At 44.9% G+C, this 52,687-nt stretch carries 37 protein-coding genes and 1 tRNA gene (1 of these 38 only partly in view); 17 read left to right on the top strand and 21 right to left on the bottom strand.

The window, feature by feature from the left end; translation table 11 throughout:
* Positions 1–246: 246 nt before the first annotated feature.
* Positions 247–331, bottom strand: a tRNA-Leu gene (locus I2I33_RS13415).
* A 363-nt stretch (positions 332–694) separates the two neighbouring features.
* Here I2I33_RS13415 and I2I33_RS13410 point away from each other — a divergent pair.
* Positions 695–3,103, top strand: coding sequence for a TonB-dependent receptor (locus I2I33_RS13410; RefSeq protein WP_087421439.1), 2,409 nt, complete (start codon positions 695–697; stop codon positions 3,101–3,103).
* 26 nt (positions 3,104–3,129) lie between these two features.
* A complete protein-coding gene (locus tag I2I33_RS13405; RefSeq protein WP_087421438.1) occupies positions 3,130–3,747 on the top strand; it encodes an HAD family hydrolase in 618 nt (205 codons plus the stop codon).
* A gap of 61 nt (positions 3,748–3,808) precedes the next feature.
* Here the strand turns inward: I2I33_RS13405 and I2I33_RS13400 are convergent, their stop codons facing one another.
* Both I2I33_RS13400 and I2I33_RS13395 read right to left on the bottom strand, forming a co-directional pair.
* Complete coding sequence (locus I2I33_RS13400) at positions 3,809–5,149, bottom strand: MATE family efflux transporter (protein WP_087421437.1); 1,341 nt, start codon at positions 5,147–5,149, stop codon at positions 3,809–3,811.
* Positions 5,150–5,272: 123 nt separating this feature from the next.
* Positions 5,273–5,737, bottom strand: a complete 465-nt coding sequence (locus I2I33_RS13395) for a DUF2059 domain-containing protein (protein WP_087421436.1) — start codon at positions 5,735–5,737, stop codon at positions 5,273–5,275.
* Between the two features lie 117 nt (positions 5,738–5,854).
* Between I2I33_RS13395 and I2I33_RS13390 the strand changes: the two genes are divergently transcribed.
* Positions 5,855–7,222, top strand: coding sequence for a S28 family serine protease (locus I2I33_RS13390; protein WP_087421435.1), 1,368 nt, complete (start codon positions 5,855–5,857; stop codon positions 7,220–7,222).
* Here the strand turns inward: I2I33_RS13390 and I2I33_RS13385 are convergent.
* Positions 7,211–8,431 (bottom strand): 3-deoxy-D-manno-octulosonic acid transferase, encoded by a 1,221-nt coding sequence (locus tag I2I33_RS13385; RefSeq protein WP_087421434.1) that lies wholly within the window; start codon positions 8,429–8,431, stop codon positions 7,211–7,213. The genes I2I33_RS13390 and I2I33_RS13385 overlap by 12 nt on opposite strands.
* 245 nt (positions 8,432–8,676) lie before the next feature.
* On the opposite strand from I2I33_RS13385, the gene I2I33_RS13380 reads away from it, so the two are divergent.
* The 4 genes from I2I33_RS13380 to I2I33_RS13365 all read left to right on the top strand — a co-directional run bounded on the left by I2I33_RS13380 (position 8,677) and on the right by I2I33_RS13365 (position 15,861).
* Positions 8,677–9,870, top strand: a complete 1,194-nt coding sequence (locus tag I2I33_RS13380) for a DUF4252 domain-containing protein (RefSeq protein WP_087421433.1) — start codon at positions 8,677–8,679, stop codon at positions 9,868–9,870.
* Between the two features lie 98 nt (positions 9,871–9,968).
* Positions 9,969–11,396 (top strand): efflux transporter outer membrane subunit, encoded by a 1,428-nt coding sequence (locus tag I2I33_RS13375; protein WP_087421432.1) that lies wholly within the window; start codon positions 9,969–9,971, stop codon positions 11,394–11,396.
* Positions 11,397–11,488: 92 nt separating this feature from the next.
* Positions 11,489–12,580 (top strand): efflux RND transporter periplasmic adaptor subunit, encoded by a 1,092-nt coding sequence (locus I2I33_RS13370; protein WP_087421431.1) that lies wholly within the window; start codon positions 11,489–11,491, stop codon positions 12,578–12,580.
* A gap of 155 nt (positions 12,581–12,735) precedes the next feature.
* Positions 12,736–15,861, top strand: coding sequence for an efflux RND transporter permease subunit (locus tag I2I33_RS13365; protein WP_087421430.1), 3,126 nt, complete (start codon positions 12,736–12,738; stop codon positions 15,859–15,861).
* A gap of 245 nt (positions 15,862–16,106) precedes the next feature.
* Here I2I33_RS13365 and I2I33_RS13360 read toward each other — a convergent pair whose 3' ends face one another.
* From I2I33_RS13360 to I2I33_RS13325, 8 genes are all read right to left on the bottom strand, one after another.
* A complete protein-coding gene (locus I2I33_RS13360; protein ID WP_087421429.1) occupies positions 16,107–18,269 on the bottom strand; it encodes a S46 family peptidase in 2,163 nt (720 codons plus the stop codon).
* Positions 18,270–18,591: 322 nt separating this feature from the next.
* Entirely contained in the window at positions 18,592–19,683 is a 1,092-nt protein-coding gene (locus I2I33_RS13355; protein WP_087421428.1) for a TlpA disulfide reductase family protein, read from the bottom strand.
* Between the two features lie 91 nt (positions 19,684–19,774).
* The gene (locus I2I33_RS13350) at positions 19,775–23,065 is read right to left on the bottom strand and encodes a metallopeptidase TldD-related protein (RefSeq protein ID WP_087421427.1); all 3,291 of its coding nucleotides are present in this window, start codon (positions 23,063–23,065) and stop codon (positions 19,775–19,777) included.
* Between the two features lie 227 nt (positions 23,066–23,292).
* Positions 23,293–24,867, bottom strand: a complete 1,575-nt coding sequence (locus I2I33_RS13345) for a DUF4998 domain-containing protein (protein WP_087421426.1) — start codon at positions 24,865–24,867, stop codon at positions 23,293–23,295.
* A gap of 3 nt (positions 24,868–24,870) precedes the next feature.
* Complete coding sequence (locus I2I33_RS13340; RefSeq protein ID WP_162613805.1) at positions 24,871–26,217, bottom strand: DUF4959 domain-containing protein; 1,347 nt, start codon at positions 26,215–26,217, stop codon at positions 24,871–24,873.
* A gap of 50 nt (positions 26,218–26,267) precedes the next feature.
* On the bottom strand, positions 26,268–28,190 hold the full coding sequence (locus I2I33_RS13335) for a RagB/SusD family nutrient uptake outer membrane protein (protein ID WP_087421873.1): 1,923 nt from the start codon (positions 28,188–28,190) through the stop codon (positions 26,268–26,270).
* A gap of 17 nt (positions 28,191–28,207) precedes the next feature.
* A complete protein-coding gene (locus tag I2I33_RS13330; protein WP_087421424.1) occupies positions 28,208–31,645 on the bottom strand; it encodes a SusC/RagA family TonB-linked outer membrane protein in 3,438 nt (1,145 codons plus the stop codon).
* Positions 31,646–31,733: 88 nt separating this feature from the next.
* Positions 31,734–32,957 (bottom strand): FecR family protein, encoded by a 1,224-nt coding sequence (locus tag I2I33_RS13325; protein WP_162613804.1) that lies wholly within the window; start codon positions 32,955–32,957, stop codon positions 31,734–31,736.
* A gap of 208 nt (positions 32,958–33,165) precedes the next feature.
* Here I2I33_RS13325 and I2I33_RS13320 point away from each other — a divergent pair, with 208 nt between their 5' ends.
* From I2I33_RS13320 to I2I33_RS13290, 7 genes are all read left to right on the top strand, one after another.
* Positions 33,166–33,699 (top strand): sigma-70 family RNA polymerase sigma factor, encoded by a 534-nt coding sequence (locus tag I2I33_RS13320; protein WP_087421422.1) that lies wholly within the window; start codon positions 33,166–33,168, stop codon positions 33,697–33,699.
* Positions 33,700–33,787: 88 nt separating this feature from the next.
* The gene (locus tag I2I33_RS13315; protein WP_087421872.1) at positions 33,788–34,912 is read left to right on the top strand and encodes a YhcG family protein; all 1,125 of its coding nucleotides are present in this window, start codon (positions 33,788–33,790) and stop codon (positions 34,910–34,912) included.
* A gap of 139 nt (positions 34,913–35,051) precedes the next feature.
* Positions 35,052–36,086 (top strand): 23S rRNA (adenine(2503)-C(2))-methyltransferase RlmN, encoded by a 1,035-nt coding sequence (gene rlmN, locus I2I33_RS13310; protein WP_087421421.1) that lies wholly within the window; start codon positions 35,052–35,054, stop codon positions 36,084–36,086.
* 344 nt (positions 36,087–36,430) lie between these two features.
* Positions 36,431–36,994, top strand: a complete 564-nt coding sequence (locus tag I2I33_RS13305) for a lipocalin family protein (RefSeq protein WP_229128297.1) — start codon at positions 36,431–36,433, stop codon at positions 36,992–36,994.
* Between the two features lie 40 nt (positions 36,995–37,034).
* A complete protein-coding gene (locus tag I2I33_RS13300; RefSeq protein WP_087421420.1) occupies positions 37,035–38,348 on the top strand; it encodes a DNA recombination protein RmuC in 1,314 nt (437 codons plus the stop codon).
* Positions 38,349–38,467: 119 nt separating this feature from the next.
* Complete coding sequence (locus I2I33_RS13295) at positions 38,468–39,370, top strand: sugar phosphate nucleotidyltransferase (protein WP_087421419.1); 903 nt, start codon at positions 38,468–38,470, stop codon at positions 39,368–39,370.
* A gap of 39 nt (positions 39,371–39,409) precedes the next feature.
* A complete protein-coding gene (locus tag I2I33_RS13290; RefSeq protein WP_087421418.1) occupies positions 39,410–40,492 on the top strand; it encodes a phosphotransferase enzyme family protein in 1,083 nt (360 codons plus the stop codon).
* A gap of 54 nt (positions 40,493–40,546) precedes the next feature.
* On the opposite strand, the gene I2I33_RS13285 is transcribed toward I2I33_RS13290, so the two are convergent.
* From I2I33_RS13285 to I2I33_RS13275, 3 genes are all read right to left on the bottom strand, one after another.
* Positions 40,547–41,095 (bottom strand): heavy-metal-associated domain-containing protein, encoded by a 549-nt coding sequence (locus I2I33_RS13285; protein WP_162613803.1) that lies wholly within the window; start codon positions 41,093–41,095, stop codon positions 40,547–40,549.
* 55 nt (positions 41,096–41,150) lie between these two features.
* A complete protein-coding gene (locus tag I2I33_RS13280) occupies positions 41,151–43,439 on the bottom strand; it encodes a TonB-dependent receptor (RefSeq protein ID WP_087421416.1) in 2,289 nt (762 codons plus the stop codon).
* Between the two features lie 170 nt (positions 43,440–43,609).
* Positions 43,610–44,035, bottom strand: a complete 426-nt coding sequence (locus I2I33_RS13275; RefSeq protein ID WP_087421415.1) for a hypothetical protein — start codon at positions 44,033–44,035, stop codon at positions 43,610–43,612.
* Positions 44,036–44,210: 175 nt separating this feature from the next.
* Between I2I33_RS13275 and I2I33_RS13270 the strand changes: the two genes are divergently transcribed.
* From I2I33_RS13270 to I2I33_RS13260, 3 genes are all read left to right on the top strand, one after another.
* Positions 44,211–45,371: a DUF4369 domain-containing protein gene (locus I2I33_RS13270; protein WP_087421414.1), complete on the top strand. Its 1,161-nt coding sequence runs from the start codon at positions 44,211–44,213 to the stop codon at positions 45,369–45,371.
* Between the two features lie 23 nt (positions 45,372–45,394).
* A complete protein-coding gene (locus I2I33_RS13265) occupies positions 45,395–46,156 on the top strand; it encodes a UDP-2,3-diacylglucosamine diphosphatase (protein WP_087421413.1) in 762 nt (253 codons plus the stop codon).
* Between the two features lie 73 nt (positions 46,157–46,229).
* On the top strand, positions 46,230–47,765 hold the full coding sequence (locus I2I33_RS13260) for a YifB family Mg chelatase-like AAA ATPase (protein WP_087421412.1): 1,536 nt from the start codon (positions 46,230–46,232) through the stop codon (positions 47,763–47,765).
* An 82-nt stretch (positions 47,766–47,847) separates the two neighbouring features.
* On the opposite strand, the gene I2I33_RS13255 is transcribed toward I2I33_RS13260, so the two are convergent.
* The 6 genes from I2I33_RS13255 to radC all read right to left on the bottom strand — a co-directional run.
* Positions 47,848–48,519, bottom strand: a complete 672-nt coding sequence (locus tag I2I33_RS13255; RefSeq protein ID WP_087421411.1) for an inorganic pyrophosphatase — start codon at positions 48,517–48,519, stop codon at positions 47,848–47,850.
* 31 nt (positions 48,520–48,550) lie between these two features.
* Positions 48,551–49,129, bottom strand: a complete 579-nt coding sequence (gene lpcA, locus I2I33_RS13250) for a D-sedoheptulose 7-phosphate isomerase (RefSeq protein ID WP_087421870.1) — start codon at positions 49,127–49,129, stop codon at positions 48,551–48,553.
* Between the two features lie 17 nt (positions 49,130–49,146).
* On the bottom strand, positions 49,147–50,097 hold the full coding sequence (locus tag I2I33_RS13245; protein ID WP_087421410.1) for a hydrogen peroxide-inducible genes activator: 951 nt from the start codon (positions 50,095–50,097) through the stop codon (positions 49,147–49,149).
* A 12-nt stretch (positions 50,098–50,109) separates the two neighbouring features.
* On the bottom strand, positions 50,110–51,258 hold the full coding sequence (dnaJ, locus tag I2I33_RS13240; RefSeq protein ID WP_087421409.1) for a molecular chaperone DnaJ: 1,149 nt from the start codon (positions 51,256–51,258) through the stop codon (positions 50,110–50,112).
* 17 nt (positions 51,259–51,275) lie between these two features.
* Positions 51,276–51,869, bottom strand: a complete 594-nt coding sequence (locus tag I2I33_RS13235) for a nucleotide exchange factor GrpE (protein WP_087421408.1) — start codon at positions 51,867–51,869, stop codon at positions 51,276–51,278.
* 176 nt (positions 51,870–52,045) lie between these two features.
* Positions 52,046–52,687, bottom strand: the 3' portion of a protein-coding gene (gene radC / locus I2I33_RS13230; RefSeq protein WP_087421869.1) for a RadC family protein. Its footprint extends 54 nt past the window's final position; only the last 642 of its 696 coding nucleotides appear in the window; the start codon falls outside the window, past its right edge; the stop codon is at positions 52,046–52,048.

Raw genomic sequence — 52,687 nt, 5'->3', positions numbered from 1 at the left:
ATAAAATCACTATATTTGTGAATAAAATTTAATAATAATAATGGCATACCTGTAGAATTTTATGCACGTGTATAAAGGGATGATCTGGCTATTTCTGGGGAAAATTTAAAGGGGGGCAATTTAAGTTGGATTCTAGGGGTCAATTACATTGGAATTTCCACTTAATCCCCACGTTCTGATTAATTTACTCTAAAAAGATAACCCTCTCAATCATCTGACCAAGAGGGTTATCTTTCGATTTTTTAGTACCCAGGGCGGGAATCGAACCCGCACGTCTTTAAGGGACACTGGATTTTGAGTCCAGCGCGTCTACCAATTCCGCCACCTGGGCGTGAACTCGGGTGCAAAAGTAGATCTTTTTTCTCAAACTCCAAACAAAATGACATTTTTTTTACAAGAAAAAGCAGAAAATATTTACAACAACATTCTCTCATTCCCATAACACCAAGAAAATCAATTGCACACCCAAACAACTCTCCGGGTTATAATCTCATACAATCCTGCACACATCGTTGTCATCCTCATGTAACTCTATTGGCAAAGGGCTATGAAAGGGTAATGAAAGGGCCATAAAAGGGCGTGGCCGTATTATTACCCAACTATATCTCAGAATTAAACTTGGAATTAGTTTAGTTATCCCCCTGTTGACAAATCAGCTATTTTTAATTACTTTTGCAAGAGATACAAAAAAAACATGAAAACTATTATACGATTTGTTTTTACCCTATTATTATTTCTTCCACTTTGCCTTTCCGCACAACAAAAAGGTGTCGTGAAAGGACGGGTTTTTGATAGTAAAAACAATGAACCAATACCTTTTGCCAACGTGGTGATTTGGAAAACAAGCATAGGCACGGCAGCCGACGAAAACGGATACTTTCGTATAGAAAACGTGCCTTTGGGTTTCAACCGCCTGGAAGTAAGCAGCATCGGCTACACGACAAAATTATCGGAAGAATTCATGGTAAACACGGCCTCAGAACGCACGGTAAACGTCGGACTGGAAGAAAGCCAAGTTAACTTGGAACAAGTAACGGTCAAGGCCAATCCATTCCGCAAAGCAGTGGAAAGTCCTGTTTCTTTACAACGTATCGGGATCGCCGAGATAGAGAAAAACCCGGGTGGGAATCGAGATATATCGAAAGTATTACAATCCATGCCGGGAGTCCTTTCCTCTCCCGCTTTCAGAAATGACTTTATTGTTCGAGGTGGAGGCCCCAGCGAAAACCGCTTTTACTTGGATGACGTGGAATTGCCCAACTTGAACCACTTCGCCACACAAGGGGCATCGGGTGGTGTGGTTAGTATCGTGAACATCGATTTCGTGAAGGAGGTAAATTTCTACTCGGGTGCATTCCCTGCTTCCCGGGGAAACCTGATGAGTTCCCTGCTTGACTTCCGCCAAATAGCGGGGAACCCGGACAAAATAAAAGTACGTGGGACTTTAGGGGCAACGGATTTCGGGTTATCGCTGGACGGGCCTCTAGCACCTAAAACCACGTTCATCATGTCCGCCCGCAGGAGTTACCTGAAATTCCTGTTCGATATGATCGGTCTCCCTTTTCTGCCCGTGTATAATGATTTCCAGTTCAAGACGGAAACAAAGTTCAATCAGAAAAATGAATTAACCATACTGGGTATCGGGGCATACGATGTTAATCATCTCAATAAAGGGATGAAAGATCCCGATGATGACCAAAGATACATGCTCAACTACCTGCCTGAGAGCGTGCAATGGAGTTACACGATCGGAATTACTTACAAACATTACGGGGACCGTTGGAACCACCTTTTCGTACTCAGTCGCAGTACCCTGCAAAACGAGATCGAGAAATACACCAACAACGACAAAAGCCAAGCGAAACTGGTGGATTACAATTCCGGCGAAACGGAGAATAAATTCCGATTCGAACACAATCATTTGTTACGACACGACATCAAGTTGAATGTCGGGGCCGGGATCGAATACGCTACTTACAAAAACAAGACAACAAGAGAATTATACACCCTCGGAGAGTTGAATCATGTACACTACGACAAGAATTTTGATTTCTTCAAATGGTCTCTCTTCGGGCAAATCAGCAAAAATTTCTTTCTGGAACGTCTCGCAGTTTCGGTAGGAATCCGGGTTGACGGGAATAGTTACACGTCGGGAATGAACAATCCTTTCAAACAGGTATCACCCCGGTTGTCTCTCTCCTACTCGCTCTCCCCCGAATGGTTTATCAATGCAAATGCCGGACGCTATTATCAACTTCCCTCGTACACCACGATGGGATATGCCGACGAACAAGGAAACCTAGTAAATAAACAAAACGGGTTGAAATATATCGGGACAAACCACTACGTGGTCGGTCTGGAATATCGCCCCGGTAGCCGGACAAAAATCACACTGGAAGGGTTCTACAAAACGTACGACCATTACCCGGTCTCCCTACTGGATAGCATCGTACTTGCCAACAAAGGTACCGATTACGTGGCGGTAGGTGACGAACCCGTGAAATCTCTCGGCGAGGGGCAAGCGTACGGGGTAGAACTGATGGTTCGCACGCAGGAATTTTTCGGGATCGTGGCATCGCTCGCTTACACGTATTACTATTCCGAGTTCAAGAAAATGGATCATGACCTGCACCCGATCTCGGAATATATTCCCAGCAGTTGGGACAACCGCCATATCCTTTCCCTCACGGCAACCCGCAAGTTAGGTCTCTGGGATATAGGTATGAAATGGCGAATCACGAACGGGGCTCCTTTCACTCCTTATGATGCGGAAACCAGTTCACTAATAGCAGCCTGGAATGCCAAGCGGCAACCTTATCTTGACTACTCCCGTTTCAATAGCGAACGGGCCTCCTCATTCCACCAGCTGGACATTCGGGTTGACCGGAGTTTTTATTTCAAAAAATGGTCATTAATCCTGTATGCCGATATACAGAATATCTATAACCACAAGACGCAAAGCCCCGATCTGCTCGTACCGCAGGAGAACCCGGACGGAAGTTACAAAATCGACCCCGAACACCCGGATCACTACCTGATGAGATACATCAAAAATGACACGGGAACATTATTACCGTCCGTGGGTATTATTATTGATTTTTAAACAGATAACCGATTAACACTGAAAATATGAAGAATATTATTTTTGACCTGGGAGGAGTTGTTGTTGAATGGAATGCCAAACGAGTAATTGAAACCTTTAGAGGGAATCCTATTCTCGTGAATTTTGTCAGAGAGAACCGTCTTTTCCTGAACGATTGGCGGGACTACGACCGGGGAGACGTCACTCGCCAAGAACTGATCAACAAAGTCGCCATCTTATCCGGTTGCCCTCCAGAAGACTGTAACGAATTCGTGGAACACGTGAAACATTCATTGATCTCCATTCCCGAAACTGAAACTTTGATTAAAGAACTTTACGCACGGGGATTCAAACTTTATTGTCTTTCCAACATGTCTGTCGATTTCTACGATTACCTGAAAACACGGGAAGTTTTCAAGTACTTCGACGGGCAAATCATATCCGCCCTAGAACACATGGTGAAACCCGACCGGGAAATTTACGACTTGATTCTAAATCGCTATCATTTAAAACCCGAAGAGTGTCTGTTTATTGATGATTTGGAACCCAACGTGAAGGCCGCACAAGCAGTAGGAATTAACACGGTACATTTCACCGACAGGCATAAGGGCTACGAGGAGATCCGAGAAAGACTAAAAGAGAATGTTCTGAATCCGAAATTATAAATACACGAAATCCGAGAATTACCGAGAACGAGTAGGAGTGCCAACATGATTATTGACATTCCTATCCTTTTTTCCGCAAGAAATGATAGAATCGCCAACACATCATTCCCCCAGTAAGCGTTAAGCCCACGGGGTAACCGACCCATATTCCCTCGATTCCCCAATCCAACACGAAACCACAGATATAAGAAACCGGCAACGCAATCACGAAATACCCGATAAAGGAGATCACCGCCATAGAGGTCACGTCTGCCACGCCACGCAAGGCATTAGCAAAAATGATCTGTAAACTGTCACCAAACTGGTAGAATACCAGAATAACCATCAACACGGCTACCAAGTTTACCACATCTTCTGACGAAGTATATAACCACCCGATATGCTCCCGCACCAACAAAAAGAACACGGAAACCGAGATTGCCAATAATCCCAGCAAATGGGTTCCTGCCAAAGTTGCCCGTCGGACTCCAGCAATATCTCCCCGCCCGAAGAAATTACTCACCCGGATAGAAACAGCCGACCCAACTCCATAATAGACCATAAACCCTAACGTGGAGATAGAGGCCACCACCTGATGGGCTGCCAAGGGAACCGTCCCCAACCAACCGATCATAACCCCACTGATACTGAATAATGCTGTCTCCATTCCCATTTGTAAACCGACCATCATCCCCATTCTATTCAGCACTTTCAAATCTCCCGTGTTATAAGTCGTTCGGTGATAGCCGACAAGGTAACGCCGATAAGATTGTTTCCGGAAAAAGAGAATAGCAAAAGCCACGAACATGAAAATTCGCGAGGCCAGAGTAGAAATCCCCGCTCCCGTCAATCCCAATGCCGGAAGTCCCCACACACCATAAATCAAGAGAGAATTCCCGATAATATTCAGCAGGTTAGCCGACAACATAATCCACATGGAAGTCTTTGTATCCGTGATGCCATCAGCAAATTGCTTGAAACTATTAAACATCATGACAAACACGAGAGAGGTCAGCTGCAACAGAAAATAAGGCCGAATCAAGGGCAACAATTCTTCCGGTTGTCCCATCCTATGTACATTCAAATACATAATTCCCATCGCCACAGAAAGGAATAACCCAATCATAAAATTTGCCAACAAGCTGTTACGTAACAACCCGCCAACCCTGAACTTATCACCTCGACCAAAGAATTGCCCGACCAAAGGTGTCAAGCCATAAGAAAATCCCATCCCAAACAGGATCGGAATATTAAACACGCTATTCACGAAAGAAGCGGCTGCCAAGTCGGACGTACTGAAATGTCCCACCATAATATTATCCACCAATCCAACAACCACAATCCCTAATTGTCCCAACACGATCGGCACCCCGATTTTGATCGTCGCCGAATAATCCTCTCTATATTTCTGCAGCCAATTCATTTCAACAAAATAAACCAGTTTGAAAGTTCATAAGGTTTATAAAGCCATGTACTACCCCCTCCGACTCCCCCTTACACAGGGGGAGAGCTGATTACCAAACGGCCTTACAAACTTTATCAACTCCTATAAATACCCTTTCGCCTTCAACGACTCCTGTACTTTCGTCGCAATCTTCATTCCCCATTGCTGTCCGACAGCCATACTTTCAGTAGCGATTGCCGGTTGTGCGGCAGCCATTTTTTTACCGACAGGAGATTCGTAAAATTTCGTAATTTCCTGTAAATCGGACAAAGTTAGACGCTTATGATAAATCGGGGCTAACATTTCAACCAAGTCATCCACCAATGTCTTCATCATCTCTTTTTCTGCCTCACTCCAAAATTCAGCAGGAACATTCGGGAGTTGTTGTTTCATCATGGCAAACATTTGCGGGATAACAAGCTTGAATGTCGCATCGCTTCCGGAAACCACGATCATTTTTTTCAATGCGGCAACGTATTCTTTAGAAGGTTGAGTTTGTGCTGTCTGAGCGACACTTACACCTCCTATACCCAAAACAAGAACAAGGATAAATAAAATTTTTCTCATAACATCATATTTTAATTTGTGTTACAAAGATACCTTTTTTACACAAAAGTGCGGACGAGACAAGAAAAAACAGAAATAATTTATACCTTGCAGCACAATAACGCAAAGAACTGAACTATGAGATATGTATTTTCACTTTTTGTAACTCTATTATTAGCTTGCGGATCCGTACTTGCAAACGGCCCGTTATTACAGAAATTACAACAAATCAAAGAAATATCCGGTATTCGGGAACTAAAAGTTCAACCTTACACGGAATACTACGAATTCTGGTACGAACAACCGATAGACCACAATAATCCCTCGAAAGGAACTTTCAAACAAAGGGTATTACTGGGACATCGGGATTTCAACGCTCCCATGGTAGCCATCCTCGAAGGGTACGGGATTTACTCCCCGGCAGAAAGCGAGTTGTCAAAACTATTCAAGACAAACCAGCTTACCATCGAACACCGCTTTTTCAACAACAGCAAACCCGAAGGAGAAACACCGTGGACAGACTTAACCTTGAAACAGGCTGCCACTGACCAGCACGAGATTATTCAAGCCTTACGACAAAAAATATATCCGAACACGAAATGGATCTCCACGGGAATCAGCAAAGGGGGACAGACAACCGTCTATCACCGTTATTTCTACCCGGAAGACGTGGAGATAAGCGTGCCTTACGTGGCTCCCATTAACCTAGAAAAAATTGATCCCCGGTTAGAAAAATTCCTTTCCAAACTGGGCGGAACTCCGGAAAACAGAAAATTACTCGAAGGTGGTGGAAAAGATATTAAATGGCAAATCTTCGATTTTCAAAAGAGATGTCTTGAAAATATGGATAAGCTTATGCCGCTCATGCAGGAATTAACGCAAGCAAAAGGCTATTCATTCAACAAGGTTGGCGGGATAGAACGGGCTTTCAAACTCACGATCCTAGAATTCCCATTTGCATTCTGGCAATGGGGAAACAACATCAATGATATGCCCCAACCGGAAGAAGACGATTATAACGAGATATTCAACTACTTGGTGAAAGTGTCTTCCCCGGATTTCTTTGACGACAAAGCCATTGAAAATTTACAAGCGTTCTATTATGCCGCTCTAACAGAAACAGGCATGTACGCTTATAATACCAAGCCGTTCAAAAAATTCTTCAAAGATGAACCGGAGCCGATCATCACGTTCGACTTCGCCATGCCTAAAGGATATGAAAATGCCCCGTTCAACACACAACAATTGCAGGATATTAATCATTGGTTACAGACCAATGCAGAAAACATTCTTTTCATTTACGGGGGAAGTGATCCTTGGAGCGCCACGGCTGTCGATTTGAAGAAAAACGGCAAATGCCGCAAGTACATCAAAGCCAACATGGACCACAAATGTCGCATTGCAAGTTTCGAAAACCTTACCCGTTCTGCCATTGTCAAAGTATTGAAATCATGGCTCACGGGCACGGAAGTCGAAGAAGAAATTGAAGAAGTTTTAATCTACTAACTGACGAATAATTGCGTCTGTCGCACCAAGTTGTTGATTGACGAACTTTAAAGCACTTTGCCCGGCCGCCTCAGCGATTGCCGGGCTATTTATTAATGAATCCATCAAAGAAGTAAATTGCTCCTTATCCGAGATTGAAAACGCCCCACCGCAAGCGATCAAATCAACTGCCTCTTTAAACTTGTGATATTTCGGCCCGAACAGAACAGGAATCCCATAGATTGCAGCCTCAAGCGTATTGTGAATCCCTTTCCCGAAACCACCCCCGACATAGGAGATAGAACCGTAACGATAGATTGAAGACAGCACCCCGATCGTATCAACCACGAGGACCTGACATTTCGTCACATCGGCCGTCTCATCTGTATAGCGAGCAACCGACTTGCGACACTTACCCAAAATATCTTTGATATGCCCCTCCCCTATCTCGTGAGGCACGATAATCCACTTGTAATTTCCTTCCTGCGCGTTGATATAATCCAGAATAATATCTTCGTCTCCGGGCCAAGTACTTCCACAAACCACGGCCCTCCTGTCATTACAGAAAGCCTCCACCTTTTCGATTCTTTTTGCCGCATCCGCAATCTGTTTTACCCGGTCAAAACGAGTATCTCCCGTCTGTTGCACGTGAGTAATACCAATCGTCGACAACAACTTTACGGATTCCTCATCCTGCACGAAAAGACGCGTAAAAAACCCGAGCATACGACGATGCAGATTCCCCCATTTCTTGAAGAACGGTTGCTCCGGACGGAAAATTGCAGAGATTAAATACGTTGGCACCTGCTGTTTATGCAGTTCATTCAGATAATTATACCAGTACTCGTATTTCACGAACACGGCTGCATCCGGTTTCCATGTTTCCACGAAACGACGGGCATTTGAAGGAGTATCAATCGGTAAATAATAGATATAATCGGCTCCTTGATAATTCTTGCGAATCTCGTACCCGGAAGGAGAGAAAAAGGTCAATAATATTTTCGTATGAGGCTCTATCTCTTTCAATTTTTCAATCACCGGACGTCCTTGCTCGAATTCTCCCAGCGATGCGGCATGAACCCATACCAATCGTCCCTTTCCACGCTCAACAGCCTCCATCCGTTTCCATATTCCTTTTCGCCCTTTTACCCATAATGCCGCTTTCTCGTTAAAAAGAGAGGCCACGCCGATAGCACAACGATATGCAATAATTCCGAAATTATATAGCATAATTCTATGATTTAATGATTTTAGATTCAGTGATTATTCGAAATTCATAATCATGCACCTAAAATCACATAATCATAAATCACCTAATCACCTAATCATTTTTCGGCTTCAAAGGTATAAAATTTATCGCCCAATGGTATAACTTTTGTAAATAACGTTAAGCAGGGGAGAATGAACGAGTTATTACATTACATTTACTCTCCGAATAGAAGTACGTGTCAGTAAAACATTAAAATAGTCAAGTTATGAAGATCAAAAGTCTATTAACATGCATGATGGTAAGCCTTGTCACGATCCTGCCATTACAGGCTCAGGTCGGCAAGGAAATGAAAGCATTTCGCAACAAGGATGGTATAACCGTAACGATGTTAAACCCGTCGCTTTACAGCCTTTACAAACAAGGTGACTTGTCCCTACCCGCGGAAGAGGCTTTGAAAGACATAAAAGAAATCAACGTGATGCAAGTTGACATCAAACGGGCTACCCCCAAGGTCGTGGAAGAAATTTCTCAACGCATCACCCCGATCGTGGAAAACGAGGCCAAATACACGCTCGTGCGCAGCCACCGGGGAGCTTACAGCCAAGAATACCTCTACGTGACACAACATGAAGAACGTATCACGTCTCTCGTTTTATGGAGCGAGGATGCAGAAACACTTTCTATCGTGGAACTCAAGGGTAACATCCAACTGGATAACGTGGATGAAATCGCCAATGCCCTAAAAGTGAAAGGACTCGATCGTTTGGCTTACATCAACACGCCGACAGATCAGGTGGCATCCGGTTCCGATTTTATCAAAAAACTGGAAGAACGCTTTGGTATAAAAAGAGATTCCATTTTCGGGAAAGATCCTTTTGGTTCATTCCGGGAAAGTTTCGGCAGCATGGACGATATGCTCAAAAAAGCGGAAGAAATGTTCCGTGACATGGGGCCCATGTTTAGCGGAGAATCGGATATGGACGGGATGGGAGAATCCATTTCCAACGGCCTGGAAGTTATTCAGGAAAACGGGAAAACCCGTATAAAAGTAAACGCCAAAAACTCGGAAGTATCTTACGTGATCGACGGTATCGAATACGCGGCCGATTCCCTTAAAAACGGTATTCCCGACGAAATCGCCACCGTGAACATGATTACCTCCCCGACGAATGCCAAAAAATCATACGTGGTAATCAACACGAAACAGAAAAAAGGACAATTCATCAGTTATGCCAACGGTGTACTGAAATACAAGTACAACAAACAGGAATACACGTTGAATCCCGAAAAGTTGGAAGAACCGGCCTTGATTATCAACAACCGTCTGACAAGAAGTTTCAATATTGATCCGGTACAAATTATACAGATTCGCCCGGCATCCGAACTGGAACGACAATTATTAGGCGCCCCATCAGCCCAAGTCATTATCGTAACCGATAAAATGGGTTTCTTCTTCTAACATTTTTCTTTTAAAAAACGTATAGCAGCAATACACGAGAGTGTGTCAAACGACTTTTGACACACTCTCGCTATAAACTAACAATCAACGCATACGTTATGAAATTGGCTGCTATCACGAGAACGGGAAGTTATTTCCTAACATTATTTCTATTCACCCTTACCCCTTCGGCCGGGAATGCCGGGCAATACCAACCCGACCAACCGGAAAAGATCAAACCATATAAAAAGGTAAGTGAACATTCGAACCTGCAACAAACCTTACCCTCTAACGATGAATGGTGGCAACTGTTCAAAGATCCGATTCTCGACACGCTTATTAACAAAGCCGTCATCAAAAACTACGATGTACGGAATGCTATTCGCAAAATAGAGATGGCAAAAGCAAAACTGCGTGTGGATCGCAGTCCCTACTACCCGACTATCTATTTTTCTGCCAATTATGCCCCGGAAAAGAGCAGCCTTAGCGCAGATAAAAAAAATATTATCGAACGGAACGGAACCGCCACCGTCAACCTAAACTGGGAACTCGACGTGTTCGGACGAATCCGGAAAGAGAGTTCTTCTCAAAAAGAATTTTACCTTGCCGCACAAGAAGATTACCGGGGAGTGATGGTATCTCTTGCCGCACAATTATCCACGGCATACATCAACTTGCGGAGTGCCCAGAAACAACTGGAAGTAACCCGTGAAAACATCGAATCACAAAAGAAGGTTATGGAACTCACCGAATCAAGGTTTAAACTCGGATTAGCCTCCCAACTTGACGCAGCACAAGCCAAGAGTCTCTACCTGCAGACCAAAGCGTCATTACCGGGAATCGAATCGACCATTGCCCAGCAAATCAACCTAATCGGGGTTCTTATCGGAGAACATTCGGTTGCCATCCGGGACTCGTTATTGAAAATCCGTCCCATCCCGACCAATCCCCGGCAAGCCGCAAACGGTATTCCTGCCAACCTGATCCGCCAGCGTCCCGACGTACGTTCGGCAGAGAGAACGATTGACGGATTGGCCGAGGCCGTAGGGGCAAGCCGTGCCGACTGGTGGCCCAAGTTCCTCGTGACCGGATTCTTCGGCTACTCGTCCGAAAACTTCGAACAGTTTACGAATAAAGAAAACATGATCTGGCAAATCGCACCCTCTATTAAATGGACGATCTTCAGCGGTAGAAACTTGGTGGAATCCAAGAAATCTGCCCAATTACAACTTGACGAAGAGATCAACTCGTACAATCAAACATTACTGACCGCCTTGCAAGAGGTGGATAATGCTCTGGTAACTTACAACAAATCACTCCTGCAAATATCCGCCTTGAACGACGCATTCCAACAGTCACAATTAACGTTAGATCTCGCAATAGAACAATACAAAAACGGATTGGCCAGTTACCAGACCGTGTTAAGTTCCCAAATCAGTCTTTTGAACTACGAGAATTCCCTTGTGGAAGCCAGAACTGCCTCCCTTCGCTACCTGATAGAACTTTATCAAGCCCTAGGAGGGGGATGGCCTGTCGGAGATTTCTAATTTTAAATTTTAGATTCCAGCCGCACCAGCTACCACGCACCTTATGAACCTTACAAACCTTACAAACCTTACGAACTTTATAAACTAACCATATGAAAGCACTTTCCATCATTTTCATCGTTTTCCTGTTTCTTTTGGCCGGATGTGGCAAATCGAAGAAACAACAGGAAACAGCTCCAACACCCTCGGTTGCCGTTGATCATCCGCAGTTGCGCACGGTGGTCTATACGTTTGAGTACCCGGGGTATCTACAAGCGGAACAAACGGTAAATCTCGTGGCACGGGTTTCGGGCTACTTGGAATCCTATCAATTTACTCCCGGACAACGGGTTCGCGAAGGGCAAACTCTTTTCGTGATTGAGCCGCAACCTTATAAAGATAAAGTAACACAAGCCGAGGCAAACGTGGAAAGTAGTAAATCGAAACTCGCCTACACGAAAGCATCCTACGAACGGATGCAGGAGGCCGTGAAGACCAAAGCGATCAGTGAGATAGACTACCTTCAAGCCCAATCCGACTACGGAGAAGCCCTTGCTGCTTACGAAGAGGCCCGGAGCCAGTTAAGCCTGGCCAATATCGACCTTTCATACTGTATCGTGAAAGCACCTTTTACCGGACGAATCTCCCGGAACATGGTCGATCCGGGCAATATGGTCGGAACAGATGCCAGTAATTCGGCTCTAGCCACCATATACAAGGATAACCAAATGTATCTCTATTTCAACATGGCTTACCCGGACTTTGCCCGGTTGCCCAAGAATACCCCCTCTGCCCTTCCGGTTACCATACAAGACGTGAATAATCCGGAAAAGACTTGGATCGCCGCTCTGGATTACAGTTCCCCAAACATTGACCTCAACACGGGAACCCTCAACCTGCGAGCCATTGCCCGCAACCCGAACGGAGAACTTCTTAGCGGAATGTACGTGAAAGTCATAGTCCCCTACAAAAGTGTCCCGAAAGCGATTGTCATTCCGGAATCGTCCCTCGGAACCAATCAAGGCGGACGCTATGTTTATCTCGTGGGACCGGATGACACGATCGTCTTCCGTCAAGTTGAGGTCGGAGTACTCACTCCCGATGGGATGCGGGAAATCACCAGCGGTCTCACCCTAGAAGACCGCTACGTAACCAAAGCCCTCATCAACGTACGTCCGGGAATGAAAATCAAACCAACTTTATGATTTAATGATTTACGATTTTAGATTTTAGATTCCAGCCGCACAAAAACAACGCTTTGAGAATTACAAAATCTAAAACTAAAAATCATTCATCTAAAAGCAACCAACTCGCGTTGTTGAAATTTAAAATCTGATATCTAAAATTTAAAATCAACAAGATGTTATCTCGCTTTTTCATCAATCGACCGATATTTGCCACCGTCCTATCTATATTAATTGTAGTTGCAGGTGTGATCACGTTGAAATCATTACCCGTGGAACAATATCCCACGATAACCCCGCCCACGGTAGTCGTGGAGGCTCAATATCCGGGAGCAAATGCCACAACCATCGCACAGATGGTAGCTACCCCGATCGAGCAACAAGTTAACGGGGTCGAAGGAATGCTTTATATGTCATCCACTTCTTCCAGTGCTGGGGTCTATCGGCTTACCGTAACCTTCGAGGTCGGTACCGACCTGGACATGGCTACCGTTCTCGTACAGAACCGGGTAAACATGACCCTAAGTTCACTTCCGCAAGAAGTGACAAAAATAGGAGTTACCACCACCAAAGAATCCACCAACGTGGTCATGTTTCTCACGTTGACCTCCGATAACCCGAGTTATGACGCTCTTTACCTATCCAACTATGCAGAATTGAACCTCGTGAACGAATTATCACGGGTAAAAGGAGTAGGCAGTGTAGGGGAATTCGGAGCCGGAAATTACAGTATGCGTCTCTGGCTGAATCCCGATTTACTGACCATCCGGGGCATCAGCCCGCAAGAGATTATCTCTGCCATCGAAAGCCAAAACATACAGGTAGCACCCGGAGCAGTCGGGGCTCCCCCGCTTGCCAGCCCGGTAGCCTTCCAATACACGCTGGAAACCCAAGGATTGCTGGTCAGTGAAGAAGAATTCGGAAATATCATTGTGAAAACACTTTCCGACGGAAGATACTTACGCTTGAAAGACGTGGCCACAATCGAGCTGGGAAGTCAGACGTACTCGACAAACGCCCTGTTAAAAGGTCAGGCGGTGGCCGCCATAGCCATCTATCAACTTCCGGGAGCAAACGCCCTGGATGTGGCTCAACGTATCAAAGCCCGGGTAAACACGTTATCCTCGTATTTACCCGAAGACGTACACCTAAATATCACGCTCGACACGACCGAATTTATTCACGCATCTGTCAAAGAGATATATAAAACGCTGGGAACGGCTTTTTTACTCGTGTTGATTGTCATTCTGATCTTCTTACAAAACTGGAGAGCCATGCTGATTCCCCTGATCGCCATTCCGGTATCACTTGTCGGAACCTTCACGTTCATGGGACTCATGGGCTTTTCCATCAATACACTAACCCTTTTCGGGTTGGTGCTGGCCATTGGGTTGGTAGTAGATGATGCGATCATTATTGTCGAGAACAGTTACCGTCTGATCGAGACCGGAAAATATGCAGACATGAAATCTGCCGTCACCCAAGCCATGAAAGAGGTGTCGGGGGCTATCGTGGGCATTATCCTTGTCCTTCTGGCCGTGTTCATCCCGACCGCATTTATTGGCGGGATCACGGGAATGCTTTACAAACAATTTGCCTTAACCATCGCGGCTGCAACCGTTATCAGCGGGTTCAATGCCCTGACTCTAAGTCCCGCATTATGCGCCCTTTTCCTAAAACCCGCCAAACCATCCAAATTCTTCCTGTTCAAGGGATTCAACAAGTTTTTCGAGAAAACTACGAACGGGTACACGTGGGTGGTACAAGGTTTTATTCGGAAATCGGCATTGGCAATTCTGGCATTCTTGGTTCTTGCCATACTGGCATTCATCGGTTTCTTACGACTACCGACAACTTTCGTCCCGAACGAGGATCAGGGGTATTTCGTGGTCTCCATGCAACTACCGGACGGTTCATCCCTCTCCCGAACAGAATCCGCATCAGCCAAAGCAGGTGAGATATTAAAGCAAATCGACGGGGTAAAAACCTATATTGCGATCAATGGATTCTCCATGATGGACAACGCCCAGAACTCTAACGCAGCTTCCATCTTCGTCATGCTCGAAAACTGGGACAAACGAAAAAGCAAAGCCTTGGGAGTAGATGCCATCACGACCCGATTCAATGAACTGGCTTATCTCGAAATCCCGGAGGCACAAAGTTACGCCGTTTCCCCTCCCCCGATCCCCGGCCTGGGAGAAAGTAGCGGGTTCGAACTCATGGTGGAAGACATCAATAACTACGGTTCCACATCCCTGCAACAAGCCGTCGATCATCTGGTTGATGCAGGAAACGGAACTCCCGGTTTGTCCATGCTCCGGTCCACGTTCAGCGCCAGCGTTCCGCAATATTACCTGAACATCGACCGGGACAAGGTTGAATTAATGCAAATCCCGATAGGAGACGTGTTTAACGCTCTCTCGGCATACATCGGCTCTATTTACGTGAATAACTTCGTGAAATACGGCAGGACCTTCCAAGTTAAACTTCAAGGCATTCCCGACAGCCGGAGAGTGATTGACGACGTTTTGTTTCTGAATGTCAAGAACACGCGGAACGAAATGGTTCCCTTCTCTGCCTTCACGACCGTGGAACAACGCCTAGGGACAGAACTTCTTCCCAAGTACAACACCTATTCGGCAGCCTCCCTATCCGGAAGTGCAGCCTCAGGTTATAGCTCCGGTCAAGCCTTGACTATCATGCAACAGGTATTCGAGCAAGAACTAGGCAACACGTTCGGTTACGAATGGACCGGACTGGCCTACCAGGAAGAGAGTGCGGGATCGACCACGACAATGATTTTCATACTCGCCATTCTCGTGGCTTTCCTCATTCTCGCTGCTCAATATGAAAGCTGGACCTCGCCGTTTGCCGTGATCATGGGACTACCCATTGCCCTGTTGGGGGTTGTCATCGGGTGTCTCGTGATGAATCTTCCGATCAGCGTCTACACCCAAATCGGTATCATCCTGTTAATCGCTCTAACCGCCAAGAATGCCATCTTGATCGTGGAATTCGCCCGGGATTATCGAGCCGCCGGGAAACCGATCTCCGAGGCAGCCATTGAGGCCGGAAAGGTTCGGCTACGCCCGATCCTGATGACCTCATTCGCTTTCATCCTCGGTGTTTTCCCTCTGGTCATCTCCACCGGAGCCGGAGCAGCAAGTCGAATCTCGTTAGGAATAGCCGTCTTCGCCGGGATGCTGATGACCTCGTTGGTGGGTACACTTTTCATGCCCAATTTCTACTACGTCATGCAGTCTTTACAAGAACGACTAACCCGAAAGAAACAGAAATCCTAAGGAAATAATACCTATTATTCGAACTTTATTCAGAGATCATTCAGAACTTCCCCATACCGTGATATTTAAGCCACGAATAAACTCTGAATGATCTCTGAAGGAGTGAGATTATTTGGGTTAGATTACTTCTTTATTTGGGTTAGTTTCGGGTAGAAATACAAAAAAGAGTGTACTCCACAGTTATATGTGTAAAGTACACTCTTTTAAAAACTTAAATTCACCCTCTTAATGAGGCTTTCAAACAATTAGAATACAATCGTCATCTCGTTAATCAAGTTCTGAGCATTCGCAATCTTATCCACGATGAACAACATATAACGAGCGTCCAAATTAATACATCTTTGCAAGTTTTCCTCGAAATCAATATCACCGGACATAGCCTCAGAGTTTCCGTCAAATGCGGTTCCGATCAACTCGCCGTTACCATTGATCACCGGAGAACCGGAGTTACCACCTGTAATATCATTGTTCGTGATGAAGTTCACGGAAATGTTGTCAGCACCGTAACGTCCGAAATTCTTTGCATAATACAAATCTTTCAAATTTTGCGGAACCTCGAATTCGCCACCTTTCGGGCCTTCTTTTTCCATAACACCGGTTAACGTGGTGTAATAATCATAGAACACGGCATCTCTCGGTTTGTAGCTCTTCACGTTTCCATAAGTCAAACGGATAGTAGAGTTAGCGTTCGGAGCCCATACTTTGTTCGGTTCCATTGCCATCAATCCATTCACGAACAAACGATCTCCTTTAGCAATATTGCTACGCATAGAACTCATTTCCCCGCTTAATTTCTGGTAAACCTCGAACAAGCTCTTTCCCGTGATATAACCCAAATCTTTATTCAATTTTTTCATATCCGGTTTTTCAAGGAATGCGTTCAAACGAGCCTCATCCGTGAAAATAGATTTGTCGGACAGTTCTTTAGCGAATTTCTCGTAGTTACCTTTGTATTTTTTGTTGATCAAATTAATCACTTCAGGATGCCATTCGGCTGCCACGTTATCACTATAAATTTTGAACAAAGCAGCCATCAAGTTTTTATCAACATCTTTGTTGAAATCCTTAAAGAAACCTGCTGCATTTTTCTTGATTGCCTCGATGTACATATCCTTCATTTCAGCCGGAGTATTTGCATCCAAAGCTCTTTCCAAAGTATTAGCCACTTGGAACGCAAACAATGGAACTTCAGGACCTTGCAATGCAGCCTCCTGCATATAAGACATGGCCACGTTATACGGGTGCATAGCCTCGTAACCCTCTTTGATCAAAGTCAAAGCGTTACCATATTTAGCCTTGCGAGCCGGATCAGCATTCACCCAAGCGGTAAATTCACGCTCGATTCTCTCTTTTTCACCCATCGTGTTCAAATTCTCCAAAGCGATATTCTGCTCGTGAGAATATTTCCAGTAGTTAGCACATGATGCATATTTAGATGCATACTGAATACGAGTGGCAGCGGCAGCGTCCATTCCTTCTTTCATGATACGCAACTTCTCGGTACGTACTTTGTAACGAATATCATTGGTTACATCCATCGTTTCTTTCAAACCGAAGCTAGTCAAGAAACGATCGGTTGTTCCGGGGAATCCCATGATCATGGCGAAATCACCATCCTGTACTCCTTTGGCAGAAACAGGCAAATGATGTTTCGGTTTCAACGGAACATTACTCGTGTTATAAGGAGCCGGTTCGCCATCAGGCCCCGTGTAGATACGCATCATACAGAAGTCTGCCGTGTGACGGGGCCAAGACCAGTTGTCCGTGTCACCACCGAATTTACCCATACTTTGAGCCGGTGCGCCTACTAAACGAACATCGCGGTAAATCTTGTAAACCAACAAGAAGAATTGATTTCCCTCGAACATCTCCTGTACCTGAGCTTGAAGGTTAGTTCCTTGTACTGCCTTAGCAGAAATTTGTTTAGAAATAGCATCAATAGCCGCTGCACGTTCTTCTTCTGACATATTATCATTCAAAACAGCGTTCACCTGATCGGTCACATCTTCCATACGTTGTAGGATAGATGCAGTAATACCGGGATTCGGTAACTCTTCACTATATTTGTAAGCCCAGAAACCGTTTGACAAGTAGTCATGTTCTACGGTAGAGTGCTTTTGAATCACGCTGAATCCGCAGTGGTGGTTCGTCAATACCAATCCTTTGTCCGAAATAATCTCTCCGGAACAGAAATGCCAGAAAGGACGTCCGTCGTTTCCTAATCCAACGATTGCATCTTTCAACGATGCCTGATTCACGGAATAAATATCTTCCGCCGTCAATTTACAGCCTTGTGCCTGCATCTGCTCGATGTTCTTCCCGAGCAATGATAAAAGCCACATACCTTCATCCGCCCGCACGATTGACGTTGAAAGCAAAGCAAATACAATAATAAAAACTCTCTTCATCTGTTTAAATTTCACGTTTAATATATAATCTGATCTAATTTAATTCCTGTCAAATTATGCCCTCGCCTCCCACAAACGATCGCGAATATACAATTTAATTCAAAGAAACCTTATGTAACTCACCGTGATTTAATATTATTATAACATTTTACAACACGCTGTCAGAGTAAATTAATCTCGTCTTTTTAACCAATTGAATCTCTCCGATTACTTTTATATTCCCGGTGTCATACATACCATTTTAACACCCACACAAAAAGCGAGTCCCCTCAAAACGAGAAGTGAGGGGACTCTGATCTAAACAACACGCTCTACTATTACTTTACTTATTTTTCTTTTTCAACATTTCATCGATTTTCTTTTCCAACTCTTTGCCCCGAAGGTTTTTAGCCACGATACGATTTTCATCATCCAGAATAAATGTACAAGGGAGTGTCTTAACCCGGTAGTTTACAACGATCACGGAATTCGGCCCCCGCATATCAGACACGTTCTTCCAATCGCTGCCATCCTCTCCGATAGCCGTCAGCCAGACACTCTTGTTATCATCCAGCGAAACACTGATAATCTCCAATCCCTTAGGACGGTAACGCTTGTATAATCTCAACAAGTTCACGTTCTCATCCCGGCAAGGCTTACTCCAAGATGCCCAAAAATTGACTATTTTCACTTTAGCCCGTGTCTCATGCAAGGCAAGAACACCTCCATCGGCCAATGGCGCACTGAAATCGGGAGCAACAGCCCCCACAGCAATCTTTTGCATCTTATTCAACTCGTCAACAATCCGTTTCCCATAAAACGTGGCCTGCGCCTCCTCTCCCAGTACCTCGTAACGCTCAGTCAATTTTGCCTCGTCAACACCTTCCATTTTGGATGCCACCATCCAAGCCGCAACAATCGAATGATTATACTTTTTCAATAACGCCAATTCCCCGGCCTCCACGTTCAACAGAATCGTCTGGAATTCTCGCTGGAACTCTTGTAACCGGGCAGGATTTGCAATCGCTTGTGCATCTAACCACTCTTGACTCTCCAACAGATAACGATTCAAATCATTGAACTCTGTCCATATCTTCTGGGCCTCTCCGCCTCCTTCCACTACCAAAGTTCCGGAAACAGAAGTAATCAGGTAGGGAGCGTTTTCCAACATAATTGTTGCCAATACCGCATCTTTCTTTCCTGTCATCAAGTATACCACGGTCATTTCCGACATTCTTCCCGAAAACTCAAACCGACCATCCGTGACCGTAATATCCCCCAACTCGATCAACCCGTTCTCCGTGTCGGCAATCAACACCATCTGTCCGTTGACCGTGGGATCCAACCGACCTTCAAGCCTGTAACTGCCATCTTGTGCGACACTTGTAACGATACCACAAAATAACATGCAAACAGCAAATAAAACCTTTCTCATATCCACTTGTTTTAGGTTAAAAAGTCTCCCGTCTCGATTTTAATATCTCGACGGGAAACTTAAACTCATATGATGAATTGATGTATTATCCCTATTTCCGTTGTTGCGGGAGTGTCAACACCGGCTCTTTTTCCGCTTTCACGGTAGCCTTCTCAATCACCAAACCGTCCACGATTACTCCGGCAGGATAAATCATCGAGGCCGGATAATTGTTCGGCAAGTAATTCAAGACTTCCTCTTTCGAAGATATAGCCACTAACTTCAATAACTTAGTCAAATCCGGTAACCGGAAACTCGTAGCCCGCACACGGGTCTCCCTCCCGTCTTTCAAATCTACCCGGTACACTTCCAGCATCGCACCGGAAATGCCTCTCACGATATAGGCACAGGATTGTCCGACCTCTTTTGCCGCCTTGATTAAAGCCTTTTTCATCTTTTCGTGAGAGATACCTTTATCCACCTGTACGTGAATGGTTCCGGTTCCAGTCGCCACCGTCGGGCTTTGGGGAATCATCATAAACCGGGAACTACCGGTAGTTTCCAAGGCATTTTTTGTCGGGATTCGCCCGTTCAACATCTTCCCGAATACCCCTTTATCCACCAGCGTCATCTCGGCCTCCGGGGTAACCCCCTCCCCGTCAACCTCGTAATAACCATATAATGGCGTTCCATTATATTCTTTTTTCGCCGTGTAATTCTTAACGGTTAAACGACTATCAATAATCCGCTGACCGAACTGATCAGCCAATCCGCCCCGTGTCGGCCCGAGTGAACGGGTAGCAATCAAACCGCCCCGATTCAATAAATTATTTGCTAGAATCGTGGCCACTGCTCCCCCCTCGAACATCACCGGCCCGTTATAATACTCGGTCACCACTGGCGTACTCTTCAAACGCAACAACCCTTCAGCAAAAGCTTTCGTTCTTTCCTTCAATTGCTCTATGGAAGGAAGTTCTGCCGGGTTCTGCAAGGAAAGCGAGAACGAATCACTCAAACTCGAACCATCATCACAACGCACGCTACCACTAACAGCCAGAGAGATTGCCCCACCGGGTTTCTTCAACTGCACGCCTTCGGTTGTCAACCTGTAAATATCCATCTCCAGCCCGTTAAGCATCACGCTTGAATTGTAAATATCCTTATAATCCTTAAACACAGCCGAAAGCTCCATGACCAACTGGTCAAAAGCAACCGAATCAATCACGAACGGCATTTCCCGTTCCTCCAGATGAGTCACGGCCGGTAGCGGTTGCATATCAGCTAGCCCGGCCTCATCGGCAGGCAACGGATTCTGTTGCAAATAATTCGTCTTTTGGGCCATCATTCCCAGCGAATACTTGTACATCATGTCTGACGATTCCCATAACCCGCGACGAATAACATCATAGTCCACCTCCGAGGGTAATTGCACCGGGGCAATCTGTTCCAGATATTGCACGTTACTGTTATTCTGGTAATCACCAAGCATTACCTGCGTCCCGCCATTCATCCTCCACGGGGAGACACTGGAATGTAGCAATCCTCCCAGCGACCCGATCATCTGAAAATGACGATAACGGGCTATCGTGTACGAAATATAATAGGGTTTCGGACCTCCCGGCAAAATCAATGCCGCACGATTACGATCCAGTTCCGAACGCATGGCAGCAAAAATAATTTTATCCGTATCTCCAACAGCAATATTCTCAGGTTGCGGAGAAGGCAGGATTGGGGCAATATCACGAGCCTGTGCCCGACGTTGAGTCTCGATCTGACTCACGAATATCGTCGGAGAAGATGCCGTCACGGGTACCCATCCCGACTCCGCACCGCAAACGCCCGTGAAAACGCTGGGTTTATCTCCGGCAGCCACGATATTGGAAAACATGGACAAGGGTGTTCCGATCATATCTACCCCTCGCACTAACTCATCGGGACGACCATCCACGAACACCCGGAATACTTCCAACGGGGTCACGTTGAACGAGTTCAAACTTCCACCTTCACCCGTGTACGTGAAACCGCTTGTCACGGTCTGGAAATAGTAACCATACTCTTTTCCTTGTTTCTTGGCCTCCGCAATCAACATGATCCGCAACTCCTTTTCAGAGTATGGCCGGGTTGTCTCGATCACTAGATTCGACTGTCGGGATACGGGATCTCCCCCTCCGGACGTTCGTCCGTGACCGTTACTCACCGGAAATCCATCCAAAGGAATCCGGCTCATCAAAAACTCTTTCAACACACCGTTCTCCACGTTATCCACCCGGCGAGCTTTCACTCCCTCATCATCATACCGATAATAACCATACATATCCGTCCCGGCATAATGTTCCAGCAATGGGTCACAATATACTTGAAATTCAACGGGCAACACTTGTTCTCCCACCATCTTTTTAAATGTCTGACCGCCTGTTTTCAAACGATGGCCTTCCAACCGATGACCGAATATCTCGTGAAAGAATACCCCACTGGCAGATCCCGACAAAATAGAAGGTCCCGTGTATGGGTCGGCAACCGGAGCATCACGCAATGCCAATAATCGTTTAACTATATCTTCCGCATCAGCAATCATTTGCGCATTACCCGGCAATTCATCCGGCGTGTACGCAAAATAACTGGTATTTAATGGCAATTTCATCCCGTCAGCCGCATTCAGCGATGCCGACAATGTCACCCGTGCTGCCACCCGGTTCTGTACCACCACGGTTCCCTCGCTATTCACAAAATAGGTACGCAATACCTGAAAACTGAAATTAGCCGCTCCTTCACGCAAAACCGGACACGCTTTGAACACGGCAGACACCTCATTCATACGCTTTTCCCAAACCCGGATATCCACATTCTGTTTCCCCGCAGGTACAGGAGCCTCATAATAATACTCCACGGGAGCCTCTGAAAAACAAGGAGCTTTATCCTCATCCTCCACGCTCATGGAAGTCTTCGTTTTCACTTGGTCATACATATTACGGGCAAACTCGTAACGTTTTAACGTTTCTCGCCAGATGGCCTCCCGGATTGCCTCCGGAGCCGCATCATCCAATGGCAGGAACACGCCTTGGGCTCCCCTGGCCTTTTCTCCGGCTACCCCACCTTGCTGGTTATATTTAAAATTATCCAGTTCCGGACTACCCAAACGTACTTGCGGAACCAACATCCGGGAATGATTTTCATTCGATACCGCCACGGCGCCAAATGAACTTGTCACGGTCACCGTGTAATCGTCCATGACCCGTAAATTCATATAATAGGGAGCAGATTCCTGCTTTTTTAACTCCTCCATGTTGTACTTCAATTCCTGTTTCATCAGTTGCAAGAGGCGATCCTCTTGTTCCTGACCAAACACCCCGGAGAAAGTCAATAGCAATACCCCGCTTAGAAAAAGTCTTATAAAATGATTCATTCTAAACATTACTTCTTGATTCTATTTATGGGGCTGTCCCAAAAGTCATTTTTCAAACTCCCTCCCCCCTTCGGGGTACTCCCTCTATAAACAGAGGGAGAGTTAAAATACTCTCTGTCTTCGGGAAGAGTCACCAGCTCCTCCTCTGTTTATAGAGGAGGTGGCACGAAGTGACGGAGGAGTTTTTTGAAATAAAATGACTTTCTGGCCAACCGTTAAATAATATTTTACTTATAGAGAACTATATCCCCCAAGTTAACTTTACAAAAACCACTCGTATCCATCTGATCGCGTAGGGAAATCTTGATATAACGAACCAGTCGGGTCCCCTCAACCATCGGCAACAATGTCACCTCTCCCGAACTACGTCCTAACGTGTTATTTTCAAAATAAGTCACATCCTTCCAAATAATCCCGTCCGCAGATGTCTGCACGGAAATCGTGGTAGGCATGAAATTCACCAACCCGGTATTACCGCCCCATTGGCCGTAATAAGGCTGGGCAATCTTTATTCCCCGGATTTCCGTGGCCGTCAACAATTCCATCTGTAACTCATAATAACGTATACTGGCCAAAGGAGTCGTGATCCAAGCACTTTCCGAATTATTATCCATCAGAAGCTCCAAATCTGCATCCGCATAAGGATCAGACGGTACACATTGAATCCGTTTCCCATCCTCATCCTCTTTAAAAGCCTCTTTCGGGATAATTTCCATAGTTGGTAACTGGGAATATCCCATATAAGTCATGTATGGTAATTCCGAATCAAAATAAGGCACAAAATATCTCGCACGCCCATAATAATCAATCTTTAATCCCAATATATCCGACTCATTTGCCTTATCCAATACTTGACGACTTTTTTCCTTATCTCCCAATATATTACTCTTGGCATACTCCGTCACGTTTCTCTCATCCAAATAACGATTCTTACGAAATACGAGCTTTTTCAAATTCGGGCAATACAGGATATCCTCGAAAGTTTCCATATCGTAATCAAACTCCAACTCCTGCGCATTCTCCACGAACTCTTCAAACCGCACTTCATCCTCTTTTGTATCCGTGTGATAACCATAACGTCTGTAGATCGCATTCACGAACCCAGCACTATAATTTTTCTTCCGGCTTATCACGTACGGGTCGAACTCGATAATATCCGGGCAATCCTCCAACTTTCCTCTCCGAAGTACATAAACCGTGTCTGCCGGGTTCATACTCACATCCGAGATCGTGACAAGCGTATTATAACTGGTCTCTTTATCGAACGTGTAATATCGTGTATCTCCGGCAGAATTCTTGTATTTCAATTGTAACTCAATAATATTTTCGTTCCACTGGTCGGAAAAGAAAATCATCTTATTCTTCAGAAAATAAGATCTCGTAACCCCTCTGGTGAATGCCAACATAATCTCATGTTCTCTCGTATAGGGACGCCCGTAGGTTGTTTCAACCAAAGACTGATTTCCCGCAGCATCCACGGCACAGACATCAAACCGATACGTCCCATCCTCTAAATTCGTTAACTCGTAAGAAGTTGACGCTCCCGGCAACATAACCGAATCCCTGCGTTCCTCACATGACCAGATTACTTTTATCTTATCGATCGTGGCATCTGTTCCATTAATCCAGTCCACCATCAACCTCTCCCAACCGGGAGTGGCGTGAACTTCCGTACATTTAGCCACGTAACGGATTTTCCCGTCTCCCGCGAAATCGCTATACGTGTCCTCCAGACTCTCGTTACAAGCAGTCAATAATAGTACTGCCGCAAACCAGTATAATATATTTCTTCTCATTCTCATCGCTTAATTCTTTTTTACATAAACTTCCAGCTCGTGCAAGGTAAAATACTTTTGCTGATTACTGTTTACTTCCGAATTCATCCGCTTAAAAGTATCATGCACAATAATCTTCAAATAGCGATAGGTCTCGTCAATCGTGGGGAAAACAACATCCACGTAAATCGGATCTTTTTGGGCTAGCTCTTCCACGGTCTTCGCAGCCACAGTGGTCGATGACGTGAGGAATGACCACCTGTCACTCGCAGTAGTGGCATCACGCTTTTGATCCAATTTCCCTAGAGATACCCAATCCCCGGAATCCGGGTCTGAAGAAGTCTTGCTACCGTACACGGTCAATTTACACGGAGTCTTATCCTCGTAACAACCGGACCAAATATATCCTAACTCCTGTCCCGTAAGCGGGTTGGATGCATTACTCAACGGGTACAAACAATACAAACGCAGCCATGCCGGCACCTTTTGTTCTCTCAAATCCAGAACTATCGGCTTGTCATAAGCCTGGGGACCTGCCAGATAGGTAGCATACGTCGTGGTACTTTTACGTTCCGGTTTATTTTCCTCGATAGCCGAGGCAACCAGACGGACCTCTCCTTTCAACTCCCCGTCAAACAAATACTGCACGCCAGTTTTAGCGATACCATTCTCCACGGAAAGCCCAAAATCATTAAAATTTTCTGCTTTCATTGTCCATTGTTCCGTCGGGAAAGCGTCAATATCCGGGTAAATTTCCTGTCTCACCCGGTAACCCTGGAAATCTTCGGTACGGATCACCACCGTGTTTTTCGCATTCTCTTGCTGCACGGCAAAATTCAACGTATCACCTCCTTGAAGAATAGGAAAACTTCTCATCAGGATCGTGTCCTGTTTCTGCGTCTTCGGGTCTATTCCCAAGTAAAAAATATGTGCCATCCCGGTTACAACAGCGGGACTCTTGTAAATCACCTGAAAACCATTCCAAGAAGAATGTATCTCTACATTATCGAAAAAAGTCCACGGTGCGCTGTCCAGCGTTTTAAAACTATACTCGTACAAGGCCGATTCCTCATCCCGATGATTAACGAATGAAATCCGGACACTCACGTCCTGCGCTTTCGTAAAACCATCCAGCAAAAGCGAATCACCGCTATATCCACAAGTTTTCAATATTTCCAACCCTTGCCAATTCTTATAACGCACATTCATGGCAAAAATGTCACTGTTATTCGGCAAAGAATAGTGCATCATGGCACCTCCCTCCACCGGGGTAAATTTAAGTTCCAAACCTTCCGTTGACACGCCGAAAACTGAATCGTCGTCACTACAAGCCGAAAAGCTGAATATTAACAATAATAACAAAATTGTATTTTTCATCATTCTATCTTTTACGGGTTAAAATTTACAATCGTAAATCAAAACTTCATTTACCATCCGGGGTTTTGAACCATTCCGGAAATCAAGATCTCTTCAGCATTGAACGGTTCCAGATAATCCCGCGGTGCCACGAACTTATTTTTGCTCCACACCACGATCGGGCCGTTCTCGTTATTATAGAATGTTTGGAATGTTGTTCCCAGAATATTCCAACCATACTGTTTCTCGTTCATCACTTGGTGAGCAATTGTCCAACGACGAATATCCCAATAGCGATGTCCCTCGAAAGCGAATTCGATACTGTATTCTTGGCGAATAATTTCACGCATACCAACTTTCGTATCTACTTTGGAAGAGAAATTGGAAAAAGTTTTCCAGGCCTCCCGTACCGGTAGAATACCAGCCCGTTCCCGCACTTTATCAAGAGGATCATACACCCGGTTATCCGGCTGCTCCAGATACTCGTTCCAAGCCTCCGCCTGCATCATATACACTTCGGCCAAACGTAAAACAGGGAATGTTTCCTGTCCTTTCAGATTCGCCACGTAATTCGAGGTCGCAAAATTTCCGAAAGTCTGCTTTTTCAACCAATAACCGTTAATATTTTGCCAGTTATTGCTCACGATAAAGTCTTCTTGTGTACCCCAAGACTCATCTTTATGAGCCTCCACCAATAAGTTATAATTTCTTGTTGCCGTGTTTGTCCCACGCTGCCAGTACATCCGGTCGCCCGCAATACTCGCGTAAAAACGGGGTTCCCGACGCAGGTGAAGATTCACCACTGACGTGTTCATCGGGATCACATCCTCGTAAGTCACGCTACTCTCAGAACCCAATTTATAACGATTTGCGTAGCTCCATGAATTATCGGCATCAATCGGTAACCCGTGACTGGTGTAATACATTTCCACCATTTTCATCGAGGGAGAAAGACAACCAAGTAAACTCTCGTTAAAATTCACCTCGTCATCCAATAACCGGGGCAATGTAAACCGATAAAATTGCAAGGTTCCCCATTTCATTTCCAACAAATACTCTTTATTATCGAAACGAGAGAACATACTACTTTCGATGTCATTCATCTGGTTCAACAACTTAGTCTTTTTCGTGGTTTCCTCCGTGTATAAATCCCGGTCTCCCACGGCACAAATCTCGGCAGCCTTATCCGCAGCCTCCGCAGCCAGCAACCATTTATTCCGGTCGTAAGAAGAATTAAAAAGTAACTCCCCGTTCTTATTCTTGAAATCGGAATAGAAAGCGTTCCCGTTAAAAAGAGGGGATGCGGCATAAAGCAATGCCTTAGCTTTTAAAGCATACAACGCCTCCAGACAAATCGTGTGCCCGTAAGCCGGGTCCCGCTGATTATGCATCGGTATATACGGCACCGCCTCATCCAACAACCTGACAATCTCTTTGAAACAAGTATCCACGTGCTGACGCGGCAATTGATAAGCACTCACATCCAGCTCCATCGGCATATTCTGAGGTACGAGACAAATCGGCCCGTAGCGACGCACTAACTCGAAATAAATAAACGCTTTCAAGGCCTTCACGTCAGCTTTCCACCATTCCCGGTCTTCGTCGGTAATATTGTAAGTATTATCGATATTCTCCAAAAAAGTATTCGCATTCCGAATAACCGTGTACATCTTGTACCACAACGACCCGTAAGGACTTTGTGACATCTGCAATCCATCCGCCACCTTCAGCCCGTCAAGACGGAACGTAGTTGAATTGTACAATGCCTGACAAGTCACGAATTCATCGGCCCCCAAAAAGGAGGTATTATTCGTCAAACTCGTAAGCACCGTATTTACCTCTCCATACAGCCCCTTCCACCAGGATTCGGCTTTCGTTCGTTGCTCGAAAAGCGATTCCACCGTTTCAATATCCTTCTCCGGTACCCGGTTCAGATAGTCGCATCCGGTCAGCAAAAGCATTCCGCAAAGTATATATAATAAATGTTTTCTCATCATCGATATATATTAAATTAAAAACTTATGTTCAAACCGACTGACCAAGTACGCTGAATCGGGTAGTTGAAACCGCTGTCCCCCAACTCCACGTCCCAGATCTTAAAACTGGAAATCAGGAAAGGATTGTTTACCCGGGCATAAAACTTCACATTCTGCATCTTGATCTTGCTCAGGAAATCCTGCGGTACATTGTACGCCACTTCGATCGAAGTGCAACGTAAGAAACTACTCTCCCGCATGAAATAAGTAGACTTCCGTATTTCTGTATTATTCTTCCAGTTTTCCTGAGGATTATGCGCATCAATGGATTGCGTGGAAAGACGCGGCCAGAAAGGACGTTCTTTCATGTTATTTTCGTTCCAATGATCATCGTAAATCGCCTTCAACATCGCCCGGTTTTTCACAAACGGACTGATTTTCATCGGGTCCATAAAGAACGCCCGTTTGCCCGCTCCCTGAAAAGCAAAACTTAACTCGAAATCCTTCAAATTGAAAAAGGCACTGAAACCGTAAATCAATCGAGGGGTTGTCGGGAAACCGATATACGTGGCATCATTCACGTCAATCACGCCGTCCCCGTTCAGGTCGCGATAGCGAATATCACCCGGCATCACGTCCCCACCTTGTCGGGGGGAATTATCAATCTCTGCCTGATCACGGAAAACGCCCTCGGCAATGTAACCGATTTGCTGTGAAATCTCATGTCCGACCTTCTTTTGCCATTTCGGCTTATTGGCAGCCTCTTCAATATCTCTATACTCCGCCTTATTATAGGTAAACGTACCACTTAGAATGGTCCAAAAATCCGGAGTAAAAGCGTGTTGCACTTTACCCGAAAGATCAATACCTCGGGAACGAACCTCTCCCACGTTTCCGATCTGTAAATACTCCAACCCGGTAGATGCCGGCATCGTGTAACGATAATCTATAATATTATGGCGAACCTCCTGGTAAATATCGGCATTCAATTCCACGATTCCACCAAAGAATTTCGTTTCGATACCCAAATTCGTCTGTTCTGCAATTTCCCAAGTAATCTTGTCGTTAGGATAAGACTTCACCACGGGACGCTGTAAAACGGTACCACCCGGTGCCGGGTCCATGATACTCACTTTATCCAACAAGGGTAAATGGGCAAACCGCGGGGAATCAATCACCCCGTCGTTTCCGACCTTACCCCAAGAGAGACGGAATTTCAAGAACGAGAACCAACGTCCCACGTTGTCTGCCATAAAACGTTCCTTGGATGCAATCCATGCACCACCAACCGCCGGGAAAAATCCCCATTGATTGTGCTTGGCAAAACGCTCCGAACCGTTGTAACCGAAACTCGCCTCGGCAAAATATTTATCCTTAAACCCGTAGGTTCCACGCATGGACATACCCATATTCCGGTGAGGAATACCGTCCAGTACAGTTTCCGTATTAGAGTACGTCGACTCCTGCACGTTAAACACGGCAGTTAAACTGGTTTGGTGTTCACCCCAGGCTGCCACGTGCAACCCCCGTACCTCGTAACTCATTTGCGTAGACTGAGAACTATTACCATACGCTTTCGACAACGTCCGCGACGCGTTACGTTCATTCAATGCCAGTAATCGATGCTTTCCGGTTTCAAAACTATAATCGGCTAACGAATACAAATAAGGTTCCGTCTTGTAAGCATTGGTATAATATCCCGTCTGGTTCATGGACACGGATGCCCGTAACTCCAATCCTTTCAACAGGGCAGAAAGATTATGAATATACTCTGCACGTGCCACAGCCGAATAACGGCGGCGGTCCTTGTACCCTTGGTGAAGATCCTTGTAAGGATTAATCGTGTTCAAATCCACGGCACCAAAGCGAAGGTGCGGCCAGCCATACGTCTCGTCTCCCGGATAAAGAGGAGCAAAATCCACCGGAGAGGCATTGAACGCCATGTAATAAGCCTCCGTCACGTCGGCATAAGGCCCATGATATTTATCCAGATTGGCTGATGTATTAATATTCAAGCGAATCCCCGCACTCAAGTCGATATTCAGGTTCGCCCGGAAAGAAAACGTGTTGTTCTCGATGTTACACTTGAACTGGTTCAAACGGTCGGTCTTCAACATCCCCTCGTCCCGAACATAGTTAACAGATGCATAATACTGCACCAACCGGGAACCACCCCGCATATTTAACCCCGCACGATGGTTGATCGAATAATCCTGAAACATGATATCATACCAGTCATTGGCAGGATATACCCAATCAGGATAAAGTCCGGATTCCGTACGCTGGATACGTTCCACACTATACTGCGGGGTTGCCGACGGATTACGAGACAACAAGGCCCGGTTATACATCTTCATGTAATCCACGGGATTAACGACATCAATTTTCTTGGTCGGAGCGCTCACTACCATCTCGTAACGAACCGAGGTATAAACACTTCCCTCCTGTCCTTTCTTGGTCGTAATCAGAATTACACCGTTAGCCCCGCGAGCCCCATACATTGCCGTAGCCGACGCATCTTTCATCACGCTGAAACTCTCGATGTCCTCCGGAACCATACGGGAAAGGTCCAACTTGGATGATTCCACCCCGTCAATCAAGATCAGCGGGTCAACGTTGGCCGAGGTCTGGAAAGAGGTTATACCCCGGATATAAAATTTCGTGTTCATCTCTTCTTCCGTCAACGCACCGGGAATACCTCCCGTCTGCCAACCGATCATACCGGCAATTTTCCCGGTAAACTGGCTGGTCAAATCACTACTGGAAGACTTTAAACTTCTAGCGTCCACGGTCGTGATAGCCGACACGACACTCTCTTTTTTCTGTTCACCGAACGCCACTACTGTCACTTCCTCGATATTCTCGGCCGTGGGATTCAAGTGAACGTTCAACCTCGTTTTCCCCTTGATCGGGACAACTTCCGGCTTATAACCGATAAACGAGAATCTCAACGCATCCTCCGGCCTAGCGGTAATCGTGTAACGCCCATCTGCATCCGTGGCAACCCCTTGAGTGGTTCCCTGTATGAGTACCGTGGCACCGGGAATAGGATTCCCTTTCTCATCAACAACCCGACCGCTAACAGTCAACATTGTCGTTTCCTGTTTCGGCCCCACGAGAATCTTACCATTCCCTTGCTGGGAACAAGTTAGCCCTGTGCCTTCCAAACAGGCCTTCACCGCCTCGAAAACCGTGATGTCATCCAGTTTCAAGGTAATCTTTTTCGACTCTTTTATGACAACTTCCTCCCGGAAATTGACTAAGTCCCCACTCAAGCGGTTGATCTCATGTAAAGCACGCGTCAGACTGTACTCCTTGAAATCAATGGAGATAATTTTCTGATTCTTCTGCTGGCTAAAAACAGAGGCAGAAGATAGTAACAGCGTTGCCAAGAAAAGTAAAAAAATACTAAACATTCTTTTGCAAACGCATAAAAGTCCCAAAAAGACTTTCGGTTTCGTTCTTTTTGTCATAAATTTGTGTTATTAAATTTAACATGGGCCTTGTCTCGCACAAGGTCGTCAAAGTGGAGCCGCCTGCCAAAGTTGCTCCATTTTGTTTTTATAGTGGGTCCGTCACGTAAACGGTATCTCCCTCTTTTCTAAACTTCGGCCCTCCGGTATAAGTGAAGGCATCTAATATGGATTCCAACGTCTCGTCCTTACTGAAATACCCGTTAAACGTGTATTGATTCCGGTCTTTGACCTGGTATATAAATTTCACGCCATACCAGCGCTCGATCTGGCGAGTAACGACCTCGATATTCTCTTTGTTAAACATGAACATCCCCTCTTTCCAAGCCATAACACGATCCAGATTAACCTCCCGTACACTTAACTTACGAGCTTGCACATCCCAGCCGGCCTGTTTCCCAGGTTGCAAGATGACTTTTCGGGTCGTATCTGCTAAAGGTTCCACGGCGACCTTTCCGGTAAAAAGCGTGGCATAAATATCCGATTCATCCTTGTACGCCTTTATATTGAATGACGTTCCCAGTACCCTCGTCCGGATCTCGTTCGCCTCGACAATAAAAGGACGTGCCGCATCCGGCGTTACTTCGAAAAAAGCCTCCCCGACCAGCTTCACCCGTCGTTCCCCTTTCCCGAAAAATACCGGGTATTCCAACTCGCTCTCGGAATTCAACCAAATCCGAGTCCCGTCACTCAATATCAACGAATAAAACCCTCCCGTGGAAGTAATCACTTTATTGATTTCCGGCTCTGGGGAAACGTCCCCCGCTCCTTGCCCCGTATTCGTATCGTAAACCAATTTCGCCTCTGCCCCGACAACCACCGCAGACTTCAACCTCAAACTATCCCTGTGCAGTCCCTGCATTCCAACTCTTTTCCCATCGCCTAACACTAATATCACCTTATCCTGCACGATCGGCTCTGATTCGATTTTAGCCACCCGCATCTCTTCCATCCTTTCCGGATGCGACTCTCCGACATACTTATACACGAACAGACACGCCACCAACAAAACGGCAGCCACGCTTCCTCCCCACAAGGAGATTCGTTGAAGTTTTCTCTGCCTGTTCCGTTTCGCCAAGGTTCCCAATATATCAGACTGCAATTTTCCGTAATCCGTCACCCCTTCAAATTCTGCTTTCAAATCCCGATACTCTCTCAAGCTTTCGTCAGAAACAATTCTGTCATAAATTGCCTGCCGCCCATCCCCGGCTTTCATCCAAGCCTCAAGAACCCGCTTTTCCTCTTCCGTGGCGGTTTCATATCTCATCTTTAAGATAATCCGGGCAATTTGATGACTATTTAATTCTCCCATTATTTCTATTATTTTTACTAAAGACACCACTAACCCATGTTTGGTATTACACGGGAATAAAAAAAATTCAAAAAAGTGAATTTCCGCCTCTTTTATATAAAGCACCATACATAACATTTAATTTATAAAGTTTTTTCGTAAGTTTGTGACGTCAGTATTCATACAACATTGTATCGAGAAGGTAGGTCTGATCAATGAAACGTTTTTTATGCGAAAAAATAAAGATGCTATGGGCGGTCACTTTGATCTGGGTAATTTTATCCGGGATCATTTTGCGTCTTTATGTGCCATCGCCTTTAAAATCACGGGAAATTCGGAAGTCGCCAAAGATTTAGCCCAAGATGTTATCATCAAGTTCTGGGAAAATCAAGGACAACACAAACAATTGGATTCCATCGAAAATTACCTATTTATCATGATCCGCAACGAAGCACTAAATTACCTCCGGGGTCTCTCCCGCGAGAAGAACCGCCACGAAAAAGCCTCTCTAAACTCCGAACAGGAGGAATCCTTGTGGGACACCATCATCGAACAAGAAGCCAACCAGTTACTTCAAACTGCCATTGCAACTCTCCCCCCGCAATGCAACCGAATCGTAGAACTCTCTCTCACGGGTAAAAACACGAAAGAGATCGCAGAAACCCTCGACATCGCCGTGAATACTGTGAAAGTCCTAAAAAGCAGGGCCATCCATAAACTAAGGGAATATTTCTCCCGAAATGATATTTGGATCGAGTTTTAAATCGTCTCCATATAACGATTTCACACAAAGAATAGCTTATCTTTGTTACATATTTCCAAAATCAATATAATAATTCATTATGGCACAAATTACATATAGCAAACAATATTCCGATGCCATTCAGGCAATTAAACAGGCCATTTTGCAGAGTCGCTACACGGCAGCTCGATTGGTCAATCGAGAAATGCTCGCCCTATATTATGCCGTAGGTGAATACATCTCACTCAATAGTCGAACAAACACGTGGGGAACCGGTGCATTAGAGTTCATATCGCAACAATTACAACAAGAATTGCCCGGACTGCGAGGATTCTCTATCACCAGTCTAAAAAAAATGCGTACTTTTTTCGAAAACTGGAATAGTATATTTTCAAACCGTCCGTCAACAACGGACAAAAACACATCCTCATTAATCCCAGAAAATATAACTATTACAATTCGTCCGTTGACAACGGACGAATTGAATGTTTCTGACTTGGAATCTTTTACAAGTATCGGGTTCACACACCATTATGAAATACTTTTAAAAACATCAGATATAGAAGAACGTTTATTCTACATCCGTCATTGTGCTACTGAATTTTGGAGTGTCGAAAAATTAAGATACTATTTGAATGAAAAATCCTATTTTAAACAAGCGGTAGCCAATAATTTCAATCAAACCATCACAAATGTAAATTATCGTAAACGAGCCATACAATCATTCAAAGATGAATATCTCCTTGATTTTATCAACATCAAGGACATTGATGAGATTGATGAACGAGTTATTGAAAACCAGATCATTCAAAACATAAAGAAATTTATCATGGCACTCGGTTCTAATTTCTCATTTTTAGGTAACCAATACAGACTTATTGTAGATGAACAAGAATATTTTATCGATTTACTATTTTTCAATCGCCATTTACAAGCGCTCGTTGCCATCGAACTAAAACGAGGCGAATTCAAACCCGAATACGCAGGGAAACTCAATTTTTATCTCTCGGCTCTGGATGAATATGTGCGTCTTCCACACGAAAACCCCTCTATCGGGATTATCCTCTGCAAATCGCAACGTTCGAAAACCGTTGAATTCGCCTTTCGCGACACTTCAAAACCGATGGGTGTTGCCACATACAAATTGGCCAACGAATTACCTAAAGATTATGAGGGGATTTTACCTAGAGCCGACGAATTGAAGAAACTTTTAGAAGAAGAAAATAATGACTAATACGAAGTAAAATTTCAAGAGAATCAATTTCTTACAAAAACAAAATATTTTTCTAAACCATTAATTCACAACATTTTTCCATTATATGAACTCCTTATCATTTTCTTGTTGTATTTTTGCAGCGGAAAAAAGCGATGACATGGAAAAAACGAACATAAGAGCGTACACGTTACAAGAGTTAGCAAACGTCCTCGTACAACACGGGGAAAAAGCATTCCGGGCAAAACAAATCTGGCAGTGGCTTTGGCAAAAGGGAGTGACCCGTTTCGAGGACATGACCAACTTGTCAAAAGACTTCCGGGAATTCTTGGACAACCACTTTATCCTACAAACGGCCACACTCACCCATAAACAAGAGAGTAGTGACGGTACAACGAAACTCGGCTTTACCCTTCCCGATGGGAACCTGATTGAAACCGTACTTATCCCAAGCAAGGATAAATCGACCGTGTGTGTCTCCTCGCAAGTAGGATGCAAACTGAAATGTAGCTTTTGTGCTACGGGAGGGTTGGGGTTCACCCGAAACCTGTTACCGGAAGAAATATTCGACCAAGTGGTTGCCGTGAAACGTCTGGGAGAAGAACGGGGCCTACCGTTATCCAACATCGTACTGATGGGCATGGGCGAACCACTTCTGAACTACGAGAATGTCCTTGCCGCCATAGAACGCATCACGGCAGAGGATGGATTGGGAATGTCCCCCTATCGCCTCACGCTATCCACCTCCGGCATCGTGGAAGGCATCAAGCGACTGGCAGATGACGACGTTCGTTTCAACCTTGCCATTTCACTCCACTCGGCAGTCAACACGACCCGGGACAAAATTATGCCGATAAACAAGGCTTACCCGCTTACCGAACTCGCCGAGGCTATTCGGTATTTCGTGGATAAAACGGGGACACGTCCCACGTTCGAGTACCTGTTGCTAAAAGGTGTCAATGATAGTCTCGACGATGCCAAGGCTCTCGCCTTGTTCTGCCGACAATTCCCCGTGAAAATCAACATTATCGAGTACAACGAAGTGGACAACGCCCCCTACCGTCACAGCCCAGAAACCAGCAGGGATCAATTTGTTCGCTACCTCGAAAGCAAAAATATCGTGGTGAATATCCGTCGCAGCAAAGGAAAAGACATTGATGCGGCTTGCGGACAACTGGCCAACAAGAATAGTTAGCCTACTACATTTTTAGCTATTCTGACATAGGCTTATAGTAAACTTTTTCAAGGTAATACACCGTGTTTACCCGTTGCACATTCGATGCACTTAGGGATTAAAGACGTATCAACTTCGCTACAAAGACGTATCAAAGACGTTCGTGAACGTCTTTGATACGAATTCGATTTATCTTTAATTTTTGATTATCTGGTGATTACCTTAAGTACTTATCTATTCTTCATTTGATAATACCTCCCCAAAGGCATTATGAACTTTACAGACTTTATAAATCTTATAAACGAACATCGGCCCTCGACTTCTCGTATTACAAGAAACTAAACACCTAATTATCAACTCATAGTATGAAGTTCTTCTTATTAGCCGTATTGCTCGTCGGATGCAATATCATGGCGACAACAGCACAATCCGACAAAATCGTCGATAACCGGGCCATAGACACGCTGGATCTAAAAAAGTACGTCGGCCTATGGTATGAAATCGCACGCTTTGACCATCCTTTCGAACGAGGCTTGGTCGGGGTTACAACCGAGTACACCATCAAACCCGACGGAAACATCGAGGTTATTGGACGAGGTTACCAAGATAGTTTCCAAGGGGAGAGGAAAGAAATCGTGGGGCACGTGCACATCCCAGACACGACCCAACCGGGAGTTCTAAAGGTCACTTTTTTCTTGATTTTCAAGACAGACTATCACATTCTGGAAGTCGAGAATGATTACAGTGCAGCCCTCATCGGAAGTTCTCAATGTGATCATCTCTGGATTGTGAGTCGTACCCCAAAACTCCCTCCCAAGAAATTGAAAGACTTGATGCAACGGGCACAACGCAGAGGGTACGACACTACCGCCCTTATCTTCGTCCCGCATGGGCAGGAACAAATTCAAGAAGAGTTGACCAAACTCTGAGTTATTTTCCATATTTTTGAACAACAAAAGGTTCAAAAATATGGAATTATTTATACTTATATCCTGCGTTTTACTTCTCATTCTCAACATCGTCCTTATCGGATTACACGTTCGTTCCCGCAAGAACAACACCACACAGGAGATATCACGATCCATCTCAGACCTCGAAAAAGTGATCCGGGACGAATCACGCTATAACCGGGAAAACGATGAGAACCGTTCCCGCAAAGACCGGGAAGAACTCGCCTCTACCCTCAACCATTTCCGGACAGAACATCGAGAAACCTTAAAGAATATCACCACCCAGACCAACTCCGCCATACAGGCTTTCCAGAAAAGTTTTGCAGAAAGCATGGAATTATTCAACCGCCTGCAACGGGAAAAATTCGGGGAGCTATCACTCCGTCAACAGGAACTCCTGCAAAACACGGAAAAGAAGTTGGAAGAAATGCGAGCCACCGTGGATGAAAAATTACAGAAGACCCTACACGAACGCATCGGACAATCATTCGAACTCGTCAGCAAGCAACTGGAAAACGTGCAGAAAGGCTTAGGGGAAATGCAGACGCTGGCACAGGATGTCGGTGGGCTGAAACGGGTGCTTAGTAACGTGAAAATACGGGGAACGATCGGGGAAGTACAACTTTCCATGCTATTGGAGCAAATTCTAGCCCCGGATCAATATGATGCTAACGTAAAAACTAAACCCGGATCGGACAAACTGGTCGAATTCGCCGTGAAACTTCCCGGCCGGGCGGAAGGAGACGAATCGGTCTACCTTCCCATCGACGCCAAGTTCCCGAAGGATGTTTACGAGCAACTCCTTGATGCCTACGAATCCGGAGACTTGCAACGGGTGGAAACCACTTCCCGCATACTCGAACAGACCATTCGCAGTATGGCAAAGGACATCCGGGACAAATACCTAGCCCCACCGCATACCACGGACTTCGGGATCATGTTCCTGCCTTTCGAGAGCATATACGGAGAGGTTACCCGCCGGGCAGCCTTGTTGGAACAATTACAGCAGGAATACCACGTGATTGTCACGGGGCCGACCACACTAGCAGCGATACTGAACAGCCTACAAATGGGATTCCGCACACTGGCCATCCAAAAACGCAGCAGCGAGGTGTGGCGTATCCTTGGTGGCGTGAAGGCCGAATTCGAGAAGTTCGGGGGACTTCTGGAGAAAGCCCAGAAAAATCTCCAAACCGCTAACAACCAACTGGAAGAGGTCATGGGCAAACGAACCCGAGCCATACAGCGACAACTACGTTCGGTAGAGGCCCTCCCGGCTAAAGAAGAGCAAAACCCACTACTGGATTCATTTTCAGAAGATGACGAGCCATAAAAACAACAAAGATTTTCACCTGAAATAAAACAAAACACGACTTGCTAGATTCTTTCCGTAGTTTTTATTAGCTTTGTCCGAAAGAAGGTTATACAAGTAAAAAGATTAAATATAAAAACATGGAAACGACGAAGAATAAAACGACCTTGCTCATCATGGCAGCAGGGATGGGTTCCCGGTTTGGTAGCTTGAAACAACTGGCATTGCTCGGCCCCCACAAGAAAACATTGTTGCATTATTCAATCTATGACGCCGTACATGCGGGGTTTGACAAAATTGTTTTCATCATCCGCCGAAGTTTCGAGAACGAATTCAAAGAGGCCGTGGGAAAATATGCCGAGAGCTTGGTTGAAACCGTGTACTGTTTCCAAGAAATGGATCAACTGCCCGGTAACCTGCCCCCGATCCAGCGGGAAAAACCCTGGGGAACGGCTCACGCCATCTGGGCCGCAAAAGACCATATACACGAACCGTTTATCGCAATCAATGCTGACGACTTTTACGGACGGGATGCCTTCGTGAAGATGCACGATTTTGTGGCCAGTAATCCCGACGAGAGATGTTTCAGCCTCGCCGGCTACCGGTTGGCAGCCACGCTATCCGAGAACGGGACGGTATCCAGAGGAATATGCACGGTTGACGGGGACAATTTCTTGACCAGTATCACCGAACGTACGAAGATCGGTCGGGAAGGTGATATGATTAAAGACCTGAACACAGGTGTCGTACTACACGAGGATGACGTGGTTTCCATGAATTTCTGGGGATTCTCACCTATGCTTTTCGGGGAGATCGAGAAACAATTCATCGAATTCTACCACAAGAACAGCGAAAATCCCAAGGCAGAGATTTACATACCTTTCGTGGTAGACGAACTTATCAAGCAAAAAGCCGTGAAAGTGAAGGTATTAAACACCAGTGCCAAATGGTTCGGTGTGACATACAAAGAGGACACGGAGCTGGTGAACAACGCCTTGCAGAAATTCGACGGGGAAGGATTATATACTGACATGGGGCAATAAATAGCATAAAAACGGGTAAACACTAAAAAACAACTAAGCATGGACAAACTGAAGAGAATTTACGACACGTTCGTATCGAGCGGGCGGTTTATATCCGCTACACCGTACGGTTCTGGCCATATTAACGACACCTATCTGGTGAAAGTGGACGAGGATGTCGAGTACATTCTCCAAAGGATCAATGGTAACGTGTTCAAGGACATCCCAAAACTGGTGCGAAACAAAGAACTGGTGTGCGGGCATATCCGCAATCGGCTTATCCGGCACAAAGTAAGCGACATCACCCGCAAATACATCACGTATTTTTACACGGACAAGGGAAACGCTTACTACAAGGATTACGAGGGAAACTACTGGACGCTATCACTCTTTATCAAAGGCTCAAAGAGCTACGATGTTATCCCGGATTCCCAGATCGCTTATCAAGTGGGTATCGGGTTCGGAGAATTCGAGAACCGGATTTCCGATTTCGATGCGAAATTGTTGATCGAGACCATTCCGCTTTTTCACAATGTTCCTCGCCGCCAGCGGGAATTAAAAGAGGCCCTAGCCAAAGCCGAACCGGACCGGATCGAGGCAAGCAAGGAATTACTCGAATATTTGAAAAAGTTCGATAACGAGATGTTAGAATTACAACGGATGAAAGACGAGGGAATTTTGCCGCTCCGGGTCACGCACAATGACACGAAAGCGAATAATCTCCTGTTCGACCACAATGATCATCCGTTATGCGTGATCGATCTGGACACCGTGATGCCGGGAATCGTGCATTACGACTTCGGGGATGCCATTCGCTCGTCTTGTAACACGGCCGGAGAGGAAACCCGCAATCTTGATGAGGTGCATTTTAACATGAATTATTTCGAGGCTTTCACCGCCGGATTCATGGAAAAAGCCAAACACCTTTTCACGCTCAAGGAAAAAAAGACCCTTGCGCAAGGATGTACGCTAATGACCTATCTACAAGCCGTCCGTTTCCTAACGGATTATTTGGACGGGGATCATTATTACCCGATCACCTATCCTGAACATAACCTGCAACGAGCTAAAGTTCAAGTCAGGTTATTACAGGACATGGAACGACAATTCGACAAGATGAACCAGTTTATTCTGGATCAATAATACAAAAAAACGGTAGCTTTCGCTACCGTTTTTTGTATCCTTCAAGAATTTTCCTTACTTTTTCTTATTCTTGCAACACTCGTCTGTTTTACCTGTCTTGGAACAGCAATTGTCACCACATTTTCCTTCACATTTACTCTCCTTAGACTCGCAGTTCTGGTCGCATTTACCATCACACTTTTTTTCGCCACAACTTTGACCACAGGTCCCGCTGCAATTATGTTTCTCGCCGCAACTTCCCTTGCAAGCTTCTTTATTTCCCTCTTTACAACATTTATGTGCTTTACCGCATTTTATCAACTTACCGTCTTTATCACACATTCCCACTACTTTCACATCATGACGCTCGATAGCAGCCCGCAAGGCCTCAACAGAATTTTTGTCGGTACGGAAAGAAATCAACACGGTTGAATCTTTCATGTTCAACTTATAATCCTTGATTCCTTTCTCGAAAGGCATATCTTTATCCAGTTTAGCCTTACAAGAAGGGCAATGTATTCCTACTTTAAAAATAACGGTTGTATCTTTCTTAGTCTGGGCACTCACGGTTAAACCCATCATAACGAACACTACCAGCGTGAATAAAATTTTCATTGTTTTCATAGTAAACGTATTAGTTATTAAAAACATTGTTTTTCAAAAGTAATTATTTTATTGATTATTCTTTTCGATCTAAGGCAAATCTCAAACCGATATAAAATTTACGTCCGTGAAGAGGTCCCCACACTTTCGACGAGTCAAAGGTATCGCTCCAAGGATTATGGGAATTCACGATCGGGTTCTTTTGAGTAAAATCCCCGATATTCTCGCATCCAGCGTAAATACTCCACAAACGGAAATATTTCGTAACCTGCGCATTCATGATCTGGAAATCATCAAAACGGGAGGCTACCCGATATTCATCGGCAATCCCACCCTGCTCCGGCAAACGTCCGGAACCGTTGAACTGGGTTGTGAAATCGAACTGCCATTTCTTCAAGTTCGTGAAGTATGATAAATTCACCAATCCCTTATAACGGCTCGTTAAAGGAGTACGCTTCAGATCTCCGTTTATCGTCGTCTTCACATCATTGTAACGATAAGCTAACGTGGCTTCCAAACGAGGGATCAACTCGTATTTCACCTCGACCTGGTAACAATTCGAATAGGAATCCCCGTCCAGGTTATAAAAGTTCACCTTGTTGTATGCCGTCTCGTTATCCACCACCACCTGATCATTGAATTTCGTGTGATAATAATCTAGGTTGATATTCAAGGTACGCCCGAATACTTCGAACTTCCGGTTCACGTTAGCCCCGAAATTCCAAGAATCCTCCATTTTTAGATCATCCAGTAAAGCCGGATTTTTACCCAACAACTCGTCATTCACGTAGAAGTTCGCAGCAGAGGCCAGCAAGTAACTGTTCTCGGCCAAGATATTCGGTGTACGCAGACCGCGGCCGAAAGTGGCCTTGATGCTGGTGAATTCATCTGGTTTGTACATGATGTGAGCCCGCGGGGTCCAGATACTCCCGAAGATATTGTGATAATCGTAGCGCAAACCTGCCATCACGATAAAACGCTGATCCAGAAATTCCCCCGTGTACTGGAAGAAAGCTCCCGGCACCCGTTCTTCTCGTTTCATATTTATGAAATCGGTAGAAATATCCTCTCCATAATTGAAAACCGGATCACGGAAATCTTCGTCATATTTGTCGTAATTGAAACTCAACCCGGCAGAGTACATCTGGCTGGGATTCGTCCCGAAAATAGACTGGTAGATGTAGTTCACGAACAAACTCTTCTGCCCGGCATTATACATCTTCGGCCCGTAATAAGAATCCTGCGTGTGATCGGAATAGTTCACCAAAATCGCCATACTCGTGTTCTCGTACTGGGGCATCAAGTAACCTAACTTCAAGAAAGCCTCGTAACGACGAGTGTCGATCCCAATTTTATACAACCCGTATTTCTCATCTGCATGAGCATGTCCGCCATGAGTGGTTTGTCCGCCATTCCGTTCCTCATCGATAAATTTACCCCCGAATTGCAAATACCAAGTATCATCTTTATACGCCCAACGATTCATCACGTTGTATTGCGTTTTCTCCGGCATATCCAAGAATCCATCCTTATTCCCGTCATGAGGCTCTTCCATCCAGTCCCCATGCAAAAGAAACATCGTACTCCATTTGTCATTGAACTTGATACTGAAATTAGAGTTAAATTCGTACATTCCCTCGCTACTCGTGAAGACATTAGCCGAGAGTAACTCCGGATCACGGGGTTTCTTGTAGTCCACGCTGATCTGCCCGGCCATCGATTCGTAACCGTTAATCACCGATCCCGTCCCTTTTGAAACGGAAATCGCAGACATCCAGGGACCAGGAATATAAGTCAAACCGTACAAAGAGGCCAATCCCCGGAAATTAGGCATATTCTCGGTCATCATCTGCACGTACTTTCCGGTTAATCCCAATAGCTGGATTTGCTTTGCACCCGTCACGGCATCGGCATACGACACGTCAACCGAAGCATTCGTCTCGAAACTCTCACCCAAGTTACAGCAAGCCGCCTTGCACAACTCTTCGCCCGTGATCAATTGCTCGATCAAAGGCCCCTGAGTCGACATCACGGTACTCTGTTTACGGGCAGCCACACTCACCTCGTCCAATTGCTCCCCGGATTTCAACGTGCAGGTCACGAATTTATCCGTGGATTTTACCTCTATCGTATCCGAGCGGTACCCGATAAAACTAACGACCAACTTCCCAACCTTCTCCCACTTGATTTTAAATTCCCCGTTCGCATCCGAAACAGATCCTTTCAAAGTCCCTACCCAATAGACATTCGCCCCGGGTAACGCCACCTCTCCATTTTCCGTTTCTTCCATAACACGCCCTTTTATGGTCTGTGCCTGTAAGCCAACAGAGGCAAGTAAACACATTATAATAAACAAATTTCTCATATAGATTCCACGATTTTCAGGAACGTGCCGGGGATATTTCTTTTACCCAATGCCACGAAACACGTTCTCTCTTGATTAAATTTTAAATAATGTTTCAGTCAAGTCAGACGCATACACACGACTCGTCGAAAGATACTTTTAAAGCATCTTCGTCACGGATCAAAATTTAATCAACAACGGAAAATACATAGCAACTCCAAGGGCGGAGACGTGTCTATGTATGCAACAGGAGAATTAAAAGGTTGTACATTAGAAATAACCGCATCCGGTAAAGACATCATAAAATTACACTCCTGCACCATATCGCAGAATTGTATTTCGAAATGGGACATTGCCCAATCACCGGAAACTTTATAATAAGTATGTTCTTGTTTTGCGTTATCGCAATTCTTTTTGTGCGCATTGTGGCACATACGATGACAGCAGTGACAACCATGCGTACACGGACACGGGATGTCCTGGGGAATAACCATCACGTGCAAGTAAGTTTCCTGACAACGCTGACAGTACACTTTACTTACATTCACACCTATCGTACCTAACAAAAAGGTAAACAATAGCAAAAGTGCTGGTATATTCAATTTTTTCTGTTTCATCGTTTGCAAAAATAAAACAATTTTCAAATTTCAATCTCCCAAAATACACCATTAACAATTAATTAACGGTTTTTTCATTCAAAATCTGATCCGACGATGTGAAAAATAGAAAAAAAGTATTACTTTCGAACTTCATAAATCAAGATGTAGATTATTTATATCATTCCAACAAATTATGAGAAAAATACTATTACTTGGACTACTTGTAGTTCTTATCGCATCCTGTACTGAAAAGACGAATGTCGAAATTACAGGGGCCATCAAAGATGCAGCCAACACGAAAGTATATCTGGAACAAATAGATGTAAGTTCAAGAAAAACAATCGACTCAACAAAAATTAACAAGAACGGGGAGTTCAAATTTAAACTCAACATCGAACTCCCGACATTCTATTCTTTAAGATTTTCTAACAATGAGCAAGTGACCTTGATCGCCAGCCCGGACGAGGTACTTGAAATTAGCGGTACGTTGAATGACATTAAAAATAATTACTGGGTGGATGGTTCTGAAAACTCGTTATGGATTAAACTCCTGAATTTCCAGATCACCCGTACAATCACGCTAACGGATTCTTTGAAGAGATCCTATCAGGCTCTCCCACAAGGAACCGAGTACGACGCTCAACGTCAGGAATACGCCAAGGCATGGGAAGAGGCAATAAACAAACAGATCAGTTTCACCCGTGACTTCATTATCAAACACGCCACCTCTCCGGCATCTTATTATGCCCTTTATCAAAAAATTGATGATAATATCGGAGTGATGGACGAGTTCGAAGACCTTCACTATTTTAAAGTGGTGGCATCATCCTTGACCGCCCTTTATCCCGAATCCCAGTACACGAAGGCAATCATGAATCACTTGAAACAAATATCCCAAGCAATCCGCAATCAACAATTGGCTGCCGTGATTAACAACACGGAAGGGTCTCTACCGGATATTAACCTGCCGGATGTGAATGGCAAGGATGTTTCACTGAACTCGCTCAAATCGAAACTCATCGTGCTTGACTTCGGGCTGATCACGGCGAAAGAGAGCCAAGAGTACATTGACCAGATGAAAAGCGTATACAACAAGTTCAAAAACCGGGGAGTGGAAATATACATGGTTTGTCTGGATAAAAACAAATTTCTTTGGGAAGACGTGATAAAAACGAACAAGATCAACTGGATTTGCGTATGGGATCAAGGAGCGTTACAAAGTCGGGCAGCCTCGACTTGGAACGTGAAGAGTGTTCCGGCAAACTACATCATTAACCAAAAGAAAGAAATTGTTGGTAAAAACTTGTACGGCAGCCGTTTGGAAGACCGTTTGAACGACTTGTTGAAAAAATAATTATATTGGACGAACATATCATCATGCAGGGCAAGAAGGTTTATTTTCTTTCAGACGCACACTTGGGTGCCAAACTATTGAAAGATAATCGGGAGAGAGAAATTATGCTCGTGGAGTTTTTGCAAAGCATCAAACCTGATTGCTTGGAACTTTACCTGCTTGGTGATATGTTTGATTTTTGGTTCGAATACAAACACGTTGTACCCAAAGGCCACGTACGCTTTCTTGCCGAACTGGCCAATTTCACGGACCAGGGAATTAAGGTACATTTCTTCACGGGTAACCACGACATCTGGGCTTTCGACTACTTGGCAAAAGAATGTGGTGTTATCCTGCATACTTCCATGATGGAAACCACGATAAACGGAAAATCTTTCCTTATCGGACATGGTGACGGTCTGAATCCGAACGACAAAGGGTATCTTTTCCTGCGTAACGCTTTCCATAATCGCTTCCTACAAAGATGTTTCCGGTTTATCCATCCCGACTGGGGGATCGCTTTGGCCAATAAATGGTCATCCCATTCCCGACTGAAAGGAAACGGACAAATCGAGGCGAGGGGCTATCTGGGAGACGACAAAGAAGAAATCGTTATTTATTGCCGGAATATCTTGAAAGAACACCACGTGGATTATTTCATTTTCGGCCATCGCCATTTGCCTCTCAATCTTGAACTTGAATCCAACAGTCACTATATCAACACAGGAGACTGGATCACGCATTTCAGTTATGCCGTATTCGACGGAGAGAAGGTTTCTCTTGATAAAATTAATCGCAACAAATAACCTATTTTGCATTGCTTTCCTGTGAAATAATCTTAACTTACATGCCTGTATGTGAAACATAAGATCAGACGGTATGTTAGTTAAAATTTTCGGGGGTGCAGTGTACGGAATCAATGCCTTGACCATCACAATCGAGGTCAATATTCTTTGGGGAGCGAAATTCATTATTGTCGGTTTACCCGATAATGCGGTAAAAGAAAGCCAGCAACGAATTGATTCCGCCCTCCGGGAAATCGGGTTAAAAATTCCGGGTAAACGAGTAATCATCAACATGGCTCCCGCCGACGTGAAGAAAGAAGGATCGTCTTTCGATTTACCGCTAGCCATTGGAATCCTTGCGGCTAATGACCAGTTACCTAATGCACAACTGGATAAATACCTGATCATGGGCGAGCTGTCATTGGATGGTAGCCTACAAGCGGTCAAAGGGGTACTTCCCATCGCCATACACGCCAAAAAGGAAGGTTTTAAAGGTATTCTTCTGCCCTATCAGAATGCTAACGAGGCTGCAGTGGTTCAAGGCTTTGAAGTTTACGGTTTCCACCATCTGAGTGAAGTGATCGCTTTTCTGAAACAGGAAAAAGACTTCTCTCCCATTTCTTTCGACCAACAAGTCATGACAGCATTTCCCGATGATGACTTGCTTGATTTCAAAGACGTGAAGGGACAAGAAAACGTGAAACGTGCGATGGAAGTTGCAGCAGCAGGCGGGCATAACATGATCATGATCGGCTCCCCCGGTTCGGGGAAAACCATGCTGGCCCGAAGATTACCAACCATTCTCCCTCCCATGACCATAGAAGAGGCGCTGGAAACGACGAAAATTCACTCCGTCGCAGGGAAAATTCAAAATAATCATTCCTTAATCATCTCACGTCCATTTCGTTCGCCGCATCATACCATATCTGATGTCGCACTTGTTGGCGGGGGATCTTGGCCTCAACCGGGGGAAATATCACTTGCTCACCATGGTATTTTATTTCTAGATGAACTCCCAGAGTTCCGCCGGGCAGTACTGGAAGTATTGAGACAACCACTTGAAGATCGGAAGATTACCATCAGTCGTTCCAAGTTCAGCGTGGAATATCCGGCTAACATCATGCTGATCGCATCTATGAATCCTTGCCCATGTGGGTACTATAATCATCCCACGAAGGAATGTAATTGTCCGCCCGGAGCCGTTCAAAAGTATTTATCGAAAATATCCGGTCCTTTACTCGACCGGATTGACATACATATTGAAGTGATTCCCGTAGAGCTTGACAAGATCACGAATCCCTCGGACAGTGAACCAAGCTCTGTTGTTCGGGCTAGGGTGATCGCAGCCCGGGCTATCCAGACCCAACGTTTTCAATCTTACCCGGGGATTTATTGTAATGCCCAGATGACCTCGCCGCTACTAAAAAAGTATTGTACGCTGGACGATAAATGTGTTGCACTACTAAAGATTGCCATGCAACGTTTCGGACTTTCCGCCCGGGCTTACGACCGGATCATCAAATTGTCACGAACGATTGCCGACCTAGACCATAACGAGAAAATAACCCCGCAATATATCGCCGAAGCCATACAATACCGAAGTCTCGACAAGGACGGATGGGGAGGATGAGAGAACTAAAAAATAAAAACTAAAAGATAAAAGTTAAGTGAGAATTCAACTTTTATCTTTTAGTTTTTATCTTTTACCTTAGTTATACCCGGCTTAGTATATCTTCAAGTCCTTGGAAGTGATTTTTATAATCTTCGGCACTCCGGCGAATCACCTCGAAAGCCTCTTCCTTATTATAGACATGAGTGATTTCCGTGCGTCGTTCCTCACCGGGAAGATCCTTGTAGGTTAAAAAATAATGCCGTAACCTGTCAATCACCACGTGTGGTAATTCGGAAATATCATTATAAATATTATACGTGGCATCATGTTTCAACACGGCAATAATCTTATCGTCCGCCTCGTTCTTATCCAACATCCGGAATCCCCCTATAGGACGAACTTCTGCGATAATATCCCCGTGAGAGATCGTTTTCTCGGTCAGGACACAAATATCAAGCGGGTCTCCGTCCCCGTGAATATCCGTTCTCTCGGTCTGCGACATACAATACTCGGCGACTAAATCTCCGCAATAAGTCTGCGGTAAAAAACCATATAAAGCGGGAACCACGTTCGAATACTTCTGCGGACGATCTATTTTTATATACCCACTCACTTTATCCAACTCGTACTTCACCGTGTCCGTCGGTACCATCTCTATGAATGCGGTAACCACGTTCGGCGCATCCGTCCCAATATCCAAACCATGCCACGGATGTGACTTGTACCTAAGTCCCATCAAACGGACAATAGGATCATTAATTTTATTTCCCATAACTTATATTATTAAAAACATATACACCTCTTTATTGTTCCGAGAACAGATGTGCCTCGATTTGCTCAATCAGGATATGAATCACCTTGATGTGAATCTCCTGAATCCGATCGGAATACCCGTTCCAAGGAACACAAATATTCACGTCACACATATTCTTCATTTTACCGCCATCCTTACCGGTTAACCCGATCACCAACATACCCTTGCGGTGAGCCGCATCAACGGCTCTCACAATGTTCTCTGAATTACCGGAAGTACTGATTGCCAATAACACATCACCAGCTTTCCCGTGTGCCTCCACGTAACGGGAGAACACGTACTCAAATCCGAAATCATTGGCCACGCAGGTCAAGTGAGTCGGATCGGAAATTGCCATTGCAGGTAGTGCGGGACGGTCTCCCCTGAAACGTCCGGTAAGTTCCTCGGCGAAATGCATGGCGTCACTCATGGAACCACCATTTCCACAACTTATGACCTTACCCCCGTTTTTCAATACCCGGGATAATATCTCTGCCGCCAATCCGACTTGTTTCAACTTCTCCTCGTCCTCCACGAAATCAGCTAACACCTGTTGCGCCTCCAAAAAACTTTTCTTGATATTATCCATATATTCGGGTATTACATTTATCTTATCTTTTTCCATTCAACGATTTTTCCCCTCTCTTTTTTCAACATTCCCGGGGGAACCACTTGTCGTATATCTTCACAAAGCAAATCAATCAACTTTTGTTTCGTGAAATGACGGGAATATATCACACTGACCTCCCGCAAAGGTTTGGACACCGTGAATGAACGAACTTGCTTTTTCTTTTCCTCCGTCATGTACAACGTGGCTAACTCAGGAATCAAGGTAAATCCCCCTTCCCGATCCACGATCTTCATCAAGGTCTCTAAAGAATTACTCTCAAAATCAAAAGGCAAATTCTTATGTTGCGTTCCTCGCATCTCACATAAATTCACTACTTGATCCCGGAAACAATGCCCGTCTCCCAACATCCATAACTCAGGAGTTGCAATATCTTGTGTTTCTACGTCTTTCTTTTTCAAAAGTTCGTGATCAGGGTGAGCGTAGATCATCATCTCCTCGTAAAACACGGGCTGTTCTACAATCTTATCGTCATGATAAGGTGTCACGAATACCCCCACGTCCAACGTGTCATGTTTCAACCGTCGGATAATCTCTTCCGAAATTAATTCTTCCACTTCCACCTGTACCCCAGGATAACGACGAATGTAATCCCCGATGAATATCGGTAATAAATAAGGAGCTAGCGTGGGAATAATACCTATTTTCAAGGATCCCGCTACCTCCTGTTTCTCTTCATTAATAATCTCTTTTATTCTTTGAGTCGAGGCCAGCACTGTTCTTGCCTGCTCGATCAACTTGTAACCGATGTCGGTAGGAACAACCGGTTGCCGACTCCGATCGAAAATGATTACACCTAGATCATCTTCCAGCTTTTTAATTTGCATACTCAGTGTCGGCTGTGTCACGAAACACTTGTCGGCGGCTGTTGCAAAATGCCGGAATTCATCGACCGCAACAACATATTCTAATTGTGTCAGTGTAATCATATATTATTATTTCTAATCAAAAAAATCTTTCATCTTGGAAAAGATACTTTTCTTGTCACCACTTCCCGGCTTAAAGCCTTCCGCCTCTTTCATCTTTTCCACGAGTTTTTTCTCGTCCTTCGACAAGTTCTTAGGAATCCACACGTTCACCTTTGCCAACAAATCCCCTTTACCGTAACCGTTCACATCAGGCAATCCTTTTCCTCGCAAACGCAATATTTTACCCGGCTGGGTACCTGCCTCAATCTTCACTTTCACTTTCCCTTCGATGGTCGGAATCTCAACCGTTTCCCCTAACACGGCTTCCGGATACCCGATAAACACGTTGTATAATAAATCATTCCCATCTCTTACCAACTCCGGATGCTCTTCTTCTTCTATCAACACGATCAAGTCACCGTTCACGCCACCACGACGAGCTGCGTTTCCTTTACCATTCAAAGACAATTGCATCCCTTCACCCACTCCTGCCGGAATATTGATAGAAATCACCTCTTCCGACATCAACACGCCCTCTCCATTACAGAAAGTACATTTTTCATTGATAATCTTTCCTTCGCCCTCGCAAGTCGGACACGTGGAAGTGGTTTGCATCGCTCCCAGTATCGTATTTTGTACCCGGGTCACCTGTCCCGATCCTTTACAGGTCGAACAAGTGGAATAGGATTTTCCATCCTTTGCTCCCGTTCCGTTACAATGCTGACAAGCCACGTATTTCTTTACCTTGATTTTCTTCTCAATTCCGGTAGCAATTTCCTGAAGGTTCATTTTCACCTTCACTCTCAAGTTCGTTCCCCGGTTTACCCGGCGGGCACTACGGCCACCACCAAAACCTCCGAAACCACTAAAGCCACCGAAACTTCCGAAAATATCCCCGAATTGAGAGAAAATATCATCCATACTCATGCCGCCACCAAAACCTCCTTGTCCGGCTCCACCGACTCCGGCGTGACCGAACTGATCATAACGACGTCTCTTTTCTTCATTACTCAGCACATCGTATGCTTCAGCGGCTTCTTTAAATTTCTCCTCGGCCTCCTTGTCCCCCGGGTTCTTATCCGGGTGATACTTTAAAGCCAGTTTTCGATATGCTTTCTTGATCTCAGTGGCATCAGCACTTTTAGATACCCCCAACACCTCATAATAATCTCTCTTTTCCATTACCACGCAACTATATTTTATTCACCAACAACCACTTTCGCAAAACGCATCACCTTGTCATTCAAGTAATATCCCTTCTCGATACAATCCAACACTTTACCCTTTAACTCCGGAGTCGGAGCCGGAATTGTCGTTACCGCCTCGTGAATATCCGTGTTAAAATCAGCATTTTCAGTCTCGATTTCTTTCACGCCATTCTGTGTCAGAAAAGACTTAAAATTAGCATAGATCAAATCCACTCCTTCTTTTAGAGCTGCCACATCCTTCGCCGTACTCATACTCTTCAAGGCTCGTTCGAAGTTATCCACCACGGGTAAAATATTACTTAACAATTGTTCCCCGGCACTCTTGGTTAACTCCATTTTTTCCTTCAAGGTACGTTTCCGGTAATTATCGAACTCTGCGGACAGACGTAAGTATTTATCATTCATCTCGATCAGTTTCTGTCCCAACTCTTCCAATTGCTTATCCTCTTTTCGGCAAGACTTGTCTTCTTTCTTTTTGTGAGCTTCTCCCTGATGTTTTTCTGAATTCACTTCTTCCTTTTCCGTATCGTTCGTCTGTGACTCTTCAAACTCGTTCTCCTGAGTCGATCTCTTCTCTTCTGCCATATCGTATATAATTTTTTTATGAATAAACATTTTAAGCTACTCTTTCTAAGCAAAATCCCTGCCAACCGTCAATATGCCACATTGACAAGCATTACAAGTGCCAATGTGACACAAATAGCTGCCACAAAGATAGTAAAAGATATTCTTCCGATTCAACTTTTCAGCACTTAATGGGATTAAAGCATCCCATTATCCGCAAAACTATAATACCGATTAGGGCAAACGACAATGTGATCCAGCAACGTGATGTCTAATACCCGTCCAGCCTCCTGTACTTTCTTTGTCAAAGTAATATCATGGGAACTCGGACGATCATTACCGCTGGGATGATTATGAGCTATCACGATGGAACAAGCTTTTGATTCCAGCACCTTCCGGAATATCATACGAATATCAATGATCGTACTCTCTATGCCTCCTGAAAACAAACGATCGCATGACTTAATTCGGCAAGCGCTTGATAAGGTTACGACCCAAAATTCTTCATGATCCAGATCACCGATTAACGGCTGAAGATAATCGTACAAATCCCTGCTGGTCGTCAACGCCGGTTCCTCCCTTGCCGTCGACAATGCCCGGCGGCGCCCCAATTCCATGGCAGCAATAATCGAGGCTGCTTTCGCCATCCCAACTCCTTTATAGCGATTCATAAAATCCGATACAGAAAGACGAGCCAGCGTATTCAAATCATTACTGGCATCCGTCAAAATCCGGCGAGACAAATCCAAGGCTGATTCCCCTCCACTCCCCGAACGGATTAAGATTGCGAGCAACTCGTTTGTCGAAAGCGCAGTAACACCTTTCAACAACATCTTTTC

It is taken from the genome of Butyricimonas sp. BSD2780061689_150309_C8, assembly GCF_015560935.1.
GTDB classification, from domain to species: domain Bacteria; phylum Bacteroidota; class Bacteroidia; order Bacteroidales; family Marinifilaceae; genus Butyricimonas; species Butyricimonas paravirosa.
Note: the sequence above shows the minus strand (reverse complement) of the source record. Positions and strands in the feature narration are given on the sequence as shown.

What these genes read in the sequence shown, in the direction of transcription:
- I2I33_RS13410 (WP_087421439.1), top strand. Translation starts at nt 695, where the DNA reads ATGAAAACTATTATACGATTTGTTTTTACCCTATTATTATTTCTTCCA.
- I2I33_RS13405 (WP_087421438.1), top strand. Translation starts at nt 3,130, where the DNA reads ATGAAGAATATTATTTTTGACCTGGGAGGAGTTGTTGTTGAATGGAAT.
- I2I33_RS13400 (WP_087421437.1), bottom strand. Translation starts at nt 5,149, where the DNA reads ATGAATTGGCTGCAGAAATATAGAGAGGATTATTCGGCGACGATCAAA.
- I2I33_RS13395 (WP_087421436.1), bottom strand. Translation starts at nt 5,737, where the DNA reads ATGAGAAAAATTTTATTTATCCTTGTTCTTGTTTTGGGTATAGGAGGT.
- I2I33_RS13390 (WP_087421435.1), top strand. Translation starts at nt 5,855, where the DNA reads ATGAGATATGTATTTTCACTTTTTGTAACTCTATTATTAGCTTGCGGA.
- I2I33_RS13385 (WP_087421434.1), bottom strand. Translation starts at nt 8,431, where the DNA reads ATGCTATATAATTTCGGAATTATTGCATATCGTTGTGCTATCGGCGTG.
- I2I33_RS13380 (WP_087421433.1), top strand. Translation starts at nt 8,677, where the DNA reads ATGAAGATCAAAAGTCTATTAACATGCATGATGGTAAGCCTTGTCACG.
- I2I33_RS13375 (WP_087421432.1), top strand. Translation starts at nt 9,969, where the DNA reads ATGAAATTGGCTGCTATCACGAGAACGGGAAGTTATTTCCTAACATTA.
- I2I33_RS13370 (WP_087421431.1), top strand. Translation starts at nt 11,489, where the DNA reads ATGAAAGCACTTTCCATCATTTTCATCGTTTTCCTGTTTCTTTTGGCC.
- I2I33_RS13365 (WP_087421430.1), top strand. Translation starts at nt 12,736, where the DNA reads ATGTTATCTCGCTTTTTCATCAATCGACCGATATTTGCCACCGTCCTA.
- I2I33_RS13360 (WP_087421429.1), bottom strand. Translation starts at nt 18,269, where the DNA reads ATGAAGAGAGTTTTTATTATTGTATTTGCTTTGCTTTCAACGTCAATC.
- I2I33_RS13355 (WP_087421428.1), bottom strand. Translation starts at nt 19,683, where the DNA reads ATGAGAAAGGTTTTATTTGCTGTTTGCATGTTATTTTGTGGTATCGTT.
- I2I33_RS13350 (WP_087421427.1), bottom strand. Translation starts at nt 23,065, where the DNA reads ATGAATCATTTTATAAGACTTTTTCTAAGCGGGGTATTGCTATTGACT.
- I2I33_RS13345 (WP_087421426.1), bottom strand. Translation starts at nt 24,867, where the DNA reads ATGAGAATGAGAAGAAATATATTATACTGGTTTGCGGCAGTACTATTA.
- I2I33_RS13340 (WP_162613805.1), bottom strand. Translation starts at nt 26,217, where the DNA reads ATGAAAAATACAATTTTGTTATTATTGTTAATATTCAGCTTTTCGGCT.
- I2I33_RS13335 (WP_087421873.1), bottom strand. Translation starts at nt 28,190, where the DNA reads ATGAGAAAACATTTATTATATATACTTTGCGGAATGCTTTTGCTGACC.
- I2I33_RS13330 (WP_087421424.1), bottom strand. Translation starts at nt 31,645, where the DNA reads ATGACAAAAAGAACGAAACCGAAAGTCTTTTTGGGACTTTTATGCGTT.
- I2I33_RS13325 (WP_162613804.1), bottom strand. Translation starts at nt 32,957, where the DNA reads ATGGGAGAATTAAATAGTCATCAAATTGCCCGGATTATCTTAAAGATG.
- I2I33_RS13320 (WP_087421422.1), top strand. Translation starts at nt 33,166, where the DNA reads ATGCGAAAAAATAAAGATGCTATGGGCGGTCACTTTGATCTGGGTAAT.
- rlmN (WP_087421421.1), top strand. Translation starts at nt 35,052, where the DNA reads ATGGAAAAAACGAACATAAGAGCGTACACGTTACAAGAGTTAGCAAAC.
- I2I33_RS13305 (WP_229128297.1), top strand. Translation starts at nt 36,431, where the DNA reads ATGAAGTTCTTCTTATTAGCCGTATTGCTCGTCGGATGCAATATCATG.
- I2I33_RS13300 (WP_087421420.1), top strand. Translation starts at nt 37,035, where the DNA reads ATGGAATTATTTATACTTATATCCTGCGTTTTACTTCTCATTCTCAAC.
- I2I33_RS13295 (WP_087421419.1), top strand. Translation starts at nt 38,468, where the DNA reads ATGGAAACGACGAAGAATAAAACGACCTTGCTCATCATGGCAGCAGGG.
- I2I33_RS13290 (WP_087421418.1), top strand. Translation starts at nt 39,410, where the DNA reads ATGGACAAACTGAAGAGAATTTACGACACGTTCGTATCGAGCGGGCGG.
- I2I33_RS13285 (WP_162613803.1), bottom strand. Translation starts at nt 41,095, where the DNA reads ATGAAAACAATGAAAATTTTATTCACGCTGGTAGTGTTCGTTATGATG.
- I2I33_RS13280 (WP_087421416.1), bottom strand. Translation starts at nt 43,439, where the DNA reads ATGAGAAATTTGTTTATTATAATGTGTTTACTTGCCTCTGTTGGCTTA.
- I2I33_RS13275 (WP_087421415.1), bottom strand. Translation starts at nt 44,035, where the DNA reads ATGAAACAGAAAAAATTGAATATACCAGCACTTTTGCTATTGTTTACC.
- I2I33_RS13270 (WP_087421414.1), top strand. Translation starts at nt 44,211, where the DNA reads ATGAGAAAAATACTATTACTTGGACTACTTGTAGTTCTTATCGCATCC.
- I2I33_RS13265 (WP_087421413.1), top strand. Translation starts at nt 45,395, where the DNA reads ATGCAGGGCAAGAAGGTTTATTTTCTTTCAGACGCACACTTGGGTGCC.
- I2I33_RS13260 (WP_087421412.1), top strand. Translation starts at nt 46,230, where the DNA reads ATGTTAGTTAAAATTTTCGGGGGTGCAGTGTACGGAATCAATGCCTTG.
- I2I33_RS13255 (WP_087421411.1), bottom strand. Translation starts at nt 48,519, where the DNA reads ATGGGAAATAAAATTAATGATCCTATTGTCCGTTTGATGGGACTTAGG.
- lpcA (WP_087421870.1), bottom strand. Translation starts at nt 49,129, where the DNA reads ATGGATAATATCAAGAAAAGTTTTTTGGAGGCGCAACAGGTGTTAGCT.
- I2I33_RS13245 (WP_087421410.1), bottom strand. Translation starts at nt 50,097, where the DNA reads ATGATTACACTGACACAATTAGAATATGTTGTTGCGGTCGATGAATTC.
- dnaJ (WP_087421409.1), bottom strand. Translation starts at nt 51,258, where the DNA reads ATGGAAAAGAGAGATTATTATGAGGTGTTGGGGGTATCTAAAAGTGCT.
- I2I33_RS13235 (WP_087421408.1), bottom strand. Translation starts at nt 51,869, where the DNA reads ATGGCAGAAGAGAAGAGATCGACTCAGGAGAACGAGTTTGAAGAGTCA.